This is a genomic window from Gordonibacter sp. RACS_AR49, from assembly GCF_030418435.1.
GTDB lineage: Bacteria > Actinomycetota > Coriobacteriia > Coriobacteriales > Eggerthellaceae > Gordonibacter > Gordonibacter urolithinfaciens.
Map to the genome: position 1 here is coordinate 1 of NZ_JAIUDM010000002.1, position 57,671 is coordinate 57,671.

Below are 57,671 nucleotides of genomic sequence, written 5' to 3' on the forward strand. Positions count from 1 at the left end.
GCCCGCTGGCGAAGGCGGCCGCGCTCGCGGCCGGGGGAGCCCTCCCGGCCGCCGGGGGCGCGGGGGCGGCCGCGGCGGTTGCGGCGACCGCATGCGCCGCCATCGTCGCCGTCTTCTCGTTCTCGTGGTTCTGGGAGGACGCGAACAGGGGCACCGCGGCCGTGCCCTTGCCCGCGGCTTGCGAGGCGCTGCGAGGAGAGGTCGAAGAGGTGTGCGCGGAGGTGCTCGACGAGGCGGGCTGGGCCGATTTCATCCTGGCACTCATGGCCGCCGAATCCGGAGGGGACCTGGGCGTGCCCGCAGCCGGAGGGGCGGACTACGTGTCGTGCCCCGGCGGCTGCGGAACGCCCCTGTCCTCCGTGAGGCAGGACGTCATGCAAGCGTCCGAATGCGGCTACGGGGGCGTAGTCGTGCACGGCGCGTCCCGCGGAAGCCCCGTCGCATGCTGCCCCTCCGTGGGAGAGTGGCCGTGGCGCGACGCGGGGGCATCGACGGCCCGGGCGTCCATCTACGCGGGAACGCTTTACTTCCGCGACGGGCTGGAGATGTGGAGCGGCTACCTGGGGGAGATCGGCATCGAGGACGCGGGGAAGCTCGCCCTCATAGCGCAGGGCTACAACTACAACATGTCGGCATGGTTCTCGTGGTGCCAGGCGCGCGGCATCGAAGAGTGGTCCATCGACGCCTCCGAGGAGTTCCAGGCGACGCTCCCCGAGGGCTTCAAGGGCACGGCGAACCACGCCGAAAAGGTGATGGCCTACTATCCGTGGGGGACCGGGTCCGAAGGTGGAAGCGATGCGCAGCAGTCCCTCGCGGACATAGCGCGTCAGAACGCGACGAACTCCCCTTACTACCAGCAGCAGTGCGCCAGATGGGCGAACGACATGTACGACAGGGCTTTCGGGTCCGGAGCGTGCGCCCGGTACGCGTCGGCCTGGGACGACTGGCTCGCGAACGGGGTGTCGGAGGACGCGGGGGCCATCCCCGTCGGGGCGGCGGTGTACGCGTCGGGCTGGCCCTACCCCGGGCTCGGGGCGGAGAACCCCTACGGGCACGTGGGCATCTACCTCGGAGACGGCCAGGTGGCCGACTACTCTCGGGTGTGGAGCCTGCTGGAATGGGCCTCCTCCCAGTACGCGAACTGCAACGGGCGCGTGGGCTGGCTCGGATGGGGCTGGCTTTCCGGAGACGACCTTTCGAGGAGGTGAGGGACCGGATGGAGCAGGATCGGAGCGGATACCACGCCGTCTCCCTGAGCGGGGGCAAGGACAGCACGGCGATGCTCCTCATGATGGTCGAGAGGGGCATGAGGGTTGACGCGGCGGTGTACGCGGACACGGGCATGGACCTCCCCGCCATGGAGGCCCACCTCGCGCGCGTCGAGGAGCTGTCGGGCGTGCCCGTCGTCCGCGTCCGGCCCCCGCTCTCGTTCGAGCACTACCTGCTCGACCACGAGATCACGCGCGGGAAGCGGGCAGGCGGCCGCGGCTACGGCTGGCCGCGGCCGCGCGCCCGATGGTGCACCGCCCGGCTCAAGGTCGAGCCGATCGCGCGCCACCTCCGCGCCGCGAGCGCGGGGAGGCCCGTGACCCAGTACCTGGGGATAGCGGCCGACGAGGCGCCTCGCCGGAGAAGGGAGAGGCGCGGGGTGCGCTACCCGCTGGCCGAATGGGGCGTGACGGAGGCAGACGCCCTGGACTACTGCCGGAGGCGGGAACTCGACTGGGAGGGCGAGTACCGGCATTTCAACAGGCTCTCATGCTGGTGCTGCCCCCTCCAGTCCCTCCCCGACCTGCGCGCGCTGCGAAGGCGGCACCCCGACCTGTGGAGCTTGCTGAGCCGCATGGACGAGCGGGCCTGGAACACGTTCCGCATAGGGTGCTCCGTCGCCGACCTGGAGCGGCGGTTCGCCTCCGAGGACGCGCAAGAGGGCCCGGCGGGCGGCGCCCGGACGGGAATCGACGCGAGAGACAAGGAGATGCCATGAGAGGGAAGAGGGCGGCGATCATCGCCGTGGCGGCCGCGGTCGCGCTGTTCACCGGGGGCACGGCCGCCCGATGCGCGGCCATGGTGGCCGCAGGAGACGGAGCGGCGGGCCAGCAGGAGAACGCCCAGGAGCGCGGGGAGGACGGCCGGGGCCTTCCGGACGGTGAGGCGGCCCCGCCCGGGGCGCAGGACCTCCTGGCGAGGCTCGGATCGGCCCCGTGGTCGGACGCCACGGGGTCCATCGTCCTCGAGTTCGGCGACGGGACGTTCACCGAGCGTCGGGCGGGAGAGTCCGAGGGCGTCGTCACGGAGTTCTCCATCGAGAGCGTGGACGCGAGGCCGAACGGGACGACCGCGGTCATCGAGGCCGGCGGCGAGCACGTGGCGCTCTCCCTGTCGCTCCCCTCCGAGGGGGCGGCGGCGGTCGAGTCCCCCGCGTTCAAGCTGGCCCCCTCGTATCGGGGAAGCGCCGAGGCGGCCTATGAGGTCAACGGGGTCACCGAGGAGGCCGCGGCCCTCGCCGCGGCGGCCCCGGAGGAGGTGGAAGCCGCCGTCGCCGAGCACTGCCGCGCCAACCTGCCCGCGGCGACCCGCGCCGAGTTCACGGGCCTGGCGTCGGTCGACTTCGATGCGGGCACCGCGACGCTCTACTTCGCCTCCGAGTTCGCACCGGGGGTGGAGGTGGCCGCCGTCTGCGACGGGAAGGGCGGGATCGCATGCTCCACGATGGCCGGAGGGCCGTCGTGACGCGCGCGGCCGCGGGCAGGATCGCCCTGTGCCTCGCGCTGGCCCTCGCTGCGACCGCCGCCCTCCCCGGGACGGCCTGGGCCGACATAGGCACCGATATAAACAACTGGCTCTGCGGCCTGTGCAACGACCTCGGCCGCACCCTCGCCTCCGTCTCCACCGACCTCGTGGGGGCGCTGGCCGCCGGAACCGTTCTCTCGCAGATGCAGCACGGCGGCCTGGGAGAGCTCCTCTCCGGAGTGCACGAGATGGGCAGCGCCGTCAACGCCAACGCCGTCCGTCCGCTCGCCTACTGCGTCCTGGCGCTGTCGATGGTCCTCCAGTTCGTCAAGCTGACGCAGCGGGCGGACGGCTCCATGACCGGGATGCCCGGGCTTGAGAACATCTGCATGCTGCTCGTAGGGTACGCGGTAGGCAAGCTCCTCATCGACAACTCGATGCAGATATGCGATGCGATCTACCGCACGGCGGGGAAGGTCATGGCGTCGATCACCGCGGCGAGCGGCGTCGCCGCGCAGTCGATGCCCGACGCGGCCTTCGAGAGCACCGACATAGCCGTCTGCCTCGTCGTGCTCGTCGTCTGCTGCCTCCAGATAGCCTGCGCGTTCGCTGCGCACGTGGTCGCCCAGCTGCTCGTGTATGGCCGAGCGGTCCAGATATACGTGTACGCCGCGTTCTCGGCCCTGCCCATCGCCCTGCTCGGCGTGGACGGCACGCGCGGCGCGGGACTCGGGTTCCTCAAGAGCTTCGCCGGCGTCGCCCTCGCCAACGCGCTCCTGCTCGCCGTCCTGTACTTCTTCCCGGCGATCATCTCCTCCATCGGGTACGCGAACCTCGGAGACATGGGAGCGGTGGGGCAGCTCGCCGATGCCATGGGGGTGTTCGCCCAGTGGCTCGCGCTCATGCTCGTGATGCTCGTCGCCATGTGCAAGACCGGCTCGTGGGCCCGCGAGATACTGGGAGGATAGGCCGGAGGCGGCGCGGAGAGGGCAAAGGTGCCCATATGGGCACCTCGGCATCGCGGCGGGGCGAAAGCGCACAATGGGAGAACCATCCGACGAGAGAGGAGGCCAAAATGGAGTACGCCGAGACGAGGGGCGCGACGGGAGGGGTCCCGCAGGAGGAGAGGGTGCCCAAGGTGTACCTCACCGTCCCCACCGAGCCCTACGTGCGAGAGGTGGCGAAACGGGACGGGACGACGTTCAACGAGGTGAAGGTGCCCGCCCACGCGGAGATAGGGGGCAAGCCCCTCGGCAACGGGTGGGTGTTCAACCCCCTGTTCGTCGACGAGTCGAGGTACTCGTCGGCCATGAGCGTCATCCCCCTGCTCGCCGACCGCGACGTGCGCCTTCATCGCGATGTCCTGCTCTACGACCGCCGGGAGAACAGGCTGAAGCCCGCACTCGACCCGGACGGCAGGAGGCTCCAGGAGAGGATCGAAGTCTCGCCCCAGGCCCTCGAGGAGGCCATCGTCCAAGCGCTGACCACCGTCCCCGAGCGCGGCGACGAGGCCCGCGGGCGCGGCGAGCGCCCCGAGCCCGCGCGGCGAGAGAGCCTTTCGGCGCAGCAGGCCGCCGCTGTCGGGGCAGAGGGGTCGCGCGAGGCGGCCCGCCCGCAGACGGCCCCGGCGGCGTTCAGGGGCATGTCCATCTAGACGGCCCACCTCGATCCGGCCGAGCATCGCACAAGGAGGTCAGTATCCCGCATGGCGCGCATGAGAAGAAACGCCGTGGTTCCGGGGCAGCTATCGCTGGACCTGTTTTCCCAGGACGCCCCAGAAGTGGACAAGCCGGAGGAGCTCGCCTATAATGATAAACTGGGTTTTTCTACGGTTTTTCAAGGAAAGGAGCAAGGATATGCTGACGGATCAGGCGTACAGCGGGTACGCGGCGATGCGGCTGGCGTTCCTGGAGGAGAACGCCCCGGCCCTCTTGGAGGGCATGAGGGAGGCGGGAACGCTGGACGCCCACCTCGAGGAGACGGAGAAGCTCGTGAACGAGAGGAGGGCCCAGCTGGAGGAGGTGTACCGCGTCCAAGCGGGGGCCGACGAGGAGCAGAAGGCGCGCGACTGGGGGGCGTGGTACACGGCGGCGATGGCGGCTCAGATGAAGGCGCGCTCCCAAGCGGTCAAGGAGGTGGTCGAGGCCCTGTAGGGCTCCCCAAGGTAGACCTGGGAGCGCAGGCGGGCGGCGGCCCCGCGGACCACGCGGCCCGCAACCTCGCCGCCATCGAGGCCCTGGCCGCCGTCCGCGAGCGCGGCGGGCGCCCGACGGCCGACGAGGCGAGGGCCCTCGCCGCCTACTCGGGATGGGGCCCGTGCGCAGACGCGTTCTCGGGCAGAGGGGAATGGGCGGGAACCCTCGCGCGCCTCGAGGAGCTGCTCTCCCCCGACGAGCTGGCGAGCGCCCGGTCGTCGGTCCTGACCGCCTATTACACGCCCGAGGAGGTCGTGCGCGCGATGTACGGCACGCTCGGGCGCATGGGGTTCGGCGGGGAGGGGGTCGCGGACGACGTGCTGGAGCCCTCGTGCGGCGTCGGCAACTTCATGCTCGCCGCGCCCGAGGGGTACCGGTTCCGCGCCGTCGAGGTGGACCCTCTGTCGGCGGCCATCGCGCAGGCGCTGTCCCCCGACGCGGAGGTCGTGTGCGCGCCGTTCGAGGAGTGCGCTTTCCCCGAAGGGTCGTTCTCGGCCGTGATAGGAAACGTCCCCTTCTCGGACAGCATCAAGATCGCCTACCCGGGCGTCGGGACGCTGGCCATCCACGACTACTTCGTCCTCCGATCGCTCGACGCGGTGCGGCCGGGCGGCGTCGTCGCGGTGGTCGCGTCCCGCTTCCTGATGGACAAGCGCGGCGGGCGCGTGCGCAGGGAGATGGCGCGCAGGGCCGAGCTGGCGGCCTGCGTGCGCCTGCCCGGGAATGTGTTCCTCGAGCAGGCGGGGACCGAGGTCGCAGCTGATGTCATCTTCCTGCGCAAGAGGCCGGAGCGCCTCGAGGACGTCGACGAGCCCTGGGTGCGCTCCGTCGAGGTCGAAGGGGCGTTCGTCAACGCGATCGTCGCGCAGAGGCCCGAGTGCGCGGCGGGACGGCTCTCCATCGTGCCGGGCAGGTTCGGCCCCGTCCCCGCGGTCAGGCGCGAGGGGGACGAACCTTTGTCCGACGCCATCGAGAGGCTCGCGGCCAAGCAGCTCGAGCGAGTGGAGGATGCGCCGGGGACGCGAGCCCGCGCGATGGCGGCGAAGGCGCCGGAGCCCTACATTGCGAAGACGCCGAAGCCCTCCGGCGACTACGAGTACGCCCTGGACGAGGGCGGCCGCGTGTGGTTCGGCAACGGCAGCACCGTCGAGCCCGTGCCCCTCCCCAGGAGGGACGCCGACCGCCTCGCGGGCATGGTCCGCATCCGCGACCTGGCCAGAGCCCTCCTCGCCCTCGAGGCGTCCCCTTCGGCAGACGAGCGGCAGGTCGAGTCGGCCATGGGGGCGCTCAACGACGCGTACGACCGCTTCGTCATCTTGCACGGGCGGCTCTCCGACAAGCGCAACGCCAAGCTCTACAGCCCCTCCGAAGCCTCGTACTACCTCCTGTCCGGCCTCGAGGTGACGGACGCCAAGGGGGAGTTCGTCTCCAAGGCGGACGTGTTCACCCGGCGCGTCGTGGCGGCCGAGCGCCCGCCCCTCGAGCGCGCCGAGTCCGCCGCCGACGCGCTGGCCTACTCGATCGACCGCAAGGGAGGGTTCGACCTCTCCTACATAGCAGGGCTCCTCGGCACGGACGAGGCCGGGGCGCTCGAAGAGCTGGGGGACCTGGCGGTGGTCGACCCCGAGACGGGCGAGGCGCTCATGGCCGACGAGTACCTCTCCGGCAACCTGGCCGGGAAGAGGGAGTGGCTCGAATCGGAGATAGGCCGGCTCAAACGCGAGCCGGAGGAGGGCAGAAGGGCGGCATGGCTCGCCGAGCGCGGGCTGGACGCCGTCGAGCCGGAGGAGGGGCCGTGGCCGGACCTCAAGAAGGACCTCGCGAAGTCGGGGGCCTGGGCCTCGGCCGTCAACCCGCTCGCAGCCGAGAGGTACGTGGCCGTGGGCGCCGTCCTGAACGGAAAGGGCTTCGCCGGCAGGTCGGCGGGATGCGGCATGGCGGCCGTCCGCGACCTGCTCGAGGAGTCCTCGCGCAGCGGGGTGCCCGCAGACGCCGCCATGCTGAACTTCCTGGCGCCGGAGTTCGAGGCCGCGGGATGCCCTCCGGGTGAGACGGCCGCGTACGGAGCGCTCCTCGCGTCCCTCCACGCCCCGAAGTCGGACGCCGCCTTCGCGGCGATGGCCCGCATGAGCCTGGACATGGCGCGGGCGGCGTGCCGAGCAGCGGGAATCGACGCCCCGATCCGCATTGCGAGGGACGCCGCCGCGCGGGCGCTCGCGGAAGACGAGGCCCTCCCGGAGTACCTCTTGGAGGTCGCCTTGGAGGAGGCGCCCTCGTACTACGGACGCAGGACCTACCTGCGGGCCACGCCGGAGGGCTTGGCCGCGTTCAAGAGGCAGCGCCGCACCTTCCTCGAGTCCAATCCGCGCGAGGAGGACGAAGGGCGCGTGCGGAAGCTCGAACGGCTCCTCGAAAGGGTGAGGGCCGCCATGCCGCCCGAGCTCGGCCCGGCCGACATAGCCCTCACGCTCGGGAGCCACTGGGTCCCGCCGAAGATCGTGCACGACTTCGCCGTCGAGACGTTCGGCCTCCCGACGCGCAACGACGCGGTCATGCGCGGGTTCTCCGTGGCCCGTTCGGACGTGCTGGGGCAATGGAGGGTATCCTGCTCGGGGACCGCCTCCCACGTGCGCGCCGCGGCCCGGGAGGCGTACGGCACTCCCGAGCGAAGCTGCTTAGACATACTCTCCTCGGCGCTCAACTCGACCGACCTGACGGTCACGAGGGAGGGGCGCGACGGGGAGAGGAGGAGGGACCATGCGGCGACGATGGCGGCGTGGGAGCGCAGGCGCGCCCTCGTGGAGCGGTTCAAGGAATGGGCGTGGGAGGATCCCGGGCGCGCCGCCGAGCTCTGCCGCATCTACAACTCCCGGTTCAACGCCACCGCGCCCAGATCCTACGACGGATCGTCGCTCACGTTCCCTGGCATGTCGTCGGCCGTCGAGCTGACGAAGCACCAGCGGGACGCCATCGCGCGCGCCCTGCTCGCCCCGGAGGGCACGCTCATAGCCCACGTGGTGGGCGCGGGCAAGACGTTCGACGGGATAGCGGCGGCATGCGAGGCGCGCCGCCTCGGCAAGGCCAGAAAGCCCCTCGTCGTCGTGCCCAACCACCTGACCGAGCAGTGGGCCGCGGACTTCGTCCGGCTCTACCCGTCGGCGCGCATCCTGGTGATGGGCCGGGAGGACATGCGCGGAGCCGAGGCCGTCAAGCGGTTCTGGGGGCGGGCCGCCACGGGGGACTGGGACGCGGTGATCGTCGCCCAGTCGCGCTTCGGCATGGTGCCCGTCTCCCCCAGGCGCAGGATCGCGGCCCTCGAGAGCCGCGTGGAGGAGTTCGCTCAGGCTCGGGAGGCTGCCGACGAGTCCGGCAACCCCCTGAGCGTGAAGCGCATCGAGTCTGCCCGGAAGGCGTCGGAGCGCAAGATGGAGCAGCTGCGCGCCGAGATCGACCCCGAGGGGGTGTACTTCGACGACCTGGGCTTCGACATGCTCGTCGTCGACGAAGCCCACAACTACAAGAACCTCGCGGTGGCGACCTCGATCAGCGTGTCGGGGATCAGCGTGTCGGGATCGCAGAAGTGCGAAGACCTCCTGGACAAATGCGACCTCATCAGAGAGAAGAACCCGTCGAACCTCGTGTTCCTCACCGGCACCCCGGTGTCGAACAGCATGAGCGAGCTCTACAACATGCAGCGCTACCTCGCCCCCGGGCTCCTCGAATCCCAGGGGACGTCCTCGTTCGCGTCGTGGGCCTCCACCTTCGGCGAGATCACCGAGTCGGTGGAGCTCAGGCCGGAGGGCACGGGATTCCACATCAAGCAGCGGTTCGGGCGCTTCCACAACCTTCCGGAGCTCATGGCCTCGTTCCACTGCTACGCGGACATCAAGACGAACTCGGACATCGAGCTCGACCTGCCCGAGTGCCGGATCGTCCCCGTGGCCGTGGAGGCGACGCCCGAGCAGCGCGAGGCTGTGGGGGAGCTCGCCGACCGCGCGGCGCTCGTGCGGAGCGGGGCGGTGGACCCCGACGTGGACAACATGCTCAAGATAACGGGGGACGGGCGCAAGGTGGCGCTCGACCCGAAGCTGCTCGACCCGGACGGGGACTCCGACCCGCTCGACGGGGGCAAGGTGGACGCCTGCGCCCGGAAGGTCGCTTCCATATGGCGCGAGACGGAGCGGGAGCGGGGATGCCAGCTCGTGTTCTGCGACGCGTCCACGCCCGCCTCGGGGAAATGGAACATATACGAGGACCTGCGCGAGCGCCTCTCGGCCCTCGGGGTGCCCTCCTCCGAGGTCGCATTCGTGAGCGACGCGCCCACGCCGAAGAGGCGCGAGGAGCTGTTCGAGCGGGTCCGGGAGGGGCGCACCCGCATCCTCGTCGGCAGCACGCAGAAGCTCGGGACGGGGACGAACGTCCAGACGCGCCTCGTGGCGACCCACGACCTCGACTGCCCGTGGCGCCCGTCCGACCTCGAGCAGCGCCTCGGCCGCATCGTGCGCAGGGGCAACCTCAACGAGCGCGTGAGCGTCTACCGGTACGTGACCTCCGGGACGTTCGACAGCTACCTGTACCAGCTGGTGCAGAACAAGCAGGCGTTCATCAGCCAGGTGTTCACCTCGGAGTCGCCGGTCCGCGAGGCGTCCGACCTCGACGAGACGGTGCTGTCCTACGCCGAGATAAAGGCCCTCGCCACGGGCGACCCCAACATCCAAAGGCGCATGGAGCTGGAGAACCGGTTCGGGCAGCTCACGCTGCTGCGCTCGGCGCATTCGAAGCAGCAGGCGGACCTGCGCACGCGCATCGAGGCGCTGATCGCGCCCCGCGTCGAGGGCCTCTCCCGGAAGCTGGAGGCGGCGCGGAGCGACGGGCCGCGCGCCCGCGCCGCGCCGCCGCAGACGACGGAGGGCGGCGAGTGGAGGGGCATGGAGGTCATGGGCGATCGCCTCTCGGACAGGGGGGCGGCGTGCAGGGCCCTGTGGGAGCTGCGCGGGCGCGGCCGCCCCGGCCTTTCGGAGAGGGTCGGCAGCTACCGGGGGTTCGACGTGATGATGACGGCCGACCCCGACCCCCTGTCGGGGGACCCCATCCCCCGGATCGCCCTCGCGGGCGCCTGCGAGCACCGCGCCCCGAAACCCCTGCCCCATCCTTCGGCATCCGTCCAGGGATCGGCGATCGCCCAGATGGACCGCGTGATCTCCGAGATCGCGCAAGCCGAGAGGAAGCTGGAGGGGAAGCTCGCCGAAGCCCGCGCGGAGCTAGAGGAGGCGAGGGCGGAGCTCGGAAGGCCGTGGAGCCACGAGCGCGAGTACTCGGAGCTGTCCCGCCAGCTCGAAGAGCTCAAGAGGGACGAGAAAAGGACCCGCCGGCCCGCGTCGGCCCGGCGCATTGAGGGCCTGGCGCAGCAGATGAAGGAGGCGCGCGCCGCGTCCGCATCGACCGACGCGACGAAGGGCGCCGCGGAGAGGGCGAACGAGAGGGAGGAGACGCTGACATGAGGATGACGGACGCGCTGAGGACCAGGCTGAGGGACGCCCTCGCGGAGGCGGACGGCGCGGAGCCGACGCCCGAGCGCGCGAGGGAGCTCGAGCGCAGGGTCGAGGAAGCCGCGCGCGAGGGACGCTGCCGCGTCGACTTCGAGGGGGCCGCCTCCGAGGCGTCGATCACCTTCAGGCCCTACCGCGACGCGGAGTCCGGGGAATGGCGCGCGGCTGCGGACGGGGAGAGGGTGGCCGAGCTCGTCTCCCGCGCCCATCTCGAGGCGGAGGCGGCCCGCGGACCCAAGGAGGACGGCCCCATGCTCGTCGCGGACACGGCGGACGGAACCGGGTCGTGGCTCGGCTACAACGGAGCCCCGGCCCCGGGAGGGCCCTCGCTCGGCACGTTCGACAGCCGCGGCGAGGCGGCCCTCTTCGCGCGCGGGGTGGGCCTCCCCCTCCGCGCCGACATGGCGGCCTGGCGCGCGGCCGACAGGGAGGCCCTGCGCCGAGGCAGCGCCGCGCAATCGCTCCTCGACGGCCCCTGGGGCATACGCGGGGAGGAAGTGCACGGGGTCATCGACGCGGCCGAGAGGGCCTGGCGCATGCTCGGAGCCTCCCGCCCCCTCGACTGGATCGCGAGCATCTTGGCGGACGCCTTGGCCGAGACGGAGGGCCGGCTCTCCTTCGCCGACGCGCCCCGACTGCCCGAAGACGAGCTCGCGAGGATCCTCCGCGAGGCCCTGGAAGGGGGCGAGGGGCGCCTTCTCGACGAATGCGACCTCGCGATCCTCGAAATCGCCGCCCATCCCGAACGGGCCGGAACGGCGGGAACGTGGAGGCCGGGAGAGCCGGGCAAGGAGGGGCTCCTCGCGGAGGTGTCCCTGTCCGAGGCCCATCCCGGCCGCATGCGGTGGGCGCTCTACGAGGCAGACCCCGAGACGGGGGCGCTCGGAGCGAAGGAGGAGGGCGTCTCGTCCGGGTACGGGAGCTTCGAGGAGTGCGCCGAGTACGTCCTCGGCTGCCCGTCCGTCGCCTTCGCCCATCCGGGGAAGCCGACCTCCTCGGACCTGGCGCCTCCCGCGCGCGGTGCCAGGAGGCGCGGGCTGGGCGAGCGGATGGACGACGCGAGGCGCGAGGCGGACCAAAGGGGCTCCGCGCCGAAAGGGACGGAAGGCCGGGAGGCCAGATAGTCGAGAGAGGAGGAGCCGTTGAAGAGGCTCATAGTCGCAGAAAAGCCGAGCGTCGCGAGGGCCATAGCGCGGGCGGTCGGAGCGGACAGGGAGGAGGACGGGTTCCTCGAGGGCGAGCGCGACGTGGTCACTTGGTGCCGCGGACACCTGGTCGAGCTCTCCCCTCCGGACAGGTACCCCGAGTGGGCGGGGCGCTGGAACCCCGACGACCTGCCCATGGTGCCGGAGGAGTGGCTTTGGGAGCCTTCGGAGGAGGACGGCGCCGCGCGCCAGCTCGGCATCGTGACGTCGCTCATGGGAAGGGGCGACGTCGCGGAGCTGGTGAACGCCTGCGACGCCGACCGCGAGGGGGAGGGCATCTTCCGGCGTGTGCTCTCCCATGCGGGGTGCCCGAAGCCCGCCCTCCGGTTCTGGAGCACGGCGCTCACTCCGGAGGCCGTGGAGAGGGACCTTGCCGCCATGCGCCCTCTGTCGGACTACGACGGGCTGGCCGACGCGGCCGAAGGCAGGGCGAAGGCCGACTGGCTCGTCGGACTCAACGCCACGCGCGCCTACGCGTCCCTCTACGGTGCGCAACTCACGGCGGGGCGCGTGCAGACGGCGGTGCTCTCCCTCGTCGTCGAGAGGACCCGGGCGGCCCGGTCGTTCGAAGCCGTTCCGTTCTGGCTGGTCGAAGCCGATCTCGGCGGCTTCGCGGCCGAGTCCGGCAGGTTCGGCTCGCGCGAGGAGGCCGAGGCCGCGGCCGAGAGGGTGCGCGCGGCCGGGACGGCGGCCGTGGAAGCGGCGGAGAGGAGGGAGGAGCGGCCCAAGGCGCCGCCGCCCTACGACCTCACGGCGCTCCAGCGCGACGCCGCCAAACGCTGCGGGCTGACCGCCGACGAGACGCTCAAGGCCCTCCAGTCCCTCTACGAGCGCGGCCTGGTCACTTACCCGCGCACGGAATCGCGCCGCATCTTGGAAAGCGACGCCGAGGACGCCTCCCGCGCGCTCGCCCAAATCGCGCGGCCCGAGGTGGCCGGGGCCGCCGCCGAGGCGTTCGACATGGGGAGAGCGAGCGTCCGCGCGATCGTCGGCGACTCCGAGGTGTCCGGGCACGGGGCGATAGTCCCCACGAGGATGATGGACGCGCAGGCGTTCGAGCGCCTGGAGGGCCGGGAAAGGCGGGTCGCCCTCCTCGTGTGCTGCCGGCTGCTCTCGGCCACCATGCCCCCAGCGGCGCGGCGCCGGACCAAGATCGTCGCGAGGGCCGGGGGTGTCGAACTGCGCGCCTCGTCGTGCGAGACGCTGGAGGCCTCGTGGGAGGCCGTCGAGGACGCCTGCTCGGCGATGCTCGGAGGAGAATCGGCGCGCGGCGCCGGTAGGGGCGGCGCGCCCATCCCCGAGGACGTCGCGCGAGGGGGCGCCCTCGGGCTGGGAGGCGTGGAAGTGAAGAGGGGCGAGACCTCCCCGCCGAAGCCCTACACCGAGGACGGGCTGCTCGAGGCTATGCAGCACGCCGGAAGGCTCATCGGCGACGCCGACTTGCGCGCCGCCATCGACGACGACTCGTCCCACTCGGGAGGGCTGGGGACGCCCGCCACGCGGGCGTCGATCATCGAGAAGATCATAGGCCGCGGGTACGCCGAGCGCAAGGGCCGCGCCATCGTGTCGACCCCCGACGGCGAGGCCCTCGTCGACCTCGTGGACGAGGGCCTCAAGTCCCCTGAGCTCACCGCCCGCTGGGAGCGGGCGCTCTCCCTCGTCGAGCGCGGCGAGATGCCCCTCGGCGACTTCATGAGCCGGATCGAGGGCTATACGCGGGAGGTGGTCGCCGCGGCCAAGGGGTCGTTCGATCCGGCAAGGGCCGTCCGTCGGCGAGCGGAGGAGGCGGGCGCGTGCCCGCGGTGCGGCAGCCCCGTCGTCAGAACCGGGGGCGTCTACCAATGCAGCAGCAACCGCTCCCGAAGGGAGGAGGACGGCTCGTGGACCCTGACGGCAGGATGCGGGTTCAAGCTGTTCCCGACGGTGGCCGGCAAGAAGCTCACGGGGTCCCAGGTCGAAAAGCTGCTTTCCGGAGAGACCGTGCGCGCCAAGGGGCTCAGGTCGAGGAAGGGGTCCTCCTTCGAGGCGGGGCTGAGGCTGTCCCCCGGAGGGGAGGTGGAGCTCGTGTTCGGTGAAGGACGGCCCCGCCCCCTCCAAGCAGAGAATCAGGAGTTGTCAAAATGATATCAAATGAAGCGATCTGCATACCATCTGCTATACTTTTAGGACACGCACCTGCCAAGAGGAAGGAGGCGGTCCGCATGGCCACCACTCAGATGAGCCTGAGGATGGACGAGGACGTGAAGAGGATGATGGACGCGACTGCGAGCGCCATCGGGATCACGAGCGCCACGGCGATGAACATATTCGCCCGCCAGTTCGTGGCCGCCGGAGGGTTCCCCTTCGAGGTGAAAGCTCCGAAGGCCGCGGCGCTCCCCGCGATAGACAGGGAGAGGCTCTACCGGCCCCAGAAGACGCAGGACGGCTCCCCCGTCCTGCCGAGCGAATGGCTCGACCCGGAAGGGGACGTCTATGACAGCCTCGCCTGAGCCCCTTGAGGTGTGGCTCTGCCGCTTCAGGTTCTTGGACGCGCCCGAGGTGAAGAAGGTGCGGCCGGCGGTGATCCTCGAGGCAGACGAAGGGGCGCTCGTCGCCGTCGCCGTCAAGGTGACGAGCCACGCGCCCCGGGACGAGCCCGGGGAGTTCGAGGTGGCCGACCTCGTCCGCGCCGGACTGCTGAGGCGGTCCACCGTGCGGTGCTCGCAAGCCATAGAGATGCCTTTCAGCGACCTCATAAGGCGCATCGGGGAGCTCGCGCCCGCCGACGCCGCCAAGCTGGCCGACGGCATCAGGGAGGCCGGCATCGCCCGCGACGCCTAGCCGACCGGCATCCGCGCCCGGACGAAGGGCCGCGCCAAACCGGGCAATCCGCGCGAGGGCCCCGGGCGACGCCCGGGGCCCCGTTTTCGCATGCGTGCGGCCCCGCAGCCGAGCGATGTCCATATGGGCACTTCCCGACCCGATCCCCGCCCCGAGGGACAATGGGCCAGGAAGGGAGGTGCCGCGCAGAACGGCGCACAACCACCGAAGGGAAGCGAGAAACGGCGCACACGGCTCGGCGGCATCCTCCTTCGCCAAGGGAACGGGAGGAAGGAGCAGGGGCCCATGGACAGCGTCGCGCCGGCCAGCCGCAAGAAGAAAGCGGCCATCAGATACGTCAGCCTCTTCTCGGGGATCGAGGCGGCGGGTTGCGCATGGAGGCCTCTCGGATGGGACGCGGTCGCGTTCAGCGAGATCGACCCCTTCTGCAACGCCGTCCTGTCCGCGCGCTTCCCGGACGTGCCCAACTTGGGCGACATACGAGACGTCGATTGGAGGGATCTGGATGGAGAGGCGGACATCGTCGTCGGAGGGAGCCCGTGCCAAAGCTTCTCGGTTGCCGGGAACCGAACAGGGCTCGAAGGGGAATCCGGGCTCATGCTCGAGTACATTCGAGCGGTACGCGAGATCATGCCTCGATGCTTCTTGTGGGAAAACGTCCCGGGGGCGCTCTCGTGCGAGGACGGGAAGGCTTTCGAGCTGCTGCTCGGGAAGATGGATGAGCTCGGGTACGGTCTGGCATGGAGAGTGCTGGACGCGCAGTTTTTCGGCGTACCCCAAAGACGCGAGCGTGTCTACCTTGTCGGCGTGCTTGGAAGCGCCGCCCGTGCCTGCGAAGTACTATTTGAGCCCGAAAGCATGCCTTGGGATGCTCCGACGAGCAGAGAAAAGAGGGCGGCCCTTGCCGACAAGGCTCAGGGCGGCCCTCGTTCTGCAGGCTTCCGGTTCAACGCCCCTCCCGCCGCAAAAGGGATAGGGTACGTCGAGGAGGGCTCGCCCACGATGACGGCCGGGCGCTGCCCCGCCGTGTGCTACGGAATAGCGGGCAACACCGTGGGGCGCGCGCCGGGGAACGGGGGCAACGGGCAAGGCTTCTGCGACCCAGACGAGGCCGGCATGTACACGCTCACTGCGGCCGACCGGCACGCCGTGGCGGCACCCGCCGGAGGGCGCCCTGCAGACGCGCTGTGCGTCGCCTCCACGAACCCCAACGCGTCGATCGGCGAGGAGTTGTGCGGGAGCCTCACCGCAAGCGCAGCAAAGGGCGGGCCCATGGTCTGCCCGGGCGGCGGCCCCGTCGCGTTCGCCCAGAACGTCCGAGACGAGCTCCGCCTCGTCGGCGGGAAGGGCGACCACGTCGGGGCGCTCGCCGCGAGCCCCGGCGCGAAGCAGGCGAGCCACGTGCTCGAAGAGCTCTGCGTGCGCCGCCTGACGCCGCTCGAATGCGAGCGCCTGCAGGGGTTCCCGGACGGCTGGACCGATGTGGAGTACCGCGGCAAGCCAGCTTGCGACACCCCGCGCTACAGGGCGCTGGGCAACTCCATGGCCGTCCCCGTGATCAGGTGGATCGGGAAGCGGATGGAGGCCAATTGGGCCTGCGGGCATTTCTCCGTCCCTGAATAGGAAAACGGTTCGGCATGACCGATCAGCCATGCCGAAACCGTCGAAACCGCCAAAGAAGCCCCGCGCATGGAACGAGGGGCTTCTGCTTTTGCCTATCGGGGAAGCGGCATCATTTGTTTTGCGTCAGCGGATTCCCCCCGCTTCCCCACGCCTCGATCAAGCAAAGCCCCCTCCGGATCATTTCAAGCCCCCTTCCCTTTTCGCTCGGCAGGACTCGTCCGATATGCCCTCAGTCGACGTATCCACCACGATTCCGAAAATTGCGAGAACGGAGAAAACGGCGTTCACAAGGTCTATCGCGTCGCCCTCCATCGCCGAAACGTCGACTTCGACGCCAAGCACCTTGAGCACAAATTGGGCCAAGATGAGAAGAGCCGGTATCAGGGCGATCCAGAAAGATTTGTTGGACACCCGCGATTTCCAGTCTATTCCAAACATGCTAATCACCTTTCGAACAAAGCGCTAAAAACGGCATTGGCAACGAGAGAGGCGACGGCGGCGGCAACCGCGAGCTTCCAAGCTGCCAAAAGCTCCTTTGGCTCGCTTTCGGCGTCGTCCGCCTTTCGCTCAAGATCGCTCACGTCCTTGAGAACGAAGTCCATCTTCGCGTTGCTCGCATCGATGGCCCGCGAATTGCCCTCCATGGTTTCATGATCGGTCGCGATCTTCTCTTCAAGCGCCTTTATCCTGTACTCGTGCAGAATATGTTCCGAACATTTGCCCACAATCCGCCCTTTCCCCGCGGTTCAGCAGCTAGCGAATCCCATTCTCGTCAGGCGTAACCATTTGCGCGATCGCCGCAGCCTCTTTCTCGGCGCCCTTCGCCTTCTCGCGGATGCGATAAAGCCTTGCCTTCTCCGCGTTGGCCATTCTCCTGAGATACGAGACCTCCCATTCCTCGATGGCGACAGCGTTCTCCTCCTCGCACCGGCGCCTCTCGTATTCCGAGGAGCCGTCTGCCTTTTTCATCTTGGGTTTCGGAGGGATGCTGCTTCCCCTTTTGAACTGTTTCGACAAGAATTCCGCGCGCGCTTCGTCAGGAAGCTCCAGAAGGGCCTCTTCGCACCGGCGTCGACACCTATCGACCCGGCTCCTTAAACGGCACACGAGGCACAGCCCGGTGCCCTTGAACACCTTCGTCCTCCACGTTGCGCAGTTCGGGCACCAGACAAGCACGGACTCGTAGTGCCTAAGAGAGACGCCTTCTCCGCCCTTCCTAAGCTCGCAAACCTTGCTTTGCACGGAGGCCTTGCTTCTTCCAAGGGCTTCGCAGATTTCGTTTGCCGAAATCCGGCCAGCCCACTTCTTGAGGAAACGCACTTCCGAAGTGGTCCAGCTTCTTCTCGGCATGCTCCCGCCCATAAGAAATTCCCTTCTCGCCACCAAAGCGAGGGAAGTATCTCCAAGGCGTTACTTTTTTCGCGCTCGTCAGAAAGCCCAAGACCCTACAAGCGCTCGAAGCCGGAATGCGAGGAAGAGCGTTTTTCGCTGCGGTTGCCGCGGCAAAGAGCGACCACGCGCCCAAGCCATCGATTTGGGTAACGCCGCGAGCAGGATGGACGCGAAGGCGGACGAAGGGTCTGCCCAGACGCAAGGAGCGTGGTGAGAATGACGAGCAAGAGCGAAGTGGCTGCGCAGATCATGGAGCACCTGTGCACCCACGACGGAGGCGGCGGACACGGCTACTCCCAGCCGGGCAGATACGGGACCGGGACCGAGTCGATAGTCATAGACGGCGTCACGTACAGCTTCGCAGGAGGGGACCGCGACTGCTCGAGCGCGGTCATCTCGGCCTACGAGGCCGCCGGAGTGGACTGCGGCGGCGCGACGTACACGGGAAACATGAAGAACTGCATGTGCTCCACGGGCAACTTCGAGTGGATGCCCATGTCCTACATCGCTCAGCGGGGCGACATCTACCTCAACGAGCACGGACGGGGCATGTCCGGCAACGGCCATACGGCCATGTGCACGTCGGCGTACCCCGACGAGCTGGCCGAGTTCTACGGCCCGGAGGGAGGCGGCGTGGACGGCCAGCTGGGCGACCAGACCGGATGGGAGTCCCGCATCGTCCACTACTACGACGCCCCATGGGACGGCATCCTGCGCTACGTCGGCGAGGGCGGCGGGGTCCAGCCGCCGAGCGGCGGCCTCCCCGACCTCCGCTACCGCGTGAAGACCGCCCAGGCCGGCTGGCTGCCCGAGATGGTCAACTGGAGCGACACCGGCCCCGTCGGCGACGACTTCGCGGGGAACATCGGGCAGCCCATCACGTACGTGGCGATGGACATTTACTGCGGGTACTACCAAGTGCGCACGGAGGCGTCCGGATGGCTGCCCCCCGTGAGCCAGTACAACATCTACGACGAGATGTACGGCTGCGCCGGAGACGGCTCCCCCATCACGGGCATACGGTGCTGGACCGACTCCACGAACCCCGACGTCGGCGTTCTCATGGTGCGCTACCAGGTGGCGACGGTCGGCGGCGTCTGGCTCCCCGAGATGCACGACCTCTACGACCACAGCGGGTCCGGCGACGACTACGCCGGCAACGGCGCCCGCATCGACCGCTTCCGCGCCTGCTACGGAAGGGCGATCTAGCCGGGGCCCCGCGCCCGGCCCGGAGGGGGCCGCCCCTCCGGGACCGTCCCAGCACTCGTCCTACGAGGTGGCCGCCGTCCCCTGGCCCTGATCGAGGCCCATGACGGCCCTCATGTCCTGATATGCGGCTTCCAGGGCCTCCATGTCGTCCTCATCGGCGGAGACGACGCGAGCCAGCACCTTGGCCATCTGACCGAAGTCCTCCTGCAGGGCGAGCAGCTTCGGAGAGTCCGCCCGGCCCTCCTCGAGGGCCTGGTCGTACTCGGTCTCGATCAGCATCTCGAGCCAGTTCATGCACACGAACAGCTTCTCCGTGAGGGCGCGCTTCGAGAACGGCTCGACGCGGGCGTCCTCCTCAAACCATTCAGGGACGTAGCCGAACTCGTCGGACACATCCTCCCGCTCCTCCCCGGAGCCGACCGACCCCTCCTGCGAGCAGCCCGCCATCGGAAAGGCGGCGAGGGCCGCCGCCGCAAGGAGGGCCGCGGCCCTCGCGCCGCTACGCACGGCCGCCCCCTTCCTCGGCGTCGAGGCGCTCCCACATCCCCGGGCTCTCGTCCACCTCCAGTATGTCGAGGAGCTCCCCGTAGGCCGCCTCGAGCGCCTCCGTGTCGGACGCCTCCATGGACACGACGCGCGCGAGAAGGTCGGTCACCCGCTCCTCGCGCTCCTGGTACTTCCGGAGGACGTCCTCGTCGTAGTACTCGCGCTCGGGCTGGCCCTCCATGTCCCTCACCACGCCCTCCGCCGTCCCCGCCTGGTAGAACACCAGGGAGACGAGGGTCGGCTTCGTCACCTCGTCGAGGAGCACCTCCCGCGAGGACATGGGCGACAGGAACGGCTCGGAGGTGGTGACTCCGTCGGCCACCACGGGGGAGTCTGCCGAGACCGCGCCCCCCTCCGCGCATCCGGCGCCCGCAAAGGCGAGCGAACACGCGAGCGACGCCGCGCAGAACAGCGGCACCCTTTTCGAAGTGTTCCCCATCGCCGATGCCTCGCTTTCCCCGAAGACCGCCTGACGAACTCAACGGCATTCTACCTCGCGGCGCCGCGGATGGCGAGGCCCGCCGCGGACCCCGGGCCGGCGAGGCCCCGGGGCCGCGGACCGGAAAGAGGTGGGCGGGGCGATCCTCCTCTTCGACGTTCCGTCGCTTGCCTTCGGCGGGCCCGGCTCGAAGGAAGCGAGGGGGATGGGCGAGGGCATAAGGGCCGTGCGCGAGAAAGGCAGAGGGCGGCCGCAATCGCCCCGACGGCCCCGACGGCTTCGCCTCCCGGCCCCGGGCGCGTTCGCGACGCCCCCGGCGAAGGCCCGCCCGACGGGAGGAGACCTCACAAGAGGGACATCGCGAGCACCACGAGGGGGACGCCGGGCACGAACGCCGCCTCGAACACAAGGGCCGACGCGGCCACCCGCCCGACGCTGTACGAGTAGGGCTCGTAGGAAAGCCTGCGGCACGTCGCCAGGAAGACGAGAAACGACGCCGCGAGGGCGACGCTCGCGCACAGGTAAGGGGACAGGAAGGCCCAGGACAGGAGGCTTTTCGCGAGGAACCCCCCTGGAGTGGCGGCAGTGGCCGCCAGAGCGAGCAGGGCGTTCCCGCAGGAAGCCGCCCCCACCCCGAGGGGCGCCGACACGGGACGGCTCCTCCTCCCCCGCCCAGCCAGGATCGGGACCCAGAACGCCGCGGCGAACACCGCCGCAGGGGCCAGGCAGAGCGCCGCCCCGGAGGGGATCGCCAGCCATTCCAGCAGGGTGCAAGTCCGAACGAACACGAAGCCTCCTCGCGACCGGCCCCGGCGCGGGGGCGCCGCCCCCGCGCCGGAAGCCCAGCCGTCCGCGCGGCGGACGGCCTAGACCTTCCCATCTTGCATCTGCCAATGATCCTCTAAGAGGAGAATGCTTTCAACCACGAAAGGTACGTTTCGGGGCCGTGAGCATGGAAAATCCGAGGCGAAAGCAGACCCCCCGCAATAAGGTACCCCGCCAAATCAGGAAAGCTTGCAGAAGCCGTCGAAAAGTCGGCGATATCGCCTCCACCTCCCACAACACCGGCAAGCTTCATGAAGTACTCGTACGTGGTCAATTGGCCAACTCCGTGCCTCGTCTCATAATAGGCTTGGACGGTCGGCGCATAATTTCCGACATTCGCGATGAACTCGGATGTTTCCGCAGCGCCAGTATAGTTGAGATGATCCTCTCCGACCAATTTCTTGAAGTGATCGTTCATCAGGGAATGCAATTGGTCGTACGAGCTCATCTCTGTGTTCGAGAGGGATGGCAGCTCGTGAACAACACCGTGCTTCCCGAACCCCCATTTCTCCAAGGGGGCTTTCGGGACAAAGTCCTCCGGATTGACCACGTTGTGGATATTCGGCAGAGCACTGACAGATGTAGAGACGTTTGGGGTAGCAAACGCATAGGCAAAAATGTTGTTGGAGACGAAGCCGCTCGCCATGAGGCGCTTGGCGAGCATGTTAGCCACTGCTGCCCCGCGACTATGCCCTGTAACCAATATCTTAGTTGAAGCCGAGTTGATTCCCTGATCTTTTGCTTATGTGCGATAAAGAAGTAATAGAAGTGTAAAAAATTTTGCCGTTCCTATCCGGCACTCGCGCGTTGTGTCGGATAGGTCGGGCGTTAGGCTTCGGGCAAGTCAATCTTGCCGACAAAGCTGTAATAAATCTCAATGTCCTGCCTGCGGGTGCCGTTCTCGTCATAGCTGCACTCATGCACGACGATTTTCTCAATCATCTCCCGCAAGAGGGTGGGGGTCAATTCCTCAAAGGCAAGGTGCTTTCGGACGATACCCATAAACTTTTCCGCATTGACGGTGGCGGCCTGCGACTTGGAAAGTTCCTCCTGCAAAGCGGCGGCGCGGTCTTTCAGTTCCCGCTGTTCCTGCTCATAGTCTGCCGACAGTTCCATGAAACGCTCGTCGCTGATTTTGCCGTTCACATTGTCCTCATACAGCCGCTTGATTATGCGGCTCACTTCAGAAATGCGCTCCTGTGCCTGTTCAAGCTGCTTCGTGGCTGCGGCGGTCTTTCTCTTGCCGCCGATCTCGTTCTGCTGGATAAGCAGCTTCACAAAGCGGCTCTCATGCTTGGCGGCATACTCGGTCACTTGCCGGAGATTGGAGAGGACACCGGCGGTCAACAGGTCGGTGCGGATAAAGTGCGCCGTACAGTCGCGGGTGCGCTTCTTGTAGCTGCCGCAGATGTAACAGTCCTGCTTGCGGTTCTTGTTCTGATACCGCTGCTGGTACATCACATGGCCGCAGTCGGCGCAGAACAGCATACCGGAGAACAGCCCCACTTCATCATAGCGGTTCGGGCGTTTGCGCTGCTTGCGTAACTCCTGCACGCGCTCCCATGTTTCCGTGTCGATAATCGGCTCATGGTGGTTCGGGAAAATGGCCTGCTTCTCGATGGGGTTCTCTACGCTGTGCTTGGTCTTGTAAGAGGGCTTCTCCGTCTTGAAGTTTACCAGACAGCCGGTGTACTCCCGGTTTTCCAACAGGTGGACAACGGTATTTGTCGCCCATTTGCACTCATAGCCGGGGTGATAGCGGCGTGTGCTGCCAGTCCGCTGATATTCCAGCGTCCCCGGCGTGGGGATTTGCTGCTCCGTAAGCATACGGGCAATCTTGGTCGGGCCGTTCCCGGCAAGGCAAAGCTGGTATATCTGCTTGACTACCGGCGCGGTTTCCTCGTCAACGATATAGTTCTCGTCCTCGTCCATGAGGTAGCCATACACCGGCTTGCTGGTAACGGGCTTGCCGCTCATGCCTTTTGCTCGTTTTACTGCCTTGATTTTCTTGCTCGTATCTCTCACCAGCCATTCGTTGAACAGATTTCGCAGAGGGGTAAAATCGTTGTCCATGCCGCCGTTTGCGCTGTCCACATTGTCGTTGACAGCGATAAAACGCACTCCCTTTTGAGGGAACAGCATTTCCGTGTAAAATCCCACCTGCAAGTAGTTACGCCCTAACCGGCTCATGTCCTTGACGATGACCGTACCCACTTTCCCGGCTTCAATGTCTGCAAGCATGGCTTGAAAACCGGGCCTTTGAAAGATAGCTCCATAGAGTTCACCTCCTTCCCGCGTGGAGTAGAGGACGGGAGTTAAGGGCTTGTCCTCTCTGCCCCTTTCGCTCCGTACCCGTTCGGGAGATGGCTCTTGAGTGCGCTTTTCAGAAAAAAGTTGAAAAAAGCAAAATGCGCCCGTCCGCAAGACGCGGACGGGCGCAAAGGAAATGTAAGCAGTAGCTAAATGTATTGACAGTTCACATTCATAGCCGGAATATCCCGCTTGCGGAGCATAGCTTTTTTTGACCGCAAAGCATTAGGCGGGTTACAGTAAATAAAAATGGACACGGCGATACCTCCCCGATACCGCCGTATCCTTAAAAAAGGGCGACTTTAATACACTACCCGCAATCCATTCTATAATAGGGAACAGCGGCTTTTGCGCAATATTAAATAAAAAAGCCGATAACACATAGGTTTTTTGACCTAATGCGTTATCGGCTCTGCGTCTATGCGTCTGGCACTTTTAATCATTTTTTTTTGAATTTATTATATGTGTTAGCTAACTGTCCACAAGCCGCGTTAATCTCTCTGCCATGAGAAACTCTCATAGTAACTTCAAGTCCTGCTTGCTCTAATTGATGTTTGAATGCAACTATTTCCCGTTTCTGTGGTGCTTTAATTCTTGAATTGCTTGTTGGGTTGTATTGTAACACGTTAATCATAACTTTTTTGCCCCGAAACCATTTTGCAAGTTGTCTTACATCTGAGGGCCGGTCATTTATACCCGGTAAAAGCAAATACGCAAAGACAATTTTGCGATTATGCCTTTCAGAATAGGATAAGGCTTGCTTAACAACATCTTCAATAGCATATATGCGCATGTGAGGAATAATACGATTTCTTGCAGATTGTGTTGCTGCGTGTAAAGATATTGTCAACTGAATTTTAAGATGTTCCTCGCGCAATTTTTTTAATTGATCGACCGGACCAACTGTTGATATGGTAATGCCGTCGGTTGGAAAGTTGAGCCCATATCTATCTCGGAGAATATGGATTGCTTTTATCAAGTTGTCATAATTGAATAAAGGCTCTCCCATACCCATAAAAACGATACGGTTTACTTTTCGACGCAACAATATAATCTGTTGTACGATTTCTGACGATGTTAGATTACGAACAAAGCCATTTCGCCCGGACTCACAAAAAATACAACCAACAGGACAACCGACTTGTGTGCTCACGCAAACAGTTCCACCATCTCGCCGCTTGATAAAAACCGTTTCAATGTATTTGTTGTCTTTCAGTTCGTAAACATACTTTTCAGTATCACTGCTTTTGCAAATATTTTTTACCAACATTGATAGATTTTTTTGCGTGGTAATTGCTTATATAATTCTTCATATAAGGCTTTTGCTTCATTCTCGCCAATAACTTCCGACATTTCTTTGTAAGTAAATCCGTATGGATCATTCCGTACTTCCGCAGGCGTATATTTAGGTAAACGTTTCATTTTTATATCCTTTCTTCTAAATAATAAAAGTTTGTTTTTCTGTATTTTTGATTACAATCTCTAATTTTTCTACATCAATGATATGCGTCAATTTGCATTTAGGGCAGAAAAGAGGAAAATCTTTTAATACAGTATTATGAAATACTTGAACTCTCGTCTTTCCGTTACAAATCGGACATTTTATCCAATATTTTTTAAGCATTATATTTCACTCGTCCTTTTTACACAAAAAAATGCAGGTCAATCCTCAACATGAGCATTGACCTGCATTTATAATGCACAGAGCAGTACAACAAAACTAAGGCATAGCTTGCACTATGTCTATACTATATCTATACGTCGTTAGTTTTTTGTATAGCATCCGCAAAATAAGCATGACAAAAAAGCCCATGTTGAAAATGGGAAAATCCTTTTTTTCAATGCTTATCTAATACGCATGCTATGCAACATAAACGCCGCCTCCTTTTACATAAATTTTATTTTATCAGAAAATCAGTCTACTGTCAATACACAACAGGAAGTATTTAACCTAATGATATGAATTGTGTGGACATATCCAAAAAGAAAGGTGAACTGTAAAATGTAACAGGGTGAATGAAAATGGCAAAAAGACCCGTACCATTGTACGACTTTAAGGCTTTCGGGGCAGCTATAAAAGCCGCGAGAAATGAATACGGCGAGAGCCGCAAAAAGGTAAGCGACGAGTTATATATTTCCCCGCGCTACCTTGCGAATATCGAGAACAAGGGACAACAGCCGAGTTTACAGGTATTCTATGACCTTGTAACCCGGTATCATATTTCGGTAGATCAATTTTTCTTCCCGAACAGCAATGCGGAGAAATCCACCGGGCGGCGGCAGCTTGACGCGCTGCTGGACGGTATGAGCGATAAAGGCATACGGATTGTAACCGCAACAGCAAGGGAGATAACGGAAGTCGAAAAAGCAGAGGATTAACCTCACAATATGAGAAATCGGGAGATTGCAGCGCATGGCGGCTGCAATCTTTTTTTGCGTCCAAAATCAAAGGAACGCGCAACAAATACCGCCTTTCGGTGGGGGTATGGAGTAGATAGCAAGCACAGCAAACGAGTACCCGTTTGCGGAAAATGCTTGTTGGGATAATCCCAAACCCTTATACCGAAAGGCGGTGCGGAAATGGAAAACCGAAAGAGAAATATACAGATGAAGTTTTACGTTACGGAAGAAGAAAAGCGGCTGATCGACGAGAAGATGAAGCAGCTTCCCATAAAGCAGTATGGGGCATACTTCCGTAAAATGGCGATAGACGGGTATATTCTTGTCGTTGACCGAAGCGACACAAAAGCATATATCCGGGAACTGCAAGCGGTGAGCCGGAACATCAACCAAATTGCAAAACGCGCCAATGCGACGGGGACGGTTTACAGGCAGGATATAGAGGACATTAAAAAGGCGGTGGACGAGATATGGCGGTTACAAAGACGCACCCTATTAAATCAACCTTAAAGGCTGCGATAGACTATATCTTAAATCCCGAAAAGACAGACGGGAAGCTGCTTGCGTCCTCTTTCGGCTGCGGGCTGGAAACCGCCGATATTGAGTTTGCATGGACGCGGGAAGCTGCCGGAGATCGCGGCACACATTTTTACTTTCCTCTGTTCCCATGTTCTCTCCCACTCCCCAAATTTGCTTTTTTGCTTCCATTAAATCTTCCTTACTATATTCCATTGTTACCCTCCATAACTTCTGATTGTTGCCGTCTTGACGATTATGTATCTTTACATTACCTTCTGAAACATATGGCGCACCTTGTCCAGGCGGCTGTTTGGACGGCGGGGCTGGATGACCGGCTGACCGACAGCGGCCTGATATCCTTTCAGCTCTGTAAGGCATACGCTCCGCCCGTTGGTGTAAAAGGCCAGATCAGTACGGTATGCCTGTATACAGCGGGCGGGAATCTCGCCAGTAAAGACAACTTCATCCTTTTTTACCTGGGCCGTTTCGATGGTGGCACAGTATTTCGGTGCATCATGATAAGCCCTGGAAAGGTATTCCTGGGGCGCATAGAGGATGAAGGAGAGATAAGGTTCCAGCAGCTGCGTCCCCGATTCCTTCAATGCCTGTTCCAATACAATCGGGGCCAATGAGCGGAAGTCCGCCGGCGTGCTGACCGGACTGTAATAAAGCCCGTATTCAAAGCAAATCTTACAGTCCGTTACGTTCCAGCCGAACAAGCCCTGCTCCAGCCCGTAACGGATACCATCCCTGACAGCGTTTTGAAAACTCTGGTTCAAGTATCCCAGCGAAACCCGGCTCTCGTATTGTACACCGGAGCCAAGCGAGAGTGGTGTAACAGACAGTCCTATGGATGCCCAAAACGGGTTGGGCGGCACCTCGATATCGATGGTGTGGCTGGCTGCTTTGAGCGGCCGCTCCATATAAATGACGGAGGGTTCCTTTACCACTGTTTCAAGCTTGTATTTTTCCGACAGCAAAGCGGAAACAACCTCCAACTGCACCCGGCCCAAAAAAGAAAGAATGATCTCATGGGTGATGGAATCCACTTCGCAACGCAAAAGCGGGTCAGTATCCGCAAGTTGCGTAAGAGCGTCCAGCAGCCGTTCTCTTTGCGCTGCCGTTTTCGGCGCAATCGCCGTCCGCAGCATGGGGAGGGGGTCCTCGCGCCACCTTTTACGAGGGAGCCGGGTTTGGTCCCCTAATACATCGTTTAACCTCACGCTGTCGCTGGGAAGGATAACAATTTCACCCTGATAAGCGGTGTCTGTCCGAACAATTTCCCCTTTGGATGGAATACGCATCTCTGTGATTTTCAGCTTTTCTCTCCCGGCCAGGGCCACCGTATCCCGCAGGCGCAGCGTTCCGCTGTATAACCGTAGATAGACACGCCGCTGGCCGCAATCGGTGTACTCAACCTTGAAAACGCTGCCGCATAGGGCGGCGCCCCCCTGTTCCCCAATCGGTTGGAACAGCCCTGTCACCGCATCCATCAACGGTTGAATGCCAAGGCCATTTTTGGCGCTGCCATGATAGACTGGGAACAGGGAGGCGTCTTGAACCCGCTGCTGTTCCTCCCGCGCAAGTTTTTCCCGGCTGATTGGTTCTCCTGCGATATACTTTTCCAATAATTCATCGTTATTTTCGATGACCGCATCCCATGCTTCTATGTCGGTATTTTCCTCCAGGACTATTTCCGGGGACAGCGACACCGTCTGCTTGATGATAATATCGGCGGAGAGCTTATCCCGAACAGACTGAACCACGCTCTGCAAATCCACGCCAGCCTGGTCGATCTTGTTGATAAAGATAACGGTGGGAATGTTCATTTTCCGCAGGGCATGGAACAGAATACGGGTCTGGGCCTGCACGCCATCTTTAGCGGAGATCACCAAGATGGCCCCATCTAAAACAGCCAAAGAGCGGTACACCTCCGCCAAAAAATCCATGTGGCCGGGCGTATCCACAATGTTAACTTTACATCTGTGCCACTGGAAGGAAGTGACTGCCGCTTGAATGGTAATCCCACGCTGCCGCTCCAAAAACATGGTGTCCGTCCTCGTTGTCCCTTTTTCGACGCTCCCCGGTTCTGAAATGGCTCCGCTGGCATATAGCAGGCTCTCCGTCAAGGTCGTCTTTCCAGCGTCTACATGGGCAAGAATTCCAATATTGATTATTTTCATGTGATTGTCCTCCCTTTACAGCCCCAAAGGGCATAAAAATCCCCAGCAGTAAAATACTTTTACCACTGGGGATTATAAGTTGCGGACATACACATATACAGCATACACCTGTTTGTGATTGCTGTTTTTGGGGATATGTCAAAATTGATAAGGCAAAAGTATTCTTAAATTGGGTACAAAAAACTAAGCCCCTACAAAAGGAACTATCATAATCCTTTGTTCCCACTATTTGATTATAGTTTTATTTAAGAATACCTTGCCGCATATTTTTTACTCCTTTTCTGGATTAAATCATTGTATCACATCAGTTTTAGGAAAGCAAGTACCTAAAAGAAATTTTTCTTCCCCTTATATGTAACAATCATACCGGCTTCCTAGCGTTCAGAATGTTTTCTGCTGTCTGCTGTGGTGTTTGGTTGGAATTGTCCAGCCAAAAGCCGATCCGTGGTGTTGTCTGCATTTTACTAAATACAAATTCAATGTATACAGAAAGATATAAGGAGTGGGAGGGATTCCGCCGTAGTTGGCATTGTAGGAAAATCCAAAAGTTTAGATTTTCCCACAATGCTTATCTTTTGGTCTTTGGTTCGGAATAGTGTAGTGCTGGCGGTCTATCTCTTGTTTTCGGTTGCTTGCTTCCTTACCGTACATGAGCATTCATCCAGGAGATAAAAGCCTCGTACACGCCATCCGTGGCAAGCCTGAAACCACGATGCTCGCTCGCAGTCGCAGATCCGCCGGACATGTCCATATTAGACTCCCATTCTGCCCGGTTTGACGTCCCTCGAATAATTGCAACTGCAAAGTTGGCCGTCGAACTACCTACGGTCACCCGTTTCGATGCAAAATGATAACCGACAGGCCCTTCGCCGGCGACGCTGCCCGAAAAAATACTTCCGGAAGGAAAACCGATCTTCTGCAGCCCTGCCGAAACAAGCCCAGAATCCGAATAAGCGAGGGCGCTCAAAGCCATGGCCGCCGTCGCCAAACCACTGCCGTAATCAGCAGAAGAACGCCCGAGCCAATCATCGCTCCAAAGGATATCCCTCATCGTGCTAGTGCTTTCTTTGAGGGTACTATAGTAGTCAAGGTCAACTAGGTAGCAAGCCCCTGGTGGCACCTGACCCTCCGTCACGCTGGAGAACCCCATGTAGCGGCCGGAGGTCACGTTCTTGTCGATGCCGAAGCCGGCGGAGTTCGTGTACTCCTGGATCTGGTCGAACGCCCAGTTGGACGGCAGGGGGTACCCGAGGTTGCCCGAGTAGCCCGTGGACATGTCGGACACGAAGCTGCTCGACGCGAGGCCCTGGGCCGACACGATGCCGCAGGTGTTGCGGGCGCTGTAGATGCCGATCCTGTAGGGACTGCCGACGGCGGCCATATAGGCATTGACCCCCTGGAAGTGGGGCACAACCTTGCTCCATACCTCGCCCTCCATGAAGTCATAGTCGACCGCGAAGTAGATGTACTCTCCGCGAGGGACGCCAAGAGAATACGCCGCGTTCACAGCCTTCTGCGCGTCGCTGAACCCGCGGGAATAGCCGAAGTAACCCGACAGGTCGTCGTGGTCCTGCCACCAGTCGGCGTCATCTTGGAAGATGCAGAACAGGCTCATCCCTCCGGCGAAGATGGTCTGGATCTCGGAGGAGGTGAGGTTCTTGGGTCGCTTGTTCGCGCCGCCGCCGACGGTTCCTGTGAGGTAGCGGCCCACGATGCGGTACTCGTCGTTGTAGAGGGCGGCCACGAGGTCGGGGGTCACGAGCTGCGTCGCGCAGTCGCAGGCGAGGCCGTCGCGGTTGGGGTTGCCCGTGCTCACGAGGAGCCCCATCCATTCGTCGAGGCCCACCATGTCGCGCTGGGCGAGCGCGTAGTCGGACTGGAAGGCGTGGAGGGCGGACAGAGTGGAGGCGCTCTGGCTGCCGTTCATCGCGCCCGGATCGTACTTGGAGCCCGAGCCGCCCGTGTAGCGGTCCACGTCGACGCAGTAGAGGGCGTACTGGGCGAGCCTGGTGAAGTTGGCGATCTGGGCGTCGGTGTAGTTTCCGTTCATCCCCCACTGGCCGGGTTGCCACAGGTCGGGCAGGTAGGTCTTGGTGGAGGGGCCGAAGAACCCGGTCGCCATGTCGGTGGGCATGCCCTCCTCGGCCTGGATGGCGTAGATGAGAGCCGTGTTGGTGGAGCGGCCATAATAGCCGTCGCAGGCGCACAGGCCCGAGTAGGAGCGGTAACGGCTGTTGAGGTCCTGCTGGATGGAACGGACCTTGGGATCGCCTCCGGCGAGGAGCTTGTACTCGTCAACGCCCAGAATGGCCTTCATCGCCATGGACCCGATCGAGGCGTCGGCGAGGACCGACACGCCGGCGTCAGCGATGATGCTCTGCACAGCGAGCCCCGTCGTCCCGTTGTAGATGCCCGTGACCTCGCCGGGGTTGTACCCCTTGGAAAAAAGCCCGTACTGGATGATCTTCACCTGGTTGCCCGAGTCCCCGATGGAGATGCGGTTCGCGTCGCACGCCGCCTCGGTCTGCTCCCCGAACACGCCCGTGACCGTGCTCATGCCGAGCTCGATCTGAAGCGCCGAGACGAGCGCGGCGGACGTGGCCGAGCCGGGAAGGCCCGTCTCCTCGACGCGCTGGTAGCCCGCCCGGCCGCCGTACGTGGAGTTCAGCCACTTTTGGGCTTCGAGAACTTCTGCTGACATGATCTCTCCTTTCTCTGCCGCGAGCATCCGGCTGCGCGGCCCTTGGGAGAGAAGGCTAGGCATGGCGTTACCTTTTTCGCGACGAGCGCTCAAAGGACGCAACGAGTTTGCCATTCCTATTGCAGCAGAATCGCCCACCACGATCCACCCCTCTTGCCGCATACGCCCAACATTGCGGCAACCATGAAAGGCGAGATTATGCCGGACTATTTTCCTATTCGCGCCTCTACGATTTCTCGACAGAACGCGCCTGAACCTCATCGATAGAACAAGTCCGGAGACGGCAAGCCAAGCCCCCTGGCAATCATTACAATTACTCACTTATCTTGAGAAAGCGTTGCCTTCCAATAGGTTTACTTGGAACCCCAGAAAAAGGAACATCCATAGGTGCCGAGAACCCCCGAATCCGAAAGCAGTGCTTCCGAGAGTCGCACGCCCTCAAACAAGCAGGTTGCCCATCTCAATTCGCTTGGACCCCGCCCAATCCCACCTTCCAAATAGCGCCCAGGCAGACAGCATCACCCAACCTAAGGAAAGAGACCCGATATGACCAGTGCTCGAATTGAAAAACGAAAGTGGTCAAAACCGGAAGAGCTCTTTTTAACGAACAACGCCGACAACATTTCCTTTCCGACACTATGCACTCTCCTGGGCAGAAGCGAAGCCTCCGTCCGCTCGAAAGCCTATCGAATGAACAAGCTTGGCTCCGGCATTCACCTTAACAGCGCTCGAGCAAATTTGACATGGTGTCCGCAATGCGCCACATGGAGAACCAAGCTCTACGGCAAATCTGGATTATGCCCCGTCTGCAGAGCAAAAGAGCTACTAAAGAAATACGATGAGAGACTTGACATGGTTTTCAAGATTTCAGATTCGGCCAACATTGAAAAACTCTTGGCCGCTTCAACATTGGAAAGAATCACATATCCACCAAAACCAGAGATGCCTCAACCGAGAGGCAAGGGAAAGCGAAACTCGAAAAGGGAGGAGTACGATCACCTAGTCAAAATGGAGAAATGGGAAATAGATTGCATACGCAGAAAGATCAACGCAAAGAAGGCAAGGCTTACGAGGCTCAGAGAAGGAAAGGGAAGGGCTCGGCTCTCCTAGAAACCACTCTTTTCTTCTCGGAACGCCCCTCCATTATCTACAGCAAACCCTTCTCCACTTTAATTGCATAAGCTTGACAAGCAACCTGCTCTATAACTCCGCGCTCAAGAGCATCGATTTCCCGTCTCTCATTCTTAGAATAGAACGCTCTACTGATCAAATCCAGAGCTTGAAAAACAAGCTCCGCGCTTGTGACCTGCTTACCATCCATATCGAGCACCTATCGCTTGATTCCCGGAGAAAGAGACTTTAAAAAGATCACTTATTTCCGTCCACTAATTCATTATAGCGAAGAAAAACGCAGCAAACCAAAGGCAAAAAAGATTACTAGAATCCTAGCGTTGCTTTAAATGAGGGAATCTCGATGCGATGACAAGCCGATTCTTGACAGAGGAAATCTCCTCCCCGCCGTTTTCGCGATCGTAAACAAAACAAACAGGGATCATGACTCCGAAATCTCTTGGTTGAAGAAAAGACGCATCGGGATAAATCGATTCCAAAGAAGCGTCGTAAGCGACAAAAACCACTCCCTTATCCCGCTGCATAAAATCTATATGGCTTTCCTCGGATGGGAAAACCTCTTCGTAAAGCAGCCCTCTTCCAGCTTTCTCCAAAGCCTCTGCGATCACCTTAAAGCTGTACCGCAAATCATAAGGGCGAGCTATTGGGTAATCAAGCAGATCGGAGAGGGCAACATCCTTCTTAAGGGCCAGAGGGTGACTCTTCGACACGGCCACCTGGGGACAAAAAGAAAAGAGGCGAGAACAAGACACCCATCCCTTCTCGACTCGCCCCAAAACGATCGCCGCCTGGACAACTCCCTCTTCTAAGGCGGCCAAACACGTGCTGCTTGTGTCCCTATAAATTGAAGATGATGGCTTGGGGCATAACTTGTATACGGCATCGAGCACGTGTTGGCTCAACACGATTCCCCTATAAGGCGTTGCGCAAATCGAGATCGATATCGGATGCGCAATGTTCGGCTTTGCTGCTACGGCCTTTGCAAGAGATCGAAAATCATCTACCTCGTCAATAACCTCGAGCGCTTTCTCGTACAGGATTCTGCCCTGCGAAGTTGGCCGGACCCCTCTTCCCGACCTTTCGACGAGTTTTATCCCCAGTTCTTTTTCAAGATCTCCAACAGCCCGCAAAATACCCGATGGGGACAGGAACACATTCTTCGCCGCGCGAGCGTAGCTTCCGCAACGCACGGTTTCTACAAAGTACTGAAGTTGGTATATGTTCATGGATGTCCCATACAAATGAAATTGCGTATTTCGCTATATTATAGGTGAAATGCGCAATTTCAATATCATGGTAATGCGCGAAGAAGAATGGAGATTCTTCTCAACATCTCAAGCAGTTTGGTCGCTTTTGAATCTATGAGTTTTTCTCACTGATTGAGAAAAAGGCACGCGAACGTTTCCAATGATAGCGAGATACTCTTGAACAAGCATTCATAAAACCCAACCTAAGAGAAGGGATGCGCCATGCTTTTTTACTCAAACCCCGAAACACTAGGAGCGTGCAGCTACATCGGCTTTAAGGATATATGCATCGTTCTAGGCTTCTAAATCCTCACCGGTATTCACCTCCGAAAGACGCTGCCTTCTTGCCCACGTCCGGACGTTTCGCGCAAAGAGGCTGGCGAGATAATGGTATATTGAGAGAGCATCGCGTCTTAGAAACAAGGAGGATCGCCGGATGTCAGGCGAAGGATTCTGCCGAATCGAAAGATCGCTTTCGAAAGTAGCGAGATTTGGATATATCGGAAAAGTTGCGCTTGCCGTCTTGGCTAGCGCAACTTCATTAATAGGGATCTCCGTACTTTGCCTTGGGATAGCGAGCCAAATGGCAGCACCTTTCGACACAACCGTCCAAACATCTACCCTAGGCTTGCTCTCCTTGTTCCTCTTGTGGTTCTGCATGGCATTCGCACTATGGGTGGCATACTTTATCTTCAAAGATATGTCTCTGAAGATATCCCCCTTTACCAAAAAACATGCGAATAGGCTAAAACTGCTAGGTGCTATCTTGCTCGCAAGCACTGCCTTGCAAACGCTTTTATCTCCTGAAACTCTCGCAATCCTAGATATCGGAGATATAGCCATAGGGGCTAGCATGCGCGAGGCAAACGAGTATCAAGGCATCCCGATCAACATAGGATTGCTGACTTTTGGGCTTTTTTGCATCTGCTTTTCTCTGGTTTTCGAATACGGCGCCCTCCTCCAAAAACTTTCCGACGAAACTGTTTAGGAGCGGAATGTGGCTATCGTTATTCGACTGGACAGAATGCTTGCCGATAGAAAAATGTCGGTAGGAGAGCTTGCAAATAGATTGAACATCGACCCTTCAAATATTTCCAGAATCAAAACCGGAAAGATCAAGGCTTTTCGCCTTGCAACGCTGGATGCAATTTGCAAAACCCTTGAGTGTGAACCAGGAGACATTCTCGAATGCATACCCGACGAAGAGGCGAGGCGCCTTTTCGGAGACGGCTACCTCGAAGACACCCCTTAGAACAACTACATATCCCGGAATAGATCCTCAAGACCAATATTAAGCCCGTCGGCTATCTTGATTAAATTGTCTAAGGATATATTTCTCTTTCCTTTTTCAACTTCGCTGAAATAAGTTCTATTCATATCGATCATCATGCAGAACTTTCTCTGAGATAATCCGTTGGATTCCCGGAGATTTCTTATTCTGGCACCTACCATATGTCGCTTATCGACCATTGCAAAAGCCTATACTTGCCTTGTAGGCAAGTGGCTTATTACGAGTGAAGTTGATCCCTCTTGGGAAAAAACTTGTTTCTTTTGATGCCAGATTCCGAAGATGGCTTGTCCAACTTCCGGACAACTAAGTGGCAGACTTCATATTCGCTCCGCGTGCATCATCTCTCGACCACCTATGGAAATATTTCAACTATCGGTTAAGAAATTTGGGTTTTCTAGAAGCTGCCCTGCCTAGACCCTTCTTAGGCTCAATGTCAGAGCATCACTTTTGCAAAGAAAAGGGCCGTCGTGGATGATTGCCAAAAGAAGGTCACGGGGCGGGAACTTGCTCAAAAAGGAACCCTTGGCCTCTATGCTCGCCGTTCCACATTTCGTGCGCCGCCTGACGCCGCTCGAATGCGAGCGCCTGCAGGGGTTCCCGGACGGCTGGACCGATGTGGAATACCGCGGCAAGCCCGCTTGCGACACCCCGCGCTACAAGGCGCTGGGCAACTCCATGGCCGTCCCCGTGATCAGGTGGATCGGGAAGCGGATGGAGGCGTCGGCGGCGTAGCGGCCGGAAGGCGAGGAGGGCTCCTGCGCGCTCCGGTGAAAAGGCCGATGCCCTACTTTGCCGCATGCCGCGCGACGCCGCCCCCGCCGCGCTCCCGCAGAAGAGCGGCCGGACGCCCTCCCGATCCCTCGGAGCCAGCCCCTTCGACCATCCGCCTCAAGGCCGCGAACGACTCCTCGCTCAGGGCGTGCTCCATCCTGCACGCGTCGGCCTGCGCCGTCTCCTCGTCGACTCCGAGACGCTCCAAGAGGCCGGAGAAGAACCGGTGCCTTTCGTAGACCCTCTCCGCCACCGCCCGCCCCGACGGCGTCAGGACGAGCGCGCCATGCCTCCCGCACTCGACAAGGCCCTCCCTCGCAAGGCGCGGGACGGCCTTGCACACGCTCGCCTTCGAGAACCCCATGAACCCTGCCACGTCCACCTGCCTCACGACGGGAAGCCCCTCCCCCAGCCGGAGTATGGCCTCCAGGTAGTCCTCCGTCGACTCGCTATAGGCCATCATCGATCCTCCTTCCTCCGAACGCCGCGCGGCCCCCGGCCCTCGCATCGCGCCGCATCGCCCGACAGGCTCCTCTCGACGGCCCTCCCGGTGTACGCCGCCAAGGCCAGGCAACCGGCGAGGGAGGCCAGCCCGAAGCAGCTGAGCACGGCGGGCGCCCCGAGCCCCGCCTGGAGGATCGCCCCTCCGCACATAGGCGCGAACACCGCCCCGAGCCTGCCGAAGCCGAGGGTGAAGCCGAGCGCGGAGCTTCTCGTCTCGGCCGGGAAGGCGTTGGACACGAGCGCGTTCAGATGGTTCTGCGCGCTTATGGCGAAGGCGCCCGTCGCGGCCACCAGCGCCACGAGCGCGACAGGATTCTCGGGCTTGGCCGATATGGCGAAGAGGCTCGCGCCCGCGAGGATGCCGCTCGCCACCGCGACCTTCTTCGCATCGGTCCTCAGCGAGACGAGAGACGTCCCAAGGGATCCCGCAATCGCCCCCGCGTTCAGCACCAGCGAAAGCTGGAGCGAGCCTTCGAGGGGAATGCCGAACTCCCGCATGAGCTGGGTGAGCCACGTCGTGACGCCGTAGTAGGCGAAGAGGTCGAAGAACGTCGCCAGGGAGCATGCCACGAGCAGGGGGAGGCGGAACGCCTTGAACGCGCCGCGCCAGGAGTCCGGCGAGGGAGCGCCCTTCCCGGCCCCGCGCCCGTCTGCGGGAAGGAGGGCCAGGGCCAACCCGGAAACCGCGAACCCGGCGACGGAGGCGATGATCAGGGGAGCGCGCCACCCCAGGCCCACGGCGCCGGAGACGGCAAGCGCGGCGACCGTCCCCCCGATCGGGACGCCCGACATGACCACGCTTATGGCCAAGGGAGCCTCCCTGCCCTCCACGCCCCGCCGCGCCACGGAGAGGGCGATCGGAAGGACGACCCCCAGCCCGACGCCGGTGACGAACCGCAAGACCGCCAACGCGGCCAGGTTGGGAGAGAGGCCCGACAAGAGGGTTGCCGCGCTGAAGCAGGCCACGCCCGAGACGACGACGCGCTTCGAGCCCAGGGCGAGGCCGATCCTGCCCGCGGCGATGCCGCCCGCGAACATGCCAGCAAAGACGAGGCTGCCGACGTTGCCGGCTGCGGCCTTGTCAACCGACATGGAGCCGTCCTCGAGGAGCGAGGGTATCACGTTGCCGTAGACGACCAGGTCGATACCCTCGCAAACCATGACCGCGCAGCACGCGAGCACCGCGCCCCAGCTGATGGAGCGCGTCATATCTTCCAGCCTTCGGCCTCTTTCCGGATGGCGACGAACCTCTGGTAGACGCCCGGCTCGGCTGCAAGCTTCGCGTGCGTGCCCCTCTGGACTATCCTCCCGTCGTCGACGACCAGAATCTGATCCGCGTTCTCGATCGTCGCAAGCCGATGCGCGATAACAACAACCGTTTTATTTCGAGTAAGCTCGTCAAGCGCATGCTGGATTTGGCGTTCATTTTCCGGATCGATAGACGCCGTCGCCTCATCGAGCACCACTATGGGAGCATCCTTGAGCAGGGCGCGCGCAATCGATATTCTTTGACGCTCTCCTCCGGAGAGAGTATTGCCGCCTTTGCCTACAACGGTATCGTAGCCATTGGGAAGTGCGGAAATGAAATCATGGCAACGAGCTCGTTTGGCCGCTTCAACAACTTCCCCCCTCGTTGCGCCTTCGGCTCCAAAAGCAATGTTTGCCGCAATAGTGTCGTTAAATAGGTAAACATCTTGAAACACCATTGAGAAATTGCAAAGAAGACTGTCGCAAGTCAATTCGCGGACATCGCGGCCACCGATTCTTACCGCCCCTGAACTGACATCGTAAAAACGGGCCATAAGGCTCGTCAATGTTGTTTTTCCCGAGCCAGAAGGCCCGACTTTGGCGCACGTACTTCCTTCGGGCACGCTGAAGCTAACTCCATGGATTACTTGGCGTTCGCAGCCATTGCCATCCCCGTACGAAAACGACACATCATCGAATTCGATGTCATATCGATCGAGACGAATATCTTTTCCATCCCGATCAATAGGAGTGGCACTTGCAAGAGCCTCAACCCTCTCCAAGCAATCATTGAGATCCGCAAACATATGCGCAGAATCCGTCAATCGCCCAATGCCGCTAAAGACGGTGGTCGAAAAGAATGCGATTCCCAGATATACCCACAATTCAAGACTGCCGGAAACAAGCCCCGCCGTTGCCACCAAGACGAGAATCACCGATGCAATTTCCAAAATGAGTTTATGGGACACGTTCAGAGGGGTGTAGCCAAACTCAATATCGATACGAGCTCGCCTGAGTTCCTCCACAGCCTTGTCAAATGGCCTCCGAACAGCTTGACTTGTGCCGTAAGATTTCGCAGTTCCCAATCCATTGTAAAGAGCCACCGTAGCTCCCGACAGCCTCTCGGTCGCGGTTTTGGCGGCGGGTGAGCGGCGAGCCGACATCTTATTGACGCCAACGAGGGTAAGTATAGCAACCCCTATTGCCACAAGAGCCACAATCCCGCAAAGAGGACTCACGACGAAAAGCCAAGCGGTGATCACGCCCGCCGCTATATAGCTTCCCAAAGCTGCATCCACTTGACGAACGCCCTCGAGTTCCAAAGTGTTGAGATTCGTTGTCACCGTCGAAAGAATGTCCCCTGTTGAAGTATGTTGGTAATAGCCCAAGGGAAGCCTTTTGAGAATATCGCCGACCTCCTGCCGCGTCTCTGCAGCACGCTCGTATCCGATGCTTTCTTGAATACGAGCCTTCGCATAAGAAAGCACAAAGCGCACAGCAACGCATCCGGCAATTGCCGCAAGACAAACCCATGCGAGATTGCCGTCAATGCGAGTTCCATTTCTTGCGCTGTCGATGAGCTGACCCAGTATCCAGGCAGAAATAAAAGTAGGCAATGCCGTTGCCATGGCGGTGAATATCGAAAGGACGAAACCTCCGTACAAACGACCCTTGAGGCTCCCTATCCAAGTGACAATCTTATTATATGCGCGCATCATCGGGCATCGACCTCCTGTGCCTTCGAGGCGAATGCCTTGGAAACGCCCCCGTCTCCAACCGCCCATGTGGAAGCTCCGGTATGAGCTTCCCACATTGAAGAGTACAATTTGCACTCTCTGAGAAGATCGTCATGCCCTCCTTGCGCCACAACAGAACCATCTTCGATAACGTAGATCGTATTCGCCGCGACGATTGTGGACAGCCTATGAGCAATTACTATCAGTGTTTTTCCCTTCGACAGCTGAGCTACCGAGCGTTGGATGCGAGCTTCGTTTTCGGGATCTGCGAATGCGGTGGCCTCGTCGAATACTACTATGGGGGCGTCTTTCAAAATGGCGCGCGCGATGCACACCCTTTGGCGTTCACCACCCGAAAGCATCCTCCCCGCCTCGCCTGAAGGGGTATCCCAACCTTGCGGCAATCTTTTTATGAATTCTTCGCAACTTGCTGCTTGCGCGGCGGCCATGGCCTCCTCTTCGGTTGCGTCGGGTCGACCCATGCGGATGTTGTCCAAGAGAGTTCCGTCTAACAAATAATCATCTTGCGAGACGTAGCTCACAAGATCGGATAACTGGCTAAGAGGCATGCTCCTCACGTCAACTCCGCCAATAGTTATGGAGCCAGAATCAACGTCCCAATGCCTCGCAATCAAACGGGCGATCGTAGATTTTCCTGAACCCGAAGGACCCACCAATGCGACGAAGCTGCCAGAGGATGCCTCAATAGACACGCCGCTAAGGGCCTCCTTGCCCTCCCGATAAGAAAAATGCACGTCATCAAACTTTACTTCTGCCCCACTCGGCACAGCTCGCTCCGCAGGCTGAGGCAATTCGGGCAAATCAAGGAACTCCCTCGCATCCGCAATTGCATAAGATATAAGGTTGATCTCATTGAAGCTTGCCCCTAGATAAGTTACCGGTGTAACTACAGCAAGTGCAAGCACGCAAGAAAGACCGAACTCGGGAGCAGTTATATCTCCCATTTCGAACAGCAATATCCCCACGGGAGCGACCCCCAGTAATGTGGTGGGGATTATCGACATGGCGAGATGCTGCGGAATCCAGGATGACTTCATCCAGCTGAGGGTAAACTTCAAAAAACTGGACACGGCATCGGAAAATTTCTTGTATGAGTTAGTTGCCTGGTTAAATGCTTTTACTACACGGATTCCCTCTATGTATTCGACGACGACAGAGTTAACGCGATCCTGTTCTTTTAGGTAACCGTCATACATCTTGTAATAATTCTGCATTCCCAGCCCCATGACAAGAAGGCCGATGGGGACGGTAAGAAGGCAGGAGAGAGCAATTCTCCAATCTATAATTGCAAGCCATATTGCAATGGCTAGAGCCAGAAGAAGATTGGCCGAAAGTTCTGGAATCATGTGAGCGAGGGGGATCTCGATCTTTTCTATCTTGTCTACTACGAGATTTTTAAGATTCCCAATTGTTTTATCTTGGGCAGTGCCCAATGAGGCATTCATGAGTTTTGTGGCCACCCCCTCTCGCAAGGTGCCCAGAATTGTGTATGCACTGATGTGCGCATTGATGGTGGAGAGTCCGAAGAATACGCGTTGCAGCACATAGGAAGCGATGGAAACAACGCTCCAAAACAGTATCGCATCCCAGCTTGCATAGATATCGTCCGTGGTCGCGGCAACGACTTCGATGATGCGATACACTGCATAAAATGGAACCAGTCCCAAGAACACGCTGGCAACAGACAGAACTTCGGCCAGGATCATACGACCTCGGCATTTGCTCGCATATCCTAAAAGAATCCCGAGCCATCCGCGTGTATCCCTATGAGCTTCGTCCTTGGCTGGCCCCTTCGCAGATTCTCTCTTCATCTTTGCTCTCCCAACTAAAATGCAACGACTTCCCAAGTCCCACCCTGGAGAAAGTTACTCTTATCTAATATTTGAGAGTATGAAGCGAAGGGGCGAGTTGTCCAAACCCATATGGACGCAATACGTTCTACGGAGAAAGCGGCCGTGGCTTCCTGCGGGTAAGAGAGGCATCTCCTGGTGTTACGATCATGTACAACGAATACTGCCTCTCGTGGTGCAAGAGTGGGTTCGACGCTCAAGACGATCTGCTCGTTTTGGATTTCTGCCGAAAAGGGCGTATGAACTATGTGAGCAAACTGGGCACTGGTCGCTACGACGCGGGGGATATGTGTATCAACAGCAGGAGCGATCATTCCGGGACGTACTATTTTCCTTTCGGGCACTATGTCGGAGTGACTGTAAGTTTTGACCTCTGTTTCTTAAGAAACAATCGCGAAGCTCTGAGCGCATACCCCGTTTGAGTCGGGGGATGCAAGTATTTGCCTTTCGTAATTAAGCTCGGGATAGGAGTTCAGCATGCTTATTGGCTTAAAGCCATATACAATTTCGTATAAAGCGTTTGCTAGTTCTCGCATCCTTTGGCTTGAGATGGTTGGCGCTTCGCCCGATTCGACTTTGTTCTTTTGAAGCCACCGGCCCAAATGTCAATGATGCTAGACGCTACCGCAAGTGCATGGTTGGCATTTCGGCACGATCTATACGAATGCCGAGACTCTGCTCTTCCTCTCGCAATTTTGCAATCCAAGAATCCAAAGCTCTATATAGAGGAAGCTGTTGCGCTCGTCGGAGGAAAGGTAGACGAAGTTGCAACGACGTCAAGTCCGTTCTCTAGTGTTGAGGAGGGGACAATATGAGCCTTTCGTCGCCCTTGGAGGTCTTGGTATGCGGAACAAAATTTGGGGCAATGTACATGCGCGCCGTAGCGTCAAACCCTCAGTTCAACCTAATTGGAATCCATTGCAAGGGCAGTGATCGGTCAAAGAAATTGGCAGAAGAGTACAGAGTGCCTTTGTTAACCTCACTTGAAGATATCCCAAAGAAGGACCACAGCAAAGCCGCAATAGCAGTGGTGGCTATACGTTCTTCCGTATTGGGAGGCGAATCCGAATCGGTAGCCTCAAGCCTAATGAAGAGAGGGTACGACGTCCTCATTGAACCGCCCATTCGCTCTAAAGAACTCGCAGACTTAATAAAGAGCGCCAGAAGCTCTGAAAGAAAATTGGCAGTTGCAAACATGTATGCGCATCTACCTCACATAGCGGCTTTCCTAAAAGCATTTTCGGATGTAGCAAAAAAGCGGCGTCCGTTCCTGATTGAAGTTGGAACGTCTTTTCACACGGTTGCTTTTCTTTCAAAAATATTGGATGCCATGATGCCTGGTAGCGCACTGCGCATAAATAAGGTCAGCACGGAAGGCCCATTTCGACGCATTTCTGCACAACTGGCAAACACGGCTCTCTCGATGCTCATCCATAACGAGGTCGATGATGCGGCCCCGGACGCATATGTGCATGCAACTATGCGATTTAGTGCCCATTTTCCTGAAGGGACGCTTCATTTGGTTGAAGCATGTGGGCCCCTTCTTTGGCTACCAGCCATGAAGACTGTCGGATACAGCAAGGTTGGCTTGCCCTTATCGAATGAAACGACCCATCCTATTGAATGCCTAATGGAAGAAGATAGAAGAAATTCATCCATTTGGATAAGCGATGGGTGGACTTGCGCAATAAGTGAAAACATCCTCAACTTTGCCAGCGCTACAAAAAACCTCAACGCTTCCGATGTTCTCTGTTCAAGAAATTGGTCAACGATCACGAAAGCGATTGGTTACCCGTCATCTGTCCATGTGGCATACGAAGAGGAAGGGCTGACCGACTCCCTAAAAAGAGCGCTTGGAGAGTAGCGAAAAGAAGTTGCGAATCTTCAAAAAGGATCGGATACCAACGCAAACCACCAGAAAAGGAGAAAGATTGTGACATTCCATGACAGCAAACCAGATCGTTCCCTTGTTCGGATAGTGAGAGACGCTCTTGCTTGGGCAGACGACGAAGAGATGATCGTTGCGCCCTCTGGAAATTTGAGCGGATCGCAAATGAGAAGCCGCTGCGACGCTTTGCGAGACGAACTGCTGAAGCAAGGCGCAACTCCTCAGACGTGTATCGCCTACGCCGGAAGCGTCGATGTTGGGGTATTAGTCTCTCAACTAGGAATCGTCTTGGCTGGCGGGATACCCGTGCCGTTAGCGAGTCATTACCCTATAGATATTTGGATCCAGTTCATAATTGATTTTAATGTAAAATTCATCATCTGCGAACCAGACAACACCCTTCCTCTCAGAAACGCGCTGGAAAAGGCTTCGGTTCCTCTCCAGATAATCGAGATAAGGCCCGACGGAACTCTACTTAATCCAACTTGTCTCGACACCAAGGAAGACCACGCCGGAAGCGCCCTCGATTTGGCTGAGATAATCTTCAGTTCGGGAAGCACTGGCTTTCCTAAGGCTTTTGCGCTCACCTTGGAAGCGGAATACTATTTCATCTCCACGTGGCTTACAGTATATGGAGAACGACAGCACGGACGCTTTCTTTGCCTTTCCATGTCCGGCAATATGCACACATGCCTTTCAGCACTATTGCGTCACGAGGTTCTAGTTATCTACGCTGGCTCAATGAACGCTCGTGAGATTGCTCGCGCCATCAACCAACATCGTATTACTGACCTTTTTATTCCTCCATCAATATTGATGGATTTTATCAACAACAGAGAAGTCGACACCGTCGATATATCCACACTGCAACGAGTGGCGTATGGAGGGCAAGCAGTATCAGCCACTGAGAAGAATAGAATCGCAGAAAAGATCGGATGCGAAGTTTTGCAGTTTTACGGAGGCACAGAAAGTGGCCTGCTTACTTTCCTTGGCCCTGAAGAGCACCGTTCCGGAGATGCCGATTTGCTCAGTTCGGCGGGGAAAGCATTTGCCGAATTGGGAACCTCTATACAAATTTGGGATTTTAACAGCGACAAACCCTTGGAATCCGGGCAAATCGGACGAATAATGGCATTTGGGCATGGGATCACAAGGAGGCTTTTTGGCAGTAACGAAGATTTCCAAATGAGAGGGGATTGGCGAGACACGGACGATGTTGGATATCTCAACGAAGACGGATATCTTTTTATCAAAGGGCGCGCTAGCGATGCAATAAGAACTAACGCCCGAGTGATTTTTAGCGGAGACGTAGAGAGTCTGATCGCCGCAAACTTCAATGTGGCAGAAGTCGCGGTACATGGCATGTCCAACTCCCTCGATAACGACCATATTTTCGTCTGGGTGAAACCATCTGCCAAGATTCTTGACAAAGCCAATCTAGCACATCGAGTATCCGCGGAATTCGCCATCGATGAGCAATATCTTCACATAGAACTACTTGAAGAAATACCCCACCATCAACGCCTGGCATACAAAGTCGATAAAGCCCTTTTGCGCAGCAAAGCTGTCGAATTCCTCAAAAATACCGAGAATGAAGCGGATCAACTCTGACAACCTCGAAGCAAGACACAGACAACGAAAGGAAGACCATGTCGTTAAGTGATGGCATCATCGAGCAAGACTTGCAATCTTATTATCGAGCCTTACTGGAAGAAGCTGGGGAAAAAGAAGTATTCATAACAAAATCCGGGAGTTTCTCCGGTTGTGAAGCGCTGAAAATCTGCGAATCTATAAGAGATGAGCTCATCCGTCGAGGCTTCAATTCTGGCGAATTCTGCGCATATGGAGGAAGCGACGACATTGGAATGGTTGCTGCTGCATTTGGCATAGCGATGGCAGGAGGAGCGTCTGTTGGACTGCAAAACTACGTTGGGCCAGAAAGCTGGGCGCGCTTCATTCGGGAAACAGACGCACGTTTTGTTATATGCGAACCTTTCTTGGTTGAAAAAATTAGAAGCTGCCTTCAGGAAGACGAACGTAAAATCGACTTCATTGAGATTTCAGAAAATGGAACTTTGCTGCATCCGATTGGGAGCGAAACGTTCTCCGATCGCCATAACAACCCCGACGACGCTTCCGTGGTAAGGTTCACTGCCGGCCAATCAGGAGCGGCCCAAGGCATCGTATTAACTCATAAAGCCCAGTTTTATTCTTTGGCAAAAATGGCAACCGTATACGGAGAAAGGGAAGACGGCCGATACCTCCAACTCACCCCTTCTACCGACTTGCAAGGTATCGCGATGCTGGTTGCTGCACTGCTTCGTCGTGAAGCGGTGGTGATTTATTGGGGGAAACCATCGACCGAAGGCATAGTGCGAGCAATAGAGCAACAGCGAATTACAGATCTGTTTCTTCCTTCTTCGCAAATGGTGAAACTTGCCAGAAGCGATGTTGCAGCCATGGCCGATCTGTCATCACTGGATCGTTTTGTATACGGCGGCCAGAAAGTAAGTGCCGAAGACATCATGGATGCCTACGATTTGCTTGGATGTGATTTTGCTCAAATATACGGATCGACAGAGACGGGCCTCCTTACATGGCTCTCTCCGGAAGATCACCAAAAAGGAGACCTGGAGGTGTTTGACTCTGCCGGAGTACTTGTGCCTTTTGACGGAACGGAAGTAGAGATTCGAGATCCTCGCACGGATCAAACTTTGGGGGTAGGAGACATAGGGCACGTTGTCACAAAAAATCCAAGCGTTTGCGTTCAAACTGTGGGATTTGATGCCCCTATCGAGGTCGTCGATGGTTGGCGAGATACGCTTGATCAGGGATATTTCGACGAGAACGGCTATCTTCACATCGTCGGTGTCTCGCGCGATGTCATTTTATATCGAGGGTTTGTCATGTACGCTTTCGACGTAGAAAAAGTTCTTCTCGATATGGATGGGGTGCGCATGGCAATCGCCCACCCCATCTCCGACAGCAAAGATGGAGAGCACATCTTTGCTTGGGTGGAATTAGAAGAAGGCTCGAATCTATCAGAAGAGGATATGGGTAACGAACTCGAAGTGGTTCGCGGCCCTTGGTATCGTCCATCACATATCGAAATAGTCGAAAAAATTCCCGAAAGGAAGAATTCAGGAGCCTTCGACAAGCAGGCATTGAGAAAACGCGCAGAAACGATGCTGGGGCTGTAGATCTCTATTCAGCTTGCAAAACCTTGATAGCGTAGTCGGCTTCTCGAAGAGGAATAGCTACCGATAAAAGACAATCGGTCGAATCCGCAGGAATATCGCTAACAAGCCATTTTCCTTGCCGACCTTCGACGTAAATGCTATCAAATTGACTTCTTCCCAAGTAGGGCTTCGACACGTCAACGAAGCGCAAGGGATAAGCAATGCCTACCCCTTGCGCTTTCGTTAACGCTTCTTTGCGAACCCAATAACGCAACGCAAGGGGATCGCCCCACTGGATTATATTTTTCCGCTCAAAAGAACTGAAGACATCGTCTCCAAGCCGAGATAAGCCTTCTTGATTTTTCCGTTCAATATCTATACCGACAGCGCATCGCGCAACTGAAAATGCAAAAAACGGGTAGGACTTTGACAAAGAAAACGATAACTCCTTGTTTCCCACAAAAAGCGCCGGGGGGCCGTGTCGGAATGACCCACATCGAGGACATATCTTTTTGCCAATCGCCACCGACGAAGGGCAGACATCAAAAAACGATGCGATATTCGTCCTCACAGCAAGGTGGACAGCTGCGTAAAAACAACGCAATTTATCAAATTTCAAACTTTGCCAAGCAGCTATTTCTTCAGCACTGAACCATTCGAGCGCCTTGTCCTTTGGGATCGAAATGCTATTGGCATTCCCAATCCACACTATCAACTCTCCAGATTTAACATACTCACGCATTTCTTTGAGCCTTCTTGCTCACCTTCCCGACGAAAGTTTCAGGAAACTTTTCCACGATTTCAAATTCATCAGGTACCTTGAATTCTGCGATGCCCTTCGTTCGAAGAAACTTCTTTAGTTTGAAAGGAGTGACTTCCGATGCATCGGCGTCAGCCTTCAATATCACAAACGCCTTGACCTTTTCACCAAGCAAATCATTGGGAATTCCGACCACCGAAGCATCGTGCACATACGCATGGGAAAGTAAAAGGTTCTCCACCTCTTCAGGCGCCACCTTCTCTCCTCCCCTGTTGATCTGATCCTTTTTGCGACCAACTACCGTCAAGTACCCGTGATCATCTTGGATGACCACGTCACCAGTCCTATAAAATCCCTCTGGGTTGAAGTCCTTTTTGTTCTGATCGGGCGCTTTGTAATACCCCCGAATAGTATATGGACCCCGAACGAGAAGATTTCCGGCTTGGCCATTGCGAACCGGCACCCCGTCATCATCTACTACCAGAATTTCATCGTCGGGCGAAATGCGCAATCCTTGTTTGGTTACAACAACTTCGTCTTCATCGTCAAGTCTGGTGTAATTCACAAGCCCTTCGGCCATTCCAAAAACCTGCTGAAGCCGACACCCAAGAACAGGCTTTATACGTCTCGCCGCTTCCTCACTCAATTTTGCTCCTCCAACCTGCAAAACAGCAAGTGAAGATAGATCAAATTCACCCACCAAAGGAGAGTTAAGCCAAAGTAAGGCAACAGGAGGAACAAGGGAGGCGCTGGTAATTCGATGCTTCTCGATGAGAGGAAACGCGATTTCGGGATTTCCATCATGCGCCAAAACAGTAGTCGCACCAGCAAATAGACACCCCAAAATCCCTGGAGAACTCATAGTATAGTTATGAGCTATCGGCAAAGATGTCAAATGAACGCTGCCAGAAGACAGCCCGCAAATTCGAGCAGATTCACGAACAGTGTACAAATAATCATCATGAGTGCGAGGAATGAGCTTTGGCTTGCCTGTGGTGCCACCAGAAAGCTGAAGGAAAGCCACATCTGCTGGTGAGCAGTATAATTCATGGCATCGAGGCTCTTGGTAAAGCTGGCTAAAACGAGACAACCCGTTGCTCACGTCGACGATGATGACGTTTTCTATCGTGGGAACCTCTGCCTTAATTTCTACGGATAGGGCCTCGTAATCGAAGCCCCCATATTTATCGACGGTTATGTATGCTTTCGCTTCTGAAAAACTGCAGAAATATTCTATTTCGGCCTTTCGGTGTGCAGCTAAAGCAAATACCGGAACTGCGCCCAGTTCAAACAGAGCAAACACCACTTCAAAATAAGCTGCAACATTTGGAAGTTGGACAACTACCCTATCGAAACGACCTATACCCAACTCTTGAAACCCTCGAGAGAGGGAAAGAACCCTCTGGCCTAGTTGTGCGTAAGTAACGCTTTCGGCACCGTCAATCACCGCAATACGATCAAAATAGCGTTCGACACTATTGAATAACATGTCAGCAATAGTCTCGCCCCTCCAGTAACCCTTTTCTCGATAAAGCTGAGCAAGATGTTCGGGAAAGGGCACAACGCCCTCGAGGAGCACGTGTTCAGGATGTTTGGCCAAAGAAAACACTCCTCTCATTACTTCACCGTATATGTTTTCTTACACTAACATTATGTAGCGCTTTGAAATATGCGTCAATTCAATATCTTTAGAGAGGAGGGGAGGGGGCGAAGGCGGGTTGCCCGATGTCCTCACTCAATTCAGTACAGCGTTTTCTCTTGAATACTCTGTTCAAAAAAGCTCGCAACACGATGAAGTAAGTCCATCAAGACTCAAATATGAATTCCTTTGCAAGCAGACAGGGCGGCAACATTCCACAATCGCAATCGAACGAATGACGGCAATGGGAAAAGGCGCGCTCCTCGAAGGGGCATCATCTGGCCGATTCTCTTTCTCCTTCAGAGCAGTTCCTCTCAGTCCGCCCTTCTCGCTCGCCATTGGAGGCGCGAGCCCGGCTTCCGACTCCGTGAAACCCTTCCCGCCCGGTGTCCCCGAGAGCCGCCGACCGCGCCTCCTCGGCCTCCCTCAGCACCGTCGCAGCCACGTGGCGAGAGAACGAGAGGTTGCTCAAGCGCGCAGTCTGCTCGTCGAGCTCCGACACAAGCGCCTCCTCCCTTCCCAACAGGTCCACCTGCAGCTCCTCGGGACCTCCCGAAGCGAGCCGCGCCGCCACCTCGCGCATCTCGGCCCTCGCAGCGGCAAGCCTCCCCTCGACCGACTCCTTGAGGGCATCGAAGCCCCGCAGCGACCCGATCCCCTCCCTCCTTATAGTGCGCAGGCACCGAGCCAGATCGTCGGCCGAGAAATGGGACAGCGCCCCCTTCCCCTCCACTTCCGAAGGGAAGTCTTCCCAGCGAGCATCCGGAGCAAGGGCCTCGATGCCGGAAGGGGAGAACGCCCGCCCCAAACTCTCGTCGGTGGCCTTGTGCTCTCCATCCGGGTGGAAGTAGGTGATGCCGCGCCTAGTCAACCGCATGGAGTACCCTGCCGAGCCGAGGGCTCGCTCAAGGGATGCGAAGTCCTCAGAAACCGCCCCGGCCGCAGTAACCGCCCTCCGGATGTCCTCTTTCCACGACGCCTCTCCCCGCGAGGCCATCCCCCGCTCGGCAGAGGTGCGCGCATCGCGGTCGGCACGTCGGGCGGGCAAGTCGGGCAAGGCGGAGAACCCCAGCTCCTCGGAGATACGCTGGAGGCGGTTCGCCTGCCGACGCTGGTCCTTGTCGCCCATCTGAAGCTTCAGGCCCGTCGCAAGGTTGGTGCAGTTAACCACGACGTGGGCATGGTATCCCGCACGGGCCGCATCGTCGTGCAGCACGACAGCGATCTCGTGGTCGGGGAACATCTCCCGAGCCCACCTCGCAGCGAGCCCCATCACCCTGTCCTTGTCGAGGGCCGCCTCGTCCTTCGGATTGGGAGACACGACGAAATGCTCGTAGAACCGCGTGCGACCGCGCCCGCCGCGCTTCCGGTCGTGCCCGTGGGCGCGGCGCGTGGCGTCCATGTCGGCCGCCCACTCGCGCTCGTCTCCGAGGTTCAGGCACAGGGTGGCCGCCGCGCGCCCGTTCCGTTCGAGGTACCTCTTCAGCGCCCGCACGGAGCTGTGCCCGTCTATGGTTTTGAGCATGGTCACGTGCGCGCCCTCCTCTCGGACGACAGCGCGTCCCGGACCGCACGGTACGCCTCGACGCGCGCCGCCTGGCTCTCGGAGACGGAGGCGATGGCATCGGCGCACCCGAGCGGGTCGACGCGCGAGAGCGCGTTGAGGCGATGGGCCACCTGGTTGAGGTTGTTGCCCTGCCGCGCCAGCTCGAGAAGCAGAGCGCGCAAAAGGTCGCGGTCGGCCGCCGGAAGCAGCACGGTTCCCTCAAGCGCCGCCGTCACGTAATCCGTTTTGGTGACCCCCGCAGCCCGCGCCCTCTCGGAGAGAGCCCGGTCCTGCGAGGGTGTGAGCCGGATGTGCAGGCGGGCATCCTTGCGCTCGTCTGCCGTCATAGCCCCCTCCCGTCTCCGCAGCCGCGGCGAAGAGAGCTCGCACGGGACATGATGGGAAAGAAGGGAATGACGGGGAAACCGCGACGCGCGAAGCGGCGGCGCGCCAGCGGGCGCCGGAGGCGACCGGTATTTGCGCGCACGAACGTGCGCACAAATACGGCTCTGGCTAGTGGACCCCCGCGCCCCGGCGCGGGGGCGGGGCGGCCGAGCCCCGACGGCAGAACCTCACGCCCCACGCGTTCCTCCTTCCCCTCGCTTGCGGCTCGCCTCGCGCGAGGCCTCCCTCGACCTCGCCTCGTCCTCGGCGCTTCTCTCCTGGGCCGATAGGTCGGCCGTCCGGGTTCCCGACAAGAGCATCATCGCCACGCGCCGGGCGGCATCCAGGTCGGGGGCCGACGCCACCTCTCCACCGAGTCTGCACGCCCCTCCGAACGCGTCCCGGCGAAACACCAGCACCCTTCCTTCCGAATACCCGTCTTCAGCGTTCGCAAGGTACAACCTGTGCCCATGAGCCTCTTCCACGAACTCCATGGCGTCACTCCTCGCATCCGAGCGCCGCTTTGGCCGTCTCGTACTCGTCTGGCCAGGTGGCGACGATGGCATGGCGCACGAGCTCGTCCTGTGTGGGCTTCGGGGCGTCCTTCGACATCTTTTGGGCAACCAGGGAGAGGGTGAAATGCTGCGAGGGCGTGAGCAGGACGTTGATGGGCTTGGTGTATGCGTCCGGCTCGACCGAGGAGCTGTGACGGGCCTCGTAGCCGGGAAGGTCGCTTGGACGCTCTGCGCACGCTTCTGCTGCGGACAGCATGTCGCGCACGGTGCTCCCTGCGAAGCTCCTACGCCGCGCCATCGGAAGCCCCCTTCCCATCCGCGAGCCCTAGCAGACGAAACGCCGCGTCGGCGACCGCCAACGCGTCCGCAGCCGCAGGGCTGTCGGGCTTGTAGTCCGGCAGATGAGCGCCCAAAGCTTGGGCCTCCTGCACCACGACCGACTGGCGGACGCGACCAATGACGGGAACCCCTTTCGCCTCCGCCCATCTTCTCAGCGCTTCGTCGAAGTCCTGTTGGACTATCGTGCGGCCCTGCCATCGGGTGACGACGACGCCCAGGACGGAGAGGCGGGTGTTGGCGCATTCGCGCACCTGGCCAACCGTGTCCACCACCTCTGCCGTCTCGTCGAACGCGAACTTCTCCGCAGCAGTGGGGATCAGCACGAAGTCCGCAGCCACAAGCGCGTTGAACGCGAGACAGCCGAGGCCGGGAGGGGTGTCGATCACCGCAAGATCGTATGCGTGCGCGCACGGCCCGAGCGCGCGGCGAAGCAGCCCGTCCCTCCCCGGTTTCGACGACAAGGCGAGGTCAGCCGCGGAGAGGTCGGGGGTCGCGGCGGCGAGCGAGACGCCGCCGGCATCGCACAGGACGCTTTCGAGCGCGGCCTTCTCGTAGAGCATGCGGGCCACGCCGGTTCGGACGGGGGCGGGATGCAGGTGCCTCGTCAGGTTGCCTTGGGGGTCAAGGTCGATCGCCATGGCGCGCAGCCCGCGCGCGGCGGCCTCTTGCGCTAACAGGGCGGCCATCGTGGTCTTCCCGACGCCGCCCTTTTGGTTCGCCACCGCCACTACGACCATGCGTCGGGTCGCCGCGTCTTCGGGAATAGGAATGCTCGGCACGTCTCCGTCACCTTCTTCGAATCATATCGGCCTGTCCTCGCGGGGCGTTATGTTCGGTAGGAGATGCCCCGCATCACCTTTGTACCATGATGAGATGGATAATGGGATAATGTTCTTACTAAAGTGGCGCAGGTAACGCAGATAGCGAAGCTGCGAGCGCCGAGGGCTGCCGCAGCGGAAAGGGACGGAATGGGCTTCGTTCATGAAATAGTGCCCCGATTCTCATTCAGGTATCGCGGGCCGGGCGATTTCGCCACCGTAGGCGAGGTGGCTGATGTGGGGCGGCTGAAGGATGCCGTGCTTGACGCGTTGGGCGATGCCGATGCCGCCGTCGACGTGAAGGGGCACGCTGATTTCGTGAGGTGGATGGAGGCCCGCAAGCTGTCAAAGCTGCGGGATGCCATCGACGTGTACAAGGAGCGAGGCGACATCCCGGAGCCGTTGTGCGATGCCGCAGCGGAATGCTGCGACCGCGCTAAAGACATATGCGAGGAGTCGAACAAGGGCGCTGTCGTGGCTTTTCTAAACGAGAATCTCCCTGCCCTCCTGGATCCTGCGAGCGATGATAGCCCGGAAGACATGCTTCCGGCCGTCGTCGAGGTGCTTCTTGAATTCAAAAAGGGAATTCGAGCAGAGACACTTCAGGAACTTATCGAGAAAAGGTGCTTCATACTCATCTTGCATCATGACAAGTTCCTTCCCTTGCTCAGAAATAACCGCCTTGCGGAAAGGTTTCTTGAGGCGGTGGTGGAGGATGCTCGTACGTGCCCTCCTAGATTCGAGTCCGCACTTCGAATCGCGATAGTTTTGGGCAGGGATGGCGAGTTCAAGGAAAAAGCAGATTGGGCTTTCGGGGAGCTTCTTAGCATTTGTAGAACCGGTGGCGCGTTCGGGGCCAGCGCTCTTCCTCGAATCATCGCGGCAAGGGATGCGGTATGCACTCTTAAGGCGGCGCACGATGGACATGCGGGTGACTTCGAGGCCCTAGTCTCCGAATTGGAAGGATCCCTCCGATTAGAGATGGGCAAAGGCGGACACCCGTCCTCGACGAAAGTGGACTTGAGTCCCGTCTTTGAAACCCTCAAGGACGAAAGCGCTCCCTTCGAATCTAGAATGGTCACCGCAATCCTTTTCCCTCTATCCGCCTTTCCCAGCGAGGGGCTGAGGGAGGGCCCCTTGGGTTTCGTCACCCAGACGGAGCCGAAGTCGGACGAACGGTTTACAAGGTCGTACCAAATGAGGCTTAGGCTCGCTTTGTCGATGGGAAGCCATATTGTTGGCGGCATTTTGGACGACGACGATCTGCGCGACGATCTTTTCCGCTGGCTGGAAATCACTTTCAACCTAGTGCAAACTAGGACGGGATCGCCTTCATGGGAGCGGGATTTCCTCCTGCTTCTACAATTCCTCTCCAATCTGTCCGACGCGATGGGGCAGGACGATCTCGAGCAAGGCGATCTTTTCTTGAGAACCCAGTCCATCGGGGCGATGTCGTTCATCTACGGGTTTCTTGAAAAGGCAATGAGACATATGGCGAGTTGCTTGCTCGGCGACTCATCCCTTGCCGAGATGGGAAAGACGACCATGGGCCGACTGACTGAAAATGAAAAGGTGAGGAGGGCTTTGACCGGCGAGTTATGCTCGGCTGTGGAATTCGTACTCAGCTGCAATCCTAACACGATGGTCGGAATGAACAGGAGGAACAGGCTCGCCCATTGGAACGATCCCTCCGACGAAGAGATAGGCTGCTGGGCGGCGCTCGAAGCCGCGTATCTCCTCTTGGCGGCCATGACCATGAGCACCCTGTTCTTCTTGGAGCAGGAAAAACCGGGCTGCTTTGGCGAAGATGAGGCCGCAATGCCGAACGCTTCAGGCGGTATACTTTCGTGATCTTGGTATCTTTATAACGAAAATAGCGTTTCATCAGGGGATACCTGAACATTCTCCGTATCCTATACTTTTCGTCGAGCCCGCCACTCCTACCGAACAGCCCGGCGGGCGCGACGAAAGGACAGACCATGAAACACGCCACCTTCGCAAGGGCGAAGGCGCGCCCGAGACGCCCCGAGGGTGCCTCGACGGCAGCCGCGCCCCCCGCCCCAGCGGCCCGGCCATCGGAATGGCTGCGCCGCGCGACGAGCCTGCTGCTCTGCGCAATCCTGGCAGTCGGGCTCCTCCCCACGCTCTCCCCTCGGCAAGGCGAGGCGCACGCCGACACGGCGCAGACGGTGTCCGGGCAAGCGTACGTGCACTGCGTGAACCCCGGCCACACCAACGATCACGGCAACCTCTTCGACGTGACCATGCCTGACGGAACCGTGCTGCGGGGCCACTGCCTCGACTACGGCCTCGCCTACCCCGCCGACGGATGGTACTCTTTCAGCGGCACCTGGAACGGATCGTCGTTCGACATCGTGGTGAACACCCGCGACGCGAGCCCCCATCCCGACTGCCTCCTTTCCGGCCCTTGCCAGCGCGTCGGAAACTTCTCGTGGTCGCCCGAGGTGAGCGTCTCCTTCGCCAAGGAGAGCGCCGACGCCTCCATCACCACCGGGAACGCGGAGTACGCCTACTCGGGAGCGTCTTACGACATCTACGATGCCTCCGACGACTCGCTCGCGGCCCAGATCGTCACCGGGGAGGACGGGAAGGCGAGCTGCAAGCTGCCCGCGAACAAGAGCTATTACGCGATCGAGCGGCAGGCGCCGGACGGCTTCAAGCCGAGCGGCGAGCGCGTCTATTTCGAAACCGGGATGGGAGACGGCCAGGTGCGGCTCGAGGACGAGCCTTGCACGGTGGCCTTCGCCATCCGGAAGAGGGACTCCGCGACCGGCGGGGAGGCCCAGCCCGGAGCCACGTTGTCGGGCGCGAGGTACAAGCTCGTCGATGCCAACGGAGCCTCTCACGTCGCAACCTCCGACGACGAGGGGATCATCCGGTTCGACGGCATCCCGCTCGGCGACGCGACGCTCGTGGAGATCGAGCCGCCCAAAGGCTACAGGCCGGATCCGGAGCCGCACCAGTTCCACGTGTCGGGAAGCGGGCAGCACGAGGACGTCCTCCTCGAACCGTCCGTGGACGAGGACGTGATCGCGTTCGATATCGAGATCGCCAAGTTCAAGGATTACGGCGACTTCGAGAGCGGCGTCGCCCAGCCCGCCGCCGGCGTGGTGTTCGAAATCGTGTCCAACACCACCCAGGAAGTCGTGGGAACCGTCGAAACGAACCAGTACGGCTTCGCGAACACGGCAAGCAACCCCGATGCGTGGTTCGGCGAAGGATCGCGGCCCGACGGCGCCTCCGGAGCCATCCCTTACGACGAGGCGGGTTACACCGTGAGAGAGGTCGAGGAAACCGTCCCGGACGGATTCCACCACGTGGGCGATTGGACGGTAACCGAAGACGACATGCAGGACGGAGCGCTCCTGCAGTACATCGTCGACAACGCCGCCATCCACACCCGCATACAGATCGTGAAGACGGACGCCGTCACGGGCCGAGCCGTCCCCGTTGCCGGATTCTCGTTCCAGCTGCTCGACGAGGGAGGAAACCCCATCGTCCAGGAGTCGTGGTATCCGAATCATGTCGAGCTCTCCGAGTTCACAACCGACGAGACCGGATGCGTCACGCTGCCCGAGCCCATCGAGCCGGGAACCTACTACGTACGTGAAACCGCGGCCCAGCCCCCTTATCTGCTCGGCGGCGAGGACGTGCGCGTGGTTGTTCCGGACGACGAGGCGATCACGCCCACGGTCGTCGTCCGTTACGCGGACGAGGCCGCCGAAGGGTCGGCGACCATCCGGAAAACCGACGCCGCCACCGGAGAGCCCATGGCGGGTGCCGAGTTCGACGTCGTGTCGCTCGGCTTGGTCAAGGGCCCGGACGGCACCGTCCAGCTGATCGAAGGGGAGACGGTGGGAAGCGTGACGACGGGCGCGGACGGCACCGCCTCCATCGACGGGCTCCCGCTCGGCACGGGTAGCGCTTCCTACGCGTTCGTCGAGACGCGCGCGCCCGAGGGGTACGTGCTCGATCCGACACCGCGCGAGTTCACTGTCTCCTATCAGGACCAGAACACCTCCGTTGCGCATACGTCCGTGGACGCTGAGAACAGGGCCAACACCCTGACAGTCGCGAAAACCGAGCTGGGGAATGCGGAGGCGTCCCTGCCCGGAACGGAGTTCCTATGGTGGAACGCCGATCAGGAGGCATCCTTCAGCGAGCCCGGAGTCGTGGCCGTGCGCGCCGAAGGCCCCGGCGGCTGGGTTGCCGTGGGCTCCGACGAAACTGAGCATCCCATGTCGTACGACGAGGACAGGGATGTATGGTGGGCCGGCGGCCTCGCCGACGGAGATTATGAGTTCGAGGCGGACGGCAAGCGCGCCGAAGGGACGCTTACGGTGGCCGCCGGGGGGACTGCATTCGGAATCGCATCGGCGAAGGCGCGTCCGTCCGGCGAAGGGACGGCGCTGGGCGGCGGTGCCGATGCCGAGGACGAGGCCGGCCCCGCAGCGACCGAGGTCCTCGTCGTCGAGGCCCGACCGTACCTGATACTGCCCGGCGAGGAGCAGCAGATCATCGAGGTCGCCGCCGACGGGGCCCTGCATGTGGAGAAGCTGGCGCCCGGAACCTATCGTCTGCAGGAGGCCGAGCCCGTTCCCGGGTACGTGCGCGACGAGACCGTGCGCAGCGTGACCGTGGGAGAGGACGGCGCGATCTCCGGCGAGTGGCTCGAATCCGAGGGAGGCGACGCCGCGGCCGTCTTGGAGAACGACTATACGAAGGTGGATATCAGCAAGCGCAGCGTCGCCGGAGAGGACGAGATTCCCGGCGCGCACCTGAAGTTGGAAGATGCCGACGGCACCGTGGTGGAGGAATGGGTTTCCGGAGACGAGCCTCATCGCGTAGAGCGGCTCGAGCCGGGCGACTACACCTTGACCGAGACGATGACGCCGAACGGTTACGACCAGGCGCAAAGCGTCTCCTTCACGGTCGAGGAGACCGGGGAGGTGCAACGGGTCGTCATGTACGACGAGCCCATATCGGTGTCCGGGGAGATAGACAAGCGCCAAGAGATAGCCGACCCAACCGCGCCGGGGGCCGTGGAGAACGGCGACGGAGCCAACAAGGCCGACGTGTCCGTCTCGGAAGACGGCCGCTTCGACTACAGCCTCGACTACCGCAGCACGTCGAGCACGTGGGTTGACGAGTTCACGGTGACCGACGACCTGTCCTCCGTCGAAAAGGGGCTCGCGGTTCTGGAGGGGGTCACGACCGCCCAAGCGGTTGGGGACCGCGACGGCAGAATGAACGTATGGTACCGGACGAACCTCACCCCCTCCGACCACGTCGACGAGAGCGGCGCGAACGCGACCCTGGACGACGGCCACGGGAACCCGTGGCTCGCGGAGGATCCGAACGGCATCCTGGGGGATGACGGTCGGGCGGTCGACTACGCCGGCTGGCGCCTATGGGAGTCCGGAGTGGACGCGACGCGCGCGACCGACCTCGACGCGTCCGATCTCGGCTTGGGCGACGGCGAGGTCGTCACCGCCGTGCGCTTCGAATACGGGTGCGTGGACGCGGGGTTCACCACCCGCGAGGACGGATGGGACCGCGAAGGGATCAAGGACGCCCACGACGACGTCGCGGACGCGGAGCCCGCAAACGGGGATTCGCCTTCGGCGGCCATCCTGCACATGCGCGTGACGGACTCCTACGCCGAGGGGGCCCTCCTCGAGAACGAGACCCGAGTGGACCTGTGCCGCAACGGAGGGGGAGATGGCCTCGAGGGCCACGACTCCGATCGCGTCGAGCAGGTGCCGGGGGCCGAGGGGCCGGCGCTCCCCGACACGGGCGACGCGGCAGCGGCGGCCCTGCCCTGGCTCGCCGCCGCGTGCGGCGTGGGCGCGGCGGCGGCCGCCGCCTCGGGAGCGCTCCGCCTCCGCAGGGAGCGGAAAGGAAAGGCCGACGCCGGCCAGGCCCCGGAAGGGGCCGAGGAAGCCTAGGGCGGGACTTGGAGGGCGGGGCGCCCCCGCCCTCCGCGCGGCCCGGCCCTAAAGGCCCAAACCCCCGAACCAGTTGTTGTAGGCGTATTCGGCAGACGCCCAACGGCCGTCTCCCCGGCCGTACATGTCCTCCGAGCGGAACCCGGCCTCCGAAACCGACATCCCCCGGAAGCCGCGAACCTCGGC

48 protein-coding genes and 5 pseudogenes (1 of these 53 running past the window's edge) are annotated in these 57,671 nt (G+C 60.1%); 25 read left to right on the top strand and 28 right to left on the bottom strand.

Annotation, left to right across the window (positions count from 1 at the left end; translation table 11 throughout):
• The 12 genes and pseudogenes from LB310_RS04585 to LB310_RS04640 form a co-directional block, all read left to right on the top strand.
• Nucleotides 1-1,208: pseudogene (locus LB310_RS04585) on the top strand (hypothetical protein); the annotation flags it as partial.
• Between the two features lie 8 nt (nt 1,209-1,216).
• On the top strand, nt 1,217-1,987 hold the full coding sequence (locus LB310_RS04590; RefSeq protein ID WP_157007820.1) for a phosphoadenosine phosphosulfate reductase family protein: 771 nt from the start codon (nt 1,217-1,219) through the stop codon (nt 1,985-1,987).
• Nucleotides 1,984-2,733 (top strand): hypothetical protein, encoded by a 750-nt coding sequence (locus LB310_RS04595; RefSeq protein ID WP_157007817.1) that lies wholly within the window; start codon nt 1,984-1,986, stop codon nt 2,731-2,733. The genes LB310_RS04590 and LB310_RS04595 overlap by 4 nt, the downstream gene beginning before the upstream one ends.
• Complete coding sequence (locus LB310_RS04600) at nt 2,703-3,701, top strand: hypothetical protein (RefSeq protein WP_301154642.1); 999 nt, start codon at nt 2,703-2,705, stop codon at nt 3,699-3,701. Before LB310_RS04595 ends, LB310_RS04600 begins: the two co-directional genes overlap by 31 nt.
• Nucleotides 3,702-3,862: 161 nt before the next feature.
• Nucleotides 3,863-4,387 carry a hypothetical protein gene (locus tag LB310_RS04605; RefSeq protein ID WP_301154643.1) on the top strand — a complete coding sequence of 175 codons (525 nt, stop codon included), beginning with the start codon at nt 3,863-3,865 and terminating at the stop codon, nt 4,385-4,387.
• 202 nt (nt 4,388-4,589) lie between these two features.
• Nucleotides 4,590-4,886, top strand: coding sequence for a TnpV protein (locus LB310_RS04610; protein WP_162457432.1), 297 nt, complete (start codon nt 4,590-4,592; stop codon nt 4,884-4,886).
• Nucleotides 4,811-10,429, top strand: coding sequence for a DEAD/DEAH box helicase family protein (locus LB310_RS04615; protein ID WP_301154644.1), 5,619 nt, complete (start codon nt 4,811-4,813; stop codon nt 10,427-10,429). The genes LB310_RS04610 and LB310_RS04615 overlap by 76 nt, the downstream gene beginning before the upstream one ends.
• Complete coding sequence (locus LB310_RS04620) at nt 10,426-11,601, top strand: hypothetical protein (protein WP_301154645.1); 1,176 nt, start codon at nt 10,426-10,428, stop codon at nt 11,599-11,601. The genes LB310_RS04615 and LB310_RS04620 overlap by 4 nt, the downstream gene beginning before the upstream one ends.
• A gap of 18 nt (nt 11,602-11,619) precedes the next feature.
• Nucleotides 11,620-13,806 carry a type IA DNA topoisomerase gene (locus LB310_RS04625; protein WP_301154646.1) on the top strand — a complete coding sequence of 729 codons (2,187 nt, stop codon included), beginning with the start codon at nt 11,620-11,622 and terminating at the stop codon, nt 13,804-13,806.
• Between the two features lie 77 nt (nt 13,807-13,883).
• Nucleotides 13,884-14,171, top strand: a complete 288-nt coding sequence (locus LB310_RS04630) for a type II toxin-antitoxin system RelB/DinJ family antitoxin (RefSeq protein WP_202914305.1) — start codon at nt 13,884-13,886, stop codon at nt 14,169-14,171.
• Nucleotides 14,155-14,502 (top strand): type II toxin-antitoxin system PemK/MazF family toxin, encoded by a 348-nt coding sequence (locus LB310_RS04635; protein WP_301154647.1) that lies wholly within the window; start codon nt 14,155-14,157, stop codon nt 14,500-14,502. Before LB310_RS04630 ends, LB310_RS04635 begins: the two co-directional genes overlap by 17 nt.
• A gap of 285 nt (nt 14,503-14,787) precedes the next feature.
• Nucleotides 14,788-16,125 carry a DNA cytosine methyltransferase gene (locus LB310_RS04640; RefSeq protein WP_301154648.1) on the top strand — a complete coding sequence of 446 codons (1,338 nt, stop codon included), beginning with the start codon at nt 14,788-14,790 and terminating at the stop codon, nt 16,123-16,125.
• A 177-nt stretch (nt 16,126-16,302) separates the two neighbouring features.
• On the opposite strand, the gene LB310_RS04645 is transcribed toward LB310_RS04640, so the two are convergent.
• The 3 genes from LB310_RS04645 to LB310_RS04655 are packed head-to-tail and all read right to left on the bottom strand — an operon-like array spanning nt 16,303 to nt 17,487.
• Nucleotides 16,303-16,563, bottom strand: a complete 261-nt coding sequence (locus tag LB310_RS04645; protein WP_087193198.1) for a phage holin — start codon at nt 16,561-16,563, stop codon at nt 16,303-16,305.
• Between the two features lie 5 nt (nt 16,564-16,568).
• A complete protein-coding gene (locus LB310_RS04650) occupies nt 16,569-16,850 on the bottom strand; it encodes a hypothetical protein (RefSeq protein WP_087193197.1) in 282 nt (93 codons plus the stop codon).
• Nucleotides 16,851-16,878: 28 nt separating this feature from the next.
• A complete protein-coding gene (locus LB310_RS04655; protein ID WP_087193196.1) occupies nt 16,879-17,487 on the bottom strand; it encodes a hypothetical protein in 609 nt (202 codons plus the stop codon).
• Nucleotides 17,488-17,733: 246 nt separating this feature from the next.
• On the opposite strand from LB310_RS04655, the gene LB310_RS04660 reads away from it, so the two are divergent.
• Nucleotides 17,734-18,726, top strand: coding sequence for a peptidoglycan amidohydrolase family protein (locus LB310_RS04660; RefSeq protein WP_087193195.1), 993 nt, complete (start codon nt 17,734-17,736; stop codon nt 18,724-18,726).
• A gap of 60 nt (nt 18,727-18,786) precedes the next feature.
• Here the strand turns inward: LB310_RS04660 and LB310_RS04665 are convergent, their stop codons facing one another.
• The 7 genes and pseudogenes from LB310_RS04665 to LB310_RS04695 all read right to left on the bottom strand — a co-directional run bounded on the left by LB310_RS04665 (nt 18,787) and on the right by LB310_RS04695 (nt 24,470).
• Nucleotides 18,787-19,233, bottom strand: a complete 447-nt coding sequence (locus tag LB310_RS04665) for a hypothetical protein (RefSeq protein WP_087193194.1) — start codon at nt 19,231-19,233, stop codon at nt 18,787-18,789.
• Nucleotides 19,226-19,711, bottom strand: coding sequence for a hypothetical protein (locus tag LB310_RS04670; protein WP_087193193.1), 486 nt, complete (start codon nt 19,709-19,711; stop codon nt 19,226-19,228). The genes LB310_RS04665 and LB310_RS04670 overlap by 8 nt, the downstream gene beginning before the upstream one ends.
• 344 nt (nt 19,712-20,055) lie before the next feature.
• Nucleotides 20,056-20,499 (bottom strand): hypothetical protein, encoded by a 444-nt coding sequence (locus LB310_RS04675; RefSeq protein WP_087193192.1) that lies wholly within the window; start codon nt 20,497-20,499, stop codon nt 20,056-20,058.
• A 113-nt stretch (nt 20,500-20,612) separates the two neighbouring features.
• Nucleotides 20,613-21,239 (bottom strand): hypothetical protein, encoded by a 627-nt coding sequence (locus LB310_RS04680; RefSeq protein ID WP_301154649.1) that lies wholly within the window; start codon nt 21,237-21,239, stop codon nt 20,613-20,615.
• 125 nt (nt 21,240-21,364) lie between these two features.
• Nucleotides 21,365-22,810: pseudogene (locus tag LB310_RS04685) on the bottom strand (recombinase family protein); the annotation flags it as partial.
• A gap of 475 nt (nt 22,811-23,285) precedes the next feature.
• Nucleotides 23,286-24,268, bottom strand: a pseudogene (gene rlmN / locus LB310_RS04690) (23S rRNA (adenine(2503)-C(2))-methyltransferase RlmN).
• A 16-nt stretch (nt 24,269-24,284) separates the two neighbouring features.
• Nucleotides 24,285-24,470, bottom strand: a complete 186-nt coding sequence (locus tag LB310_RS04695) for a cysteine-rich KTR domain-containing protein (protein WP_003431289.1) — start codon at nt 24,468-24,470, stop codon at nt 24,285-24,287.
• Between the two features lie 398 nt (nt 24,471-24,868).
• Here LB310_RS04695 and LB310_RS04700 point away from each other — a divergent pair, with 398 nt between their 5' ends.
• The 3 genes and pseudogenes from LB310_RS04700 to LB310_RS04710 all read left to right on the top strand — a co-directional run.
• A complete protein-coding gene (locus tag LB310_RS04700; protein WP_002584957.1) occupies nt 24,869-25,225 on the top strand; it encodes a helix-turn-helix transcriptional regulator in 357 nt (118 codons plus the stop codon).
• A gap of 201 nt (nt 25,226-25,426) precedes the next feature.
• Nucleotides 25,427-25,756, top strand: a complete 330-nt coding sequence (gene mobC / locus LB310_RS04705; protein ID WP_002584958.1) for a plasmid mobilization relaxosome protein MobC — start codon at nt 25,427-25,429, stop codon at nt 25,754-25,756.
• Nucleotides 25,717-25,863, top strand: a pseudogene (locus LB310_RS04710) (endonuclease); the annotation flags it as partial. The gene mobC (LB310_RS04705) and the pseudogene LB310_RS04710, both read left to right, overlap by 40 nt.
• Before the next feature lie 25 nt (nt 25,864-25,888).
• Here the strand turns inward: LB310_RS04710 and LB310_RS04715 are convergent.
• The 3 genes and pseudogenes from LB310_RS04715 to LB310_RS04725 all read right to left on the bottom strand — a co-directional run.
• Nucleotides 25,889-25,978: pseudogene (locus LB310_RS04715) on the bottom strand (class I SAM-dependent methyltransferase); the annotation flags it as partial.
• A gap of 50 nt (nt 25,979-26,028) precedes the next feature.
• Complete coding sequence (gene tet(W) / locus LB310_RS04720) at nt 26,029-27,948, bottom strand: tetracycline resistance ribosomal protection protein Tet(W) (protein WP_301154650.1); 1,920 nt, start codon at nt 27,946-27,948, stop codon at nt 26,029-26,031.
• A gap of 640 nt (nt 27,949-28,588) precedes the next feature.
• Entirely contained in the window at nt 28,589-30,649 is a 2,061-nt protein-coding gene (locus LB310_RS04725; RefSeq protein ID WP_301154651.1) for a glycoside hydrolase domain-containing protein, read from the bottom strand.
• 546 nt (nt 30,650-31,195) lie between these two features.
• Here LB310_RS04725 and LB310_RS04730 point away from each other — a divergent pair.
• Nucleotides 31,196-31,759 carry a hypothetical protein gene (locus LB310_RS04730; protein WP_140396416.1) on the top strand — a complete coding sequence of 188 codons (564 nt, stop codon included), beginning with the start codon at nt 31,196-31,198 and terminating at the stop codon, nt 31,757-31,759.
• Nucleotides 31,760-31,796: 37 nt separating this feature from the next.
• On the opposite strand, the gene LB310_RS04735 is transcribed toward LB310_RS04730, so the two are convergent.
• Together LB310_RS04735 and LB310_RS04740 are read right to left on the bottom strand one after the other, a co-directional pair.
• Complete coding sequence (locus tag LB310_RS04735; protein ID WP_162610892.1) at nt 31,797-31,970, bottom strand: hypothetical protein; 174 nt, start codon at nt 31,968-31,970, stop codon at nt 31,797-31,799.
• Between the two features lie 124 nt (nt 31,971-32,094).
• Nucleotides 32,095-33,006 carry a LysR family transcriptional regulator gene (locus LB310_RS04740; protein WP_301154652.1) on the bottom strand — a complete coding sequence of 304 codons (912 nt, stop codon included), beginning with the start codon at nt 33,004-33,006 and terminating at the stop codon, nt 32,095-32,097.
• A gap of 457 nt (nt 33,007-33,463) precedes the next feature.
• On the opposite strand from LB310_RS04740, the gene LB310_RS04745 reads away from it, so the two are divergent.
• Nucleotides 33,464-34,015, top strand: coding sequence for a hypothetical protein (locus LB310_RS04745; RefSeq protein ID WP_087193187.1), 552 nt, complete (start codon nt 33,464-33,466; stop codon nt 34,013-34,015).
• Between the two features lie 9 nt (nt 34,016-34,024).
• A complete protein-coding gene (locus LB310_RS04750) occupies nt 34,025-34,279 on the top strand; it encodes a helix-turn-helix transcriptional regulator (protein WP_087193186.1) in 255 nt (84 codons plus the stop codon).
• Nucleotides 34,280-34,284: 5 nt separating this feature from the next.
• On the opposite strand, the gene LB310_RS04755 is transcribed toward LB310_RS04750, so the two are convergent.
• Nucleotides 34,285-34,497 (bottom strand): helix-turn-helix domain-containing protein, encoded by a 213-nt coding sequence (locus tag LB310_RS04755; protein WP_087193185.1) that lies wholly within the window; start codon nt 34,495-34,497, stop codon nt 34,285-34,287.
• 292 nt (nt 34,498-34,789) lie between these two features.
• Here LB310_RS04755 and LB310_RS04760 point away from each other — a divergent pair, with 292 nt between their 5' ends.
• Nucleotides 34,790-35,050: a DNA cytosine methyltransferase gene (locus LB310_RS04760; protein WP_087193184.1), complete on the top strand. Its 261-nt coding sequence runs from the start codon at nt 34,790-34,792 to the stop codon at nt 35,048-35,050.
• Between the two features lie 52 nt (nt 35,051-35,102).
• Here the strand turns inward: LB310_RS04760 and LB310_RS04765 are convergent, their stop codons facing one another.
• The 4 genes from LB310_RS04765 to LB310_RS04780 are packed head-to-tail and all read right to left on the bottom strand — an operon-like array spanning nt 35,103 to nt 40,409.
• Nucleotides 35,103-35,552, bottom strand: a complete 450-nt coding sequence (locus LB310_RS04765) for a metal-dependent transcriptional regulator (RefSeq protein ID WP_238386181.1) — start codon at nt 35,550-35,552, stop codon at nt 35,103-35,105.
• Entirely contained in the window at nt 35,549-36,802 is a 1,254-nt protein-coding gene (locus LB310_RS04770; RefSeq protein WP_157006730.1) for an MFS transporter, read from the bottom strand. The genes LB310_RS04765 and LB310_RS04770 overlap by 4 nt, the downstream gene beginning before the upstream one ends.
• A complete protein-coding gene (locus tag LB310_RS04775) occupies nt 36,799-38,559 on the bottom strand; it encodes an ABC transporter ATP-binding protein (protein WP_157006733.1) in 1,761 nt (586 codons plus the stop codon). Before LB310_RS04775 ends, LB310_RS04770 begins: the two co-directional genes overlap by 4 nt.
• Complete coding sequence (locus LB310_RS04780) at nt 38,556-40,409, bottom strand: ABC transporter ATP-binding protein (protein WP_301154653.1); 1,854 nt, start codon at nt 40,407-40,409, stop codon at nt 38,556-38,558. The genes LB310_RS04775 and LB310_RS04780 overlap by 4 nt, the downstream gene beginning before the upstream one ends.
• A gap of 850 nt (nt 40,410-41,259) precedes the next feature.
• Between LB310_RS04780 and LB310_RS04785 the strand changes: the two genes are divergently transcribed.
• From LB310_RS04785 to LB310_RS04795, 3 genes are all read left to right on the top strand, one after another.
• Entirely contained in the window at nt 41,260-42,312 is a 1,053-nt protein-coding gene (locus LB310_RS04785; RefSeq protein WP_157006739.1) for a Gfo/Idh/MocA family oxidoreductase, read from the top strand.
• Nucleotides 42,313-42,381: 69 nt separating this feature from the next.
• Nucleotides 42,382-43,947 carry a class I adenylate-forming enzyme family protein gene (locus tag LB310_RS04790; RefSeq protein ID WP_157006742.1) on the top strand — a complete coding sequence of 522 codons (1,566 nt, stop codon included), beginning with the start codon at nt 42,382-42,384 and terminating at the stop codon, nt 43,945-43,947.
• 38 nt (nt 43,948-43,985) lie between these two features.
• Nucleotides 43,986-45,536 (top strand): long-chain fatty acid--CoA ligase, encoded by a 1,551-nt coding sequence (locus tag LB310_RS04795; RefSeq protein WP_157006745.1) that lies wholly within the window; start codon nt 43,986-43,988, stop codon nt 45,534-45,536.
• 4 nt (nt 45,537-45,540) lie between these two features.
• On the opposite strand, the gene LB310_RS04800 is transcribed toward LB310_RS04795, so the two are convergent.
• The 7 genes from LB310_RS04800 to LB310_RS04830 form a co-directional block, all read right to left on the bottom strand.
• A complete protein-coding gene (locus LB310_RS04800; RefSeq protein ID WP_157006748.1) occupies nt 45,541-46,257 on the bottom strand; it encodes a 4'-phosphopantetheinyl transferase superfamily protein in 717 nt (238 codons plus the stop codon).
• Nucleotides 46,250-47,875, bottom strand: a complete 1,626-nt coding sequence (locus tag LB310_RS04805) for a (2,3-dihydroxybenzoyl)adenylate synthase (RefSeq protein WP_202914306.1) — start codon at nt 47,873-47,875, stop codon at nt 46,250-46,252. The genes LB310_RS04800 and LB310_RS04805 overlap by 8 nt, the downstream gene beginning before the upstream one ends.
• A 313-nt stretch (nt 47,876-48,188) precedes the next feature.
• Nucleotides 48,189-49,439 (bottom strand): relaxase/mobilization nuclease domain-containing protein, encoded by a 1,251-nt coding sequence (locus tag LB310_RS04810; RefSeq protein ID WP_238994105.1) that lies wholly within the window; start codon nt 49,437-49,439, stop codon nt 48,189-48,191.
• A 2-nt stretch (nt 49,440-49,441) separates the two neighbouring features.
• A complete protein-coding gene (mobC, locus tag LB310_RS04815; RefSeq protein ID WP_157006757.1) occupies nt 49,442-49,807 on the bottom strand; it encodes a plasmid mobilization relaxosome protein MobC in 366 nt (121 codons plus the stop codon).
• A 225-nt stretch (nt 49,808-50,032) separates the two neighbouring features.
• The gene (locus LB310_RS04820; RefSeq protein WP_157006760.1) at nt 50,033-50,338 is read right to left on the bottom strand and encodes a hypothetical protein; all 306 of its coding nucleotides are present in this window, start codon (nt 50,336-50,338) and stop codon (nt 50,033-50,035) included.
• Nucleotides 50,339-50,342: 4 nt separating this feature from the next.
• On the bottom strand, nt 50,343-50,657 hold the full coding sequence (locus LB310_RS04825; protein ID WP_087193162.1) for a hypothetical protein: 315 nt from the start codon (nt 50,655-50,657) through the stop codon (nt 50,343-50,345).
• Complete coding sequence (locus tag LB310_RS04830) at nt 50,644-51,477, bottom strand: ParA family protein (RefSeq protein ID WP_157006763.1); 834 nt, start codon at nt 51,475-51,477, stop codon at nt 50,644-50,646. The genes LB310_RS04825 and LB310_RS04830 overlap by 14 nt, the downstream gene beginning before the upstream one ends.
• A 189-nt stretch (nt 51,478-51,666) precedes the next feature.
• On the opposite strand from LB310_RS04830, the gene LB310_RS04835 reads away from it, so the two are divergent.
• On the top strand, nt 51,667-53,367 hold the full coding sequence (locus LB310_RS04835) for a hypothetical protein (RefSeq protein ID WP_087193160.1): 1,701 nt from the start codon (nt 51,667-51,669) through the stop codon (nt 53,365-53,367).
• Nucleotides 53,368-53,495: 128 nt separating this feature from the next.
• Complete coding sequence (locus LB310_RS04840) at nt 53,496-57,485, top strand: collagen binding domain-containing protein (RefSeq protein ID WP_157009632.1); 3,990 nt, start codon at nt 53,496-53,498, stop codon at nt 57,483-57,485.
• A 48-nt stretch (nt 57,486-57,533) separates the two neighbouring features.
• Here the strand turns inward: LB310_RS04840 and LB310_RS04845 are convergent, their stop codons facing one another.
• Nucleotides 57,534-57,671, bottom strand: the 3' portion of a protein-coding gene (locus tag LB310_RS04845) for a hypothetical protein (RefSeq protein WP_087193158.1). Its footprint extends 513 nt past the window's final position; the window shows 138 of its 651 coding nt (coding positions 514-651); its start codon lies off the right edge, out of view; it ends in the stop codon at nt 57,534-57,536.

Coding starts and splice junctions, on each gene's coding strand:
- LB310_RS04590 (WP_157007820.1), top strand. CDS start 1,217: ATGGAGCAGGATCGGAGCGGATACCACGCCGTCTCCCTGAGCGGGGGC.
- LB310_RS04595 (WP_157007817.1), top strand. CDS start 1,984: ATGAGAGGGAAGAGGGCGGCGATCATCGCCGTGGCGGCCGCGGTCGCG.
- LB310_RS04600 (WP_301154642.1), top strand. CDS start 2,703: ATGCTCCACGATGGCCGGAGGGCCGTCGTGACGCGCGCGGCCGCGGGC.
- LB310_RS04610 (WP_162457432.1), top strand. CDS start 4,590: ATGCTGACGGATCAGGCGTACAGCGGGTACGCGGCGATGCGGCTGGCG.
- LB310_RS04620 (WP_301154645.1), top strand. CDS start 10,426: ATGAGGATGACGGACGCGCTGAGGACCAGGCTGAGGGACGCCCTCGCG.
- LB310_RS04630 (WP_202914305.1), top strand. CDS start 13,884: ATGGCCACCACTCAGATGAGCCTGAGGATGGACGAGGACGTGAAGAGG.
- LB310_RS04635 (WP_301154647.1), top strand. CDS start 14,155: ATGACAGCCTCGCCTGAGCCCCTTGAGGTGTGGCTCTGCCGCTTCAGG.
- LB310_RS04640 (WP_301154648.1), top strand. CDS start 14,788: ATGGACAGCGTCGCGCCGGCCAGCCGCAAGAAGAAAGCGGCCATCAGA.
- LB310_RS04645 (WP_087193198.1), bottom strand. CDS start 16,563: ATGTTTGGAATAGACTGGAAATCGCGGGTGTCCAACAAATCTTTCTGG.
- LB310_RS04655 (WP_087193196.1), bottom strand. CDS start 17,487: ATGGGCGGGAGCATGCCGAGAAGAAGCTGGACCACTTCGGAAGTGCGT.
- LB310_RS04660 (WP_087193195.1), top strand. CDS start 17,734: ATGACGAGCAAGAGCGAAGTGGCTGCGCAGATCATGGAGCACCTGTGC.
- LB310_RS04670 (WP_087193193.1), bottom strand. CDS start 19,711: ATGGGGAACACTTCGAAAAGGGTGCCGCTGTTCTGCGCGGCGTCGCTC.
- LB310_RS04695 (WP_003431289.1), bottom strand. CDS start 24,470: ATGCTTAAAAAATATTGGATAAAATGTCCGATTTGTAACGGAAAGACG.
- LB310_RS04700 (WP_002584957.1), top strand. CDS start 24,869: ATGGCAAAAAGACCCGTACCATTGTACGACTTTAAGGCTTTCGGGGCA.
- mobC (WP_002584958.1), top strand. CDS start 25,427: ATGGAAAACCGAAAGAGAAATATACAGATGAAGTTTTACGTTACGGAA.
- LB310_RS04725 (WP_301154651.1), bottom strand. CDS start 30,649: ATGTCAGCAGAAGTTCTCGAAGCCCAAAAGTGGCTGAACTCCACGTAC.
- LB310_RS04730 (WP_140396416.1), top strand. CDS start 31,196: ATGACCAGTGCTCGAATTGAAAAACGAAAGTGGTCAAAACCGGAAGAG.
- LB310_RS04735 (WP_162610892.1), bottom strand. CDS start 31,970: ATGGATGGTAAGCAGGTCACAAGCGCGGAGCTTGTTTTTCAAGCTCTG.
- LB310_RS04740 (WP_301154652.1), bottom strand. CDS start 33,006: ATGAACATATACCAACTTCAGTACTTTGTAGAAACCGTGCGTTGCGGA.
- LB310_RS04745 (WP_087193187.1), top strand. CDS start 33,464: ATGTCAGGCGAAGGATTCTGCCGAATCGAAAGATCGCTTTCGAAAGTA.
- LB310_RS04755 (WP_087193185.1), bottom strand. CDS start 34,497: ATGGTCGATAAGCGACATATGGTAGGTGCCAGAATAAGAAATCTCCGG.
- LB310_RS04760 (WP_087193184.1), top strand. CDS start 34,790: ATGATTGCCAAAAGAAGGTCACGGGGCGGGAACTTGCTCAAAAAGGAA.
- LB310_RS04765 (WP_238386181.1), bottom strand. CDS start 35,552: ATGATGGCCTATAGCGAGTCGACGGAGGACTACCTGGAGGCCATACTC.
- LB310_RS04770 (WP_157006730.1), bottom strand. CDS start 36,802: ATGACGCGCTCCATCAGCTGGGGCGCGGTGCTCGCGTGCTGCGCGGTC.
- LB310_RS04775 (WP_157006733.1), bottom strand. CDS start 38,559: ATGATGCGCGCATATAATAAGATTGTCACTTGGATAGGGAGCCTCAAG.
- LB310_RS04780 (WP_301154653.1), bottom strand. CDS start 40,409: ATGAAGAGAGAATCTGCGAAGGGGCCAGCCAAGGACGAAGCTCATAGG.
- LB310_RS04785 (WP_157006739.1), top strand. CDS start 41,260: ATGAGCCTTTCGTCGCCCTTGGAGGTCTTGGTATGCGGAACAAAATTT.
- LB310_RS04795 (WP_157006745.1), top strand. CDS start 43,986: ATGTCGTTAAGTGATGGCATCATCGAGCAAGACTTGCAATCTTATTAT.
- LB310_RS04800 (WP_157006748.1), bottom strand. CDS start 46,257: ATGCGTGAGTATGTTAAATCTGGAGAGTTGATAGTGTGGATTGGGAAT.
- LB310_RS04810 (WP_238994105.1), bottom strand. CDS start 49,439: ATGCTCAAAACCATAGACGGGCACAGCTCCGTGCGGGCGCTGAAGAGG.
- mobC (WP_157006757.1), bottom strand. CDS start 49,807: ATGACGGCAGACGAGCGCAAGGATGCCCGCCTGCACATCCGGCTCACA.
- LB310_RS04820 (WP_157006760.1), bottom strand. CDS start 50,338: ATGGAGTTCGTGGAAGAGGCTCATGGGCACAGGTTGTACCTTGCGAAC.
- LB310_RS04825 (WP_087193162.1), bottom strand. CDS start 50,657: ATGGCGCGGCGTAGGAGCTTCGCAGGGAGCACCGTGCGCGACATGCTG.
- LB310_RS04835 (WP_087193160.1), top strand. CDS start 51,667: ATGGGCTTCGTTCATGAAATAGTGCCCCGATTCTCATTCAGGTATCGC.
- LB310_RS04840 (WP_157009632.1), top strand. CDS start 53,496: ATGAAACACGCCACCTTCGCAAGGGCGAAGGCGCGCCCGAGACGCCCC.